The organism is Actinomadura monticuli (assembly GCF_041463655.1).
GTDB lineage: Bacteria > Actinomycetota > Actinomycetes > Streptosporangiales > Streptosporangiaceae > Spirillospora > Spirillospora monticuli.
In genome coordinates, this window is the sequence record NZ_JAXCEI010000018.1 from 56,088 (window position 1) to 112,058 (window position 55,971).

Annotated in this window: 54 protein-coding genes (2 of these 54 running past the window's edge); 26 read left to right on the plus strand and 28 right to left on the minus strand. The window is 72.7% G+C overall.

Annotation, left to right across the window (positions count from 1 at the left end; all coding sequences use genetic code 11):
* Window positions 1-127 carry the 5' end (the start) of an ArsR/SmtB family transcription factor gene (locus SM611_RS30990; RefSeq protein WP_371953861.1) on the minus strand. 857 nt of this gene lie to the left of the window's left edge, so 127 of the gene's 984 nt are visible here — the first part of the coding sequence; the start codon lies at window positions 125-127; its stop codon lies off the left edge, out of view.
* A gap of 59 nt (window positions 128-186) precedes the next feature.
* Between SM611_RS30990 and SM611_RS30995 the strand changes: the two genes are divergently transcribed.
* Entirely contained in the window at window positions 187-1,377 is a 1,191-nt protein-coding gene (locus SM611_RS30995) for an MFS transporter (protein ID WP_371953862.1), read from the plus strand.
* On the opposite strand, the gene SM611_RS31000 is transcribed toward SM611_RS30995, so the two are convergent.
* On the minus strand, window positions 1,334-1,690 hold the full coding sequence (locus SM611_RS31000; RefSeq protein WP_371953863.1) for an SCO4225 family membrane protein: 357 nt from the start codon (window positions 1,688-1,690) through the stop codon (window positions 1,334-1,336). The genes SM611_RS30995 and SM611_RS31000 overlap by 44 nt on opposite strands.
* Before the next feature lie 104 nt (window positions 1,691-1,794).
* A complete protein-coding gene (locus SM611_RS31005; RefSeq protein ID WP_371953864.1) occupies window positions 1,795-3,111 on the minus strand; it encodes a KamA family radical SAM protein in 1,317 nt (438 codons plus the stop codon).
* A gap of 421 nt (window positions 3,112-3,532) precedes the next feature.
* Between SM611_RS31005 and SM611_RS31010 the strand changes: the two genes are divergently transcribed.
* The 6 genes from SM611_RS31010 to argS all read left to right on the plus strand — a co-directional run bounded on the left by SM611_RS31010 (window position 3,533) and on the right by argS (window position 9,188).
* The gene (locus SM611_RS31010; RefSeq protein WP_371953865.1) at window positions 3,533-4,258 is read left to right on the plus strand and encodes a DUF998 domain-containing protein; all 726 of its coding nucleotides are present in this window, start codon (window positions 3,533-3,535) and stop codon (window positions 4,256-4,258) included.
* Window positions 4,255-5,178 (plus strand): alpha/beta fold hydrolase, encoded by a 924-nt coding sequence (locus SM611_RS31015; RefSeq protein WP_371953866.1) that lies wholly within the window; start codon window positions 4,255-4,257, stop codon window positions 5,176-5,178. Before SM611_RS31010 ends, SM611_RS31015 begins: the two co-directional genes overlap by 4 nt.
* Window positions 5,175-5,546: a hypothetical protein gene (locus SM611_RS31020; protein WP_371953867.1), complete on the plus strand. Its 372-nt coding sequence runs from the start codon at window positions 5,175-5,177 to the stop codon at window positions 5,544-5,546. Before SM611_RS31015 ends, SM611_RS31020 begins: the two co-directional genes overlap by 4 nt.
* 95 nt (window positions 5,547-5,641) lie before the next feature.
* Entirely contained in the window at window positions 5,642-6,070 is a 429-nt protein-coding gene (locus SM611_RS31025) for a flagellar basal body-associated FliL family protein (protein WP_371953868.1), read from the plus strand.
* Window positions 6,071-6,193: 123 nt separating this feature from the next.
* Window positions 6,194-7,390, plus strand: a complete 1,197-nt coding sequence (gene plsX, locus SM611_RS31030) for a phosphate acyltransferase PlsX (protein WP_371953869.1) — start codon at window positions 6,194-6,196, stop codon at window positions 7,388-7,390.
* 52 nt (window positions 7,391-7,442) lie between these two features.
* Window positions 7,443-9,188, plus strand: coding sequence for an arginine--tRNA ligase (gene argS, locus SM611_RS31035; protein WP_371953870.1), 1,746 nt, complete (start codon window positions 7,443-7,445; stop codon window positions 9,186-9,188).
* A 44-nt stretch (window positions 9,189-9,232) separates the two neighbouring features.
* Here argS and SM611_RS31040 read toward each other — a convergent pair whose 3' ends face one another.
* From SM611_RS31040 to deoC, 6 genes are all read right to left on the minus strand, one after another.
* A complete protein-coding gene (locus tag SM611_RS31040) occupies window positions 9,233-10,231 on the minus strand; it encodes an LLM class flavin-dependent oxidoreductase (RefSeq protein WP_371953871.1) in 999 nt (332 codons plus the stop codon).
* Window positions 10,228-10,473 carry a DUF2630 family protein gene (locus tag SM611_RS31045; protein WP_371953872.1) on the minus strand — a complete coding sequence of 82 codons (246 nt, stop codon included), beginning with the start codon at window positions 10,471-10,473 and terminating at the stop codon, window positions 10,228-10,230. Before SM611_RS31045 ends, SM611_RS31040 begins: the two co-directional genes overlap by 4 nt.
* Window positions 10,474-10,481: 8 nt before the next feature.
* Window positions 10,482-11,528 carry a hypothetical protein gene (locus SM611_RS31050; RefSeq protein ID WP_371953873.1) on the minus strand — a complete coding sequence of 349 codons (1,047 nt, stop codon included), beginning with the start codon at window positions 11,526-11,528 and terminating at the stop codon, window positions 10,482-10,484.
* Window positions 11,529-11,610: 82 nt separating this feature from the next.
* The gene (locus SM611_RS31055) at window positions 11,611-12,465 is read right to left on the minus strand and encodes an aldehyde dehydrogenase family protein (protein ID WP_371953874.1); all 855 of its coding nucleotides are present in this window, start codon (window positions 12,463-12,465) and stop codon (window positions 11,611-11,613) included.
* Window positions 12,458-13,888, minus strand: coding sequence for an aldehyde dehydrogenase family protein (locus tag SM611_RS31060; RefSeq protein ID WP_371953875.1), 1,431 nt, complete (start codon window positions 13,886-13,888; stop codon window positions 12,458-12,460). The genes SM611_RS31055 and SM611_RS31060 overlap by 8 nt, the downstream gene beginning before the upstream one ends.
* Before the next feature lie 2 nt (window positions 13,889-13,890).
* Window positions 13,891-14,805, minus strand: a complete 915-nt coding sequence (deoC, locus tag SM611_RS31065; protein WP_371953930.1) for a deoxyribose-phosphate aldolase — start codon at window positions 14,803-14,805, stop codon at window positions 13,891-13,893.
* A 257-nt stretch (window positions 14,806-15,062) separates the two neighbouring features.
* On the opposite strand from deoC, the gene SM611_RS31070 reads away from it, so the two are divergent.
* Entirely contained in the window at window positions 15,063-16,187 is a 1,125-nt protein-coding gene (locus SM611_RS31070) for an alpha/beta hydrolase (RefSeq protein WP_371953876.1), read from the plus strand.
* Between the two features lie 84 nt (window positions 16,188-16,271).
* Here SM611_RS31070 and SM611_RS31075 read toward each other — a convergent pair whose 3' ends face one another.
* Entirely contained in the window at window positions 16,272-16,685 is a 414-nt protein-coding gene (locus SM611_RS31075) for a DUF2255 family protein (RefSeq protein WP_371953877.1), read from the minus strand.
* Between the two features lie 91 nt (window positions 16,686-16,776).
* Here SM611_RS31075 and SM611_RS31080 point away from each other — a divergent pair, with 91 nt between their 5' ends.
* The 3 genes from SM611_RS31080 to SM611_RS31090 are packed head-to-tail and all read left to right on the plus strand — an operon-like array spanning window position 16,777 to window position 19,102.
* Window positions 16,777-17,181: a GntR family transcriptional regulator gene (locus tag SM611_RS31080; protein WP_371953878.1), complete on the plus strand. Its 405-nt coding sequence runs from the start codon at window positions 16,777-16,779 to the stop codon at window positions 17,179-17,181.
* Window positions 17,178-18,053, plus strand: coding sequence for an ABC transporter ATP-binding protein (locus tag SM611_RS31085; RefSeq protein WP_371953879.1), 876 nt, complete (start codon window positions 17,178-17,180; stop codon window positions 18,051-18,053). The genes SM611_RS31080 and SM611_RS31085 overlap by 4 nt, the downstream gene beginning before the upstream one ends.
* The gene (locus SM611_RS31090) at window positions 18,050-19,102 is read left to right on the plus strand and encodes an ABC transporter permease (RefSeq protein WP_371953880.1); all 1,053 of its coding nucleotides are present in this window, start codon (window positions 18,050-18,052) and stop codon (window positions 19,100-19,102) included. Before SM611_RS31085 ends, SM611_RS31090 begins: the two co-directional genes overlap by 4 nt.
* A gap of 16 nt (window positions 19,103-19,118) precedes the next feature.
* On the opposite strand, the gene SM611_RS31095 is transcribed toward SM611_RS31090, so the two are convergent.
* Both SM611_RS31095 and SM611_RS31100 read right to left on the minus strand, forming a co-directional pair.
* Window positions 19,119-20,171 carry a hypothetical protein gene (locus SM611_RS31095; protein ID WP_371953881.1) on the minus strand — a complete coding sequence of 351 codons (1,053 nt, stop codon included), beginning with the start codon at window positions 20,169-20,171 and terminating at the stop codon, window positions 19,119-19,121.
* A gap of 56 nt (window positions 20,172-20,227) precedes the next feature.
* Window positions 20,228-20,986: an IclR family transcriptional regulator gene (locus SM611_RS31100; protein WP_371953882.1), complete on the minus strand. Its 759-nt coding sequence runs from the start codon at window positions 20,984-20,986 to the stop codon at window positions 20,228-20,230.
* Window positions 20,987-21,112: 126 nt separating this feature from the next.
* Between SM611_RS31100 and SM611_RS31105 the strand changes: the two genes are divergently transcribed.
* Window positions 21,113-23,047 carry an acyl-CoA dehydrogenase family protein gene (locus tag SM611_RS31105; protein WP_371953883.1) on the plus strand — a complete coding sequence of 645 codons (1,935 nt, stop codon included), beginning with the start codon at window positions 21,113-21,115 and terminating at the stop codon, window positions 23,045-23,047.
* Between the two features lie 186 nt (window positions 23,048-23,233).
* Entirely contained in the window at window positions 23,234-24,055 is an 822-nt protein-coding gene (locus tag SM611_RS31110) for a class I SAM-dependent methyltransferase (protein WP_371953884.1), read from the plus strand.
* Between the two features lie 279 nt (window positions 24,056-24,334).
* On the opposite strand, the gene SM611_RS31115 is transcribed toward SM611_RS31110, so the two are convergent.
* A complete protein-coding gene (locus tag SM611_RS31115) occupies window positions 24,335-27,232 on the minus strand; it encodes a helix-turn-helix transcriptional regulator (RefSeq protein WP_371953885.1) in 2,898 nt (965 codons plus the stop codon).
* A gap of 187 nt (window positions 27,233-27,419) precedes the next feature.
* Here SM611_RS31115 and SM611_RS31120 point away from each other — a divergent pair, with 187 nt between their 5' ends.
* Window positions 27,420-29,111 (plus strand): LLM class flavin-dependent oxidoreductase, encoded by a 1,692-nt coding sequence (locus tag SM611_RS31120; protein ID WP_371953886.1) that lies wholly within the window; start codon window positions 27,420-27,422, stop codon window positions 29,109-29,111.
* A gap of 127 nt (window positions 29,112-29,238) precedes the next feature.
* A complete protein-coding gene (locus SM611_RS31125; RefSeq protein WP_371953887.1) occupies window positions 29,239-30,195 on the plus strand; it encodes a DUF1152 domain-containing protein in 957 nt (318 codons plus the stop codon).
* Window positions 30,196-30,222: 27 nt separating this feature from the next.
* Here the strand turns inward: SM611_RS31125 and SM611_RS31130 are convergent, their stop codons facing one another.
* Together SM611_RS31130 and SM611_RS31135 are read right to left on the minus strand one after the other, a co-directional pair.
* Window positions 30,223-30,963 (minus strand): hypothetical protein, encoded by a 741-nt coding sequence (locus tag SM611_RS31130; protein ID WP_371953888.1) that lies wholly within the window; start codon window positions 30,961-30,963, stop codon window positions 30,223-30,225.
* 35 nt (window positions 30,964-30,998) lie between these two features.
* Window positions 30,999-31,394, minus strand: a complete 396-nt coding sequence (locus tag SM611_RS31135) for an ATP-binding protein (protein WP_371953889.1) — start codon at window positions 31,392-31,394, stop codon at window positions 30,999-31,001.
* Between the two features lie 229 nt (window positions 31,395-31,623).
* Between SM611_RS31135 and SM611_RS31140 the strand changes: the two genes are divergently transcribed.
* From SM611_RS31140 to SM611_RS31150, 3 genes are all read left to right on the plus strand, one after another.
* Entirely contained in the window at window positions 31,624-32,433 is an 810-nt protein-coding gene (locus SM611_RS31140; protein WP_371953890.1) for a helix-turn-helix domain-containing protein, read from the plus strand.
* Window positions 32,430-32,630, plus strand: a complete 201-nt coding sequence (locus tag SM611_RS31145) for a DUF397 domain-containing protein (RefSeq protein WP_371953891.1) — start codon at window positions 32,430-32,432, stop codon at window positions 32,628-32,630. Before SM611_RS31140 ends, SM611_RS31145 begins: the two co-directional genes overlap by 4 nt.
* 143 nt (window positions 32,631-32,773) lie before the next feature.
* Window positions 32,774-32,974: a DUF397 domain-containing protein gene (locus SM611_RS31150; protein ID WP_371953892.1), complete on the plus strand. Its 201-nt coding sequence runs from the start codon at window positions 32,774-32,776 to the stop codon at window positions 32,972-32,974.
* Between the two features lie 9 nt (window positions 32,975-32,983).
* Here the strand turns inward: SM611_RS31150 and SM611_RS31155 are convergent, their stop codons facing one another.
* On the minus strand, window positions 32,984-35,146 hold the full coding sequence (locus SM611_RS31155; RefSeq protein WP_371953893.1) for a hypothetical protein: 2,163 nt from the start codon (window positions 35,144-35,146) through the stop codon (window positions 32,984-32,986).
* Between the two features lie 315 nt (window positions 35,147-35,461).
* Here SM611_RS31155 and SM611_RS31160 point away from each other — a divergent pair, with 315 nt between their 5' ends.
* Entirely contained in the window at window positions 35,462-36,004 is a 543-nt protein-coding gene (locus SM611_RS31160) for a YcxB family protein (RefSeq protein ID WP_371953894.1), read from the plus strand.
* Here SM611_RS31160 and SM611_RS31165 read toward each other — a convergent pair.
* The 4 genes from SM611_RS31165 to SM611_RS31180 all read right to left on the minus strand — a co-directional run bounded on the left by SM611_RS31165 (window position 35,958) and on the right by SM611_RS31180 (window position 40,602).
* On the minus strand, window positions 35,958-36,752 hold the full coding sequence (locus tag SM611_RS31165; RefSeq protein ID WP_371953895.1) for an enoyl-CoA hydratase-related protein: 795 nt from the start codon (window positions 36,750-36,752) through the stop codon (window positions 35,958-35,960). The two genes, SM611_RS31160 and SM611_RS31165, sit on opposite strands and share 47 nt — an antisense overlap.
* A 73-nt stretch (window positions 36,753-36,825) precedes the next feature.
* Window positions 36,826-37,959: an acetyl-CoA C-acetyltransferase gene (locus SM611_RS31170; RefSeq protein ID WP_371953896.1), complete on the minus strand. Its 1,134-nt coding sequence runs from the start codon at window positions 37,957-37,959 to the stop codon at window positions 36,826-36,828.
* 109 nt (window positions 37,960-38,068) lie between these two features.
* Complete coding sequence (locus tag SM611_RS31175) at window positions 38,069-40,108, minus strand: MFS transporter (RefSeq protein ID WP_371953897.1); 2,040 nt, start codon at window positions 40,106-40,108, stop codon at window positions 38,069-38,071.
* 95 nt (window positions 40,109-40,203) lie between these two features.
* Window positions 40,204-40,602, minus strand: a complete 399-nt coding sequence (locus SM611_RS31180; RefSeq protein ID WP_371953898.1) for a hypothetical protein — start codon at window positions 40,600-40,602, stop codon at window positions 40,204-40,206.
* A gap of 109 nt (window positions 40,603-40,711) precedes the next feature.
* Between SM611_RS31180 and SM611_RS31185 the strand changes: the two genes are divergently transcribed.
* Window positions 40,712-40,873, plus strand: coding sequence for a hypothetical protein (locus tag SM611_RS31185; RefSeq protein WP_165965296.1), 162 nt, complete (start codon window positions 40,712-40,714; stop codon window positions 40,871-40,873).
* A 135-nt stretch (window positions 40,874-41,008) separates the two neighbouring features.
* Window positions 41,009-41,845, plus strand: coding sequence for a class I SAM-dependent methyltransferase (locus SM611_RS31190; protein ID WP_371953899.1), 837 nt, complete (start codon window positions 41,009-41,011; stop codon window positions 41,843-41,845).
* 4 nt (window positions 41,846-41,849) lie between these two features.
* Here the strand turns inward: SM611_RS31190 and SM611_RS31195 are convergent, their stop codons facing one another.
* The 5 genes from SM611_RS31195 to pdxH form a co-directional block, all read right to left on the minus strand.
* Window positions 41,850-42,845: a zinc-dependent alcohol dehydrogenase family protein gene (locus tag SM611_RS31195; RefSeq protein ID WP_371953900.1), complete on the minus strand. Its 996-nt coding sequence runs from the start codon at window positions 42,843-42,845 to the stop codon at window positions 41,850-41,852.
* Window positions 42,846-42,847: 2 nt separating this feature from the next.
* On the minus strand, window positions 42,848-45,184 hold the full coding sequence (locus tag SM611_RS31200; protein ID WP_371953901.1) for an ATP-binding SpoIIE family protein phosphatase: 2,337 nt from the start codon (window positions 45,182-45,184) through the stop codon (window positions 42,848-42,850).
* Between the two features lie 189 nt (window positions 45,185-45,373).
* Window positions 45,374-46,075, minus strand: a complete 702-nt coding sequence (locus tag SM611_RS31205) for an iron-dependent transcriptional repressor DtxR (RefSeq protein WP_371953902.1) — start codon at window positions 46,073-46,075, stop codon at window positions 45,374-45,376.
* Between the two features lie 176 nt (window positions 46,076-46,251).
* Complete coding sequence (locus SM611_RS31210; RefSeq protein WP_371953903.1) at window positions 46,252-47,610, minus strand: MFS transporter; 1,359 nt, start codon at window positions 47,608-47,610, stop codon at window positions 46,252-46,254.
* The gene (gene pdxH, locus SM611_RS31215) at window positions 47,607-48,329 is read right to left on the minus strand and encodes a pyridoxamine 5'-phosphate oxidase (protein ID WP_371953904.1); all 723 of its coding nucleotides are present in this window, start codon (window positions 48,327-48,329) and stop codon (window positions 47,607-47,609) included. Before pdxH ends, SM611_RS31210 begins: the two co-directional genes overlap by 4 nt.
* 126 nt (window positions 48,330-48,455) lie before the next feature.
* Between pdxH and SM611_RS31220 the strand changes: the two genes are divergently transcribed.
* A complete protein-coding gene (locus SM611_RS31220) occupies window positions 48,456-49,559 on the plus strand; it encodes a citrate synthase 2 (RefSeq protein ID WP_371953905.1) in 1,104 nt (367 codons plus the stop codon).
* A gap of 101 nt (window positions 49,560-49,660) precedes the next feature.
* On the opposite strand, the gene SM611_RS31225 is transcribed toward SM611_RS31220, so the two are convergent.
* Entirely contained in the window at window positions 49,661-49,819 is a 159-nt protein-coding gene (locus SM611_RS31225; RefSeq protein ID WP_371953906.1) for a hypothetical protein, read from the minus strand.
* 38 nt (window positions 49,820-49,857) lie between these two features.
* Window positions 49,858-50,265: a hypothetical protein gene (locus SM611_RS31230; protein WP_371953907.1), complete on the minus strand. Its 408-nt coding sequence runs from the start codon at window positions 50,263-50,265 to the stop codon at window positions 49,858-49,860.
* Between the two features lie 118 nt (window positions 50,266-50,383).
* On the opposite strand from SM611_RS31230, the gene SM611_RS31235 reads away from it, so the two are divergent.
* Together SM611_RS31235 and serC are read left to right on the plus strand one after the other, a co-directional pair.
* Window positions 50,384-50,752, plus strand: a complete 369-nt coding sequence (locus SM611_RS31235) for a hypothetical protein (RefSeq protein ID WP_371953908.1) — start codon at window positions 50,384-50,386, stop codon at window positions 50,750-50,752.
* Between the two features lie 44 nt (window positions 50,753-50,796).
* The gene (serC, locus tag SM611_RS31240) at window positions 50,797-51,933 is read left to right on the plus strand and encodes a phosphoserine transaminase (RefSeq protein ID WP_371953909.1); all 1,137 of its coding nucleotides are present in this window, start codon (window positions 50,797-50,799) and stop codon (window positions 51,931-51,933) included.
* Window positions 51,934-52,041: 108 nt separating this feature from the next.
* Here serC and SM611_RS31245 read toward each other — a convergent pair whose 3' ends face one another.
* Window positions 52,042-52,956, minus strand: coding sequence for a class II glutamine amidotransferase (locus tag SM611_RS31245; RefSeq protein WP_371953910.1), 915 nt, complete (start codon window positions 52,954-52,956; stop codon window positions 52,042-52,044).
* Between the two features lie 200 nt (window positions 52,957-53,156).
* Between SM611_RS31245 and SM611_RS31250 the strand changes: the two genes are divergently transcribed.
* Both SM611_RS31250 and SM611_RS31255 read left to right on the plus strand, forming a co-directional pair.
* Entirely contained in the window at window positions 53,157-54,179 is a 1,023-nt protein-coding gene (locus SM611_RS31250; RefSeq protein ID WP_371953911.1) for a hypothetical protein, read from the plus strand.
* 137 nt (window positions 54,180-54,316) lie between these two features.
* Window positions 54,317-55,971, plus strand: partial view of a hypothetical protein gene (locus SM611_RS31255; protein ID WP_371953912.1) — the 5' portion only. Its footprint extends 526 nt past the window's final position; 1,655 of the gene's 2,181 nt are visible here — the first part of the coding sequence; its start codon is at window positions 54,317-54,319; its stop codon lies beyond the right edge, outside the window.

A 55,971-nucleotide genomic window follows, 5' to 3' on the forward strand; every position in this document is an offset into this window, starting at 1 on the left:
ACGGCCCGAGCGGCCCGACCGGCATCCGCCCGGCGAGCAGGCCGATCGCGCTGTGCACCTCGACCAGGGGCGCCACCCCGAACCGGCTGGCCGCGAGGTCGCCCGGCCCCACCACGATCCGATACATGTTTCGCTCCTCCCCGAAACATTGTCCAGGGCGGGAGCGGCGGCCGCAGAGTCGCCGTCATGACTGCTTCCACCGCGGCCCCCGCGCGGTACCGCGACGTCTTCGGCGTCCCCGAGTTCCGGACGCTGTTCTCCCTGCAGACGCTCCAGGTGGCCGGCGACTCCGTCCGGACGATCGCGCTGTCGGTCCAGACCTACGAGCGGACGGGGTCGTCCGCCTGGGCGGCGCTCGTCTTCGCCGCCGGGATGATCCCGTACGTGGTCGGCGGCGCGCTGCTGCTCTCCCTCGCCGACCGCGTCCCGGCCAGGCGGCTGCTCACCCGCTTCCACCTGCTGCGCTTCGCGGTCACGGCCGTCCTCGCGGTCGGCGGGCTGCCGTTGCCCGCGGTCCTCGCGCTGCTCGTCGCGGTGGGGCTGTTCGCACCGGTCGGGGGCGCGACCGTGCAGGCACGGCTGCCCTCGCTGCTGCCCGGGGACGGCTACGTCCTGGGCCGCTCGCTGTTCACCATGACGAGCGCGGGGGCGCAGATCGCCGGGCAGGCGGCGGGCGGGCTCCTGCTGGCGGCGCTCAGCCCGGCGGGGACGCTGTGGCTCGCCGCGGCGAGCGCGGCGCTGGCCACGGCCCTCGCCCGGCTCCGCCTCCCGGACGTCCCGCCCGCGGCACGCGCGTCGTCGGGCCTGGCGGGCGAGACGTGGCGGACGAACCGGCTGCTGCTGGGCCGCCGCACCACGCGCGGGCTGCTGCTCGCCGCATGGCTGCCGATCTCCCTGTCGGTCGCCGCCGAGGGCGCGGTGGTCCCCTACGCGGCCGGTTCGGGACGTCCCGGCGCGGCCGGGCTGCTGCTGTCGGCCGCGGCCGCCGGGATGCTCGCGGGGAACTTCGTCGTGGGCCGCCTGCTCCCGCCGGGCCCCCGCGAGCGCCTCACGCTCCCCCTGGCCATGCTGACCGGCGCACCGCTCCTGGCGTTCGCGGCGGAGCCGGGCCTGCCGGCGGCGTGCGCGCTGATCGCGGCGGGCACGTTCGGGCTGGCCTACGAGCTGACCGTCCAGCGGCGCCTGGTGGACGCGGTGCCCGAGGAGATCCGCGGGCGGACGCTCGGGCTGTCCGGGAGCGGCCTCATGACCGGGCAGGCGGCCGGTATCGGCGCGGCGGGCGCGCTGGGCGAGTTCCTGCCGGCCGGGCACGTCATGGCGCTGTGCGGCGCCGTCACTCTGGCCGCCTGCCTGTGCCTGGCCCGCCCGCTGCGGTGACCTTCCTGGCGGACGGCCACAGGATCCATGCCTGGACGAGGCCCGCGCCGGTCGTCACCGCGAAGAACACGATGGTGCCGAGGGGTTCGGGCAGGTCACCGAACGGCTGGGTGGCCAGCAGGCCGAGCATCGACAGCGGGCAGGACACGAAGACGACCCAGACGCCGATGAAGCCGGGGTCGTCCGCGACCAGCGTGACCACCAGGACCACCGCGGTCGTCACGAGGACGGTGGCCGCGTAGAGGGCGGCCAGCACGAGCCGGATCCGATCGGCGGTGCCGCGGCCCGCGAAGGAGAGGAAGTGAGGGGGCATAGGGGCATCGTGGCCGAGCGCGGCGGCCCCTGCCTGGGCGTTCGTACTCAGCCGAGGCCCGGCCACGTACTCACCTTCCGCATGGCCGGGCCTGGGCTGGCGGCCTACTTCTCCCAGGGGAAGCGGTCGGCGAAGGCGGGTTTCAGGTCGTCCAGCCAGACCGCGTTGGGGTCGTACTGGGCGAAGAAGGGCTTGCCGACCAGGTCGGCGTCGCGGCACTGGATGAAGTGCAGTGCGAACACCTGCTGGCCCATCAGGTCGACGACGCCGTCCACGCAGACCTTGCCCGGGGTCGCCGACATGGACGGGCCCCGGACGGTGCGGGACAGGCCGGACACGTTCTTGTACGCGTCCCGGAAGATCTCGTACGCCTGGGCGAGCGGGACGGCGAAGTAGTCCTGAGGTCCCGTGTCGCGCTCGACGAACATGTAGTACGGGACGAGCCCCATCCGCGTCTGGGCGCGCCACATGGTCTCCCATGTCCCGGCGTCGTCGTTGATCGTGCGGATCAGCGGGGCCTGGGTGCGGATGACCGCGCCGGTATCGCGGATGCGGCGGCACGCCTCGGCGACCATGAGGGGTTCGAGTTCGCGCGGGTGGGTGAAGTGGGCCATGAAGGCGAGGTTCTTGCCCGACTCCACGACCTGCTCGAACATGCGCAGCATGTCGTCGGCGTCCGGGTCGGTGACGAACTTCTGCGGCCAGTAGGCGAGCGACTTCGTCCCGATCCGGATGGATTCGAGCTGTTCGAGGTCGAGCAGCGGCTCGACGTAGCGGCGCAGCACCGGCTCGCCCATGATCATGGCGTCGCCGCCGGTGAACAGGACGCTGGTCACCTCGGGGTGGGCGAGGAGGTAGTCGCGCAGGGCGGCGGGCTCGTCGCCGGCCATCTTCAGGTCGGCCTCGCCGACGAACTGGGCCCAGCGGAAGCAGTAGGTGCAGTACGCGTGGCAGGTCTGCCCCTGCTTGGGGAAGTACAGCACGGTCTCGTCGTACTTGTGCTGCATGCCGGGGATCTTGCCGTCGCCGAAGGACGGGATGTTGAGTTCCATCTGGCCGGCGGGGTGCGGGTTCAGTTTCATCCGCACCCGGTGGGCGGCCGCCTCGACCTCGGCCTTGGGCGCTTCGCGGCGCAGCAGGTCCGACAGGTGGGCGACGTCCTCTGCGGGGAGCATGTCCGCCTGAGGGAAGACGAGCCGGTAGATCGGGTCGTCGGGGGCGGCCGACCAGTCGACGAGCTCCTCGATGACGTAGGCGTTCGTCCGGAACGGCAGGACCGTCGCCACCGCCCGGGTCGCGAGCCGCTGGTCGGGCGACAGCCCGGCGCGAGCGGTGAGCTCGTCCAGGTGCTTCGCCGTGAAGGCGCGGAACTTGCGACCGGTGGATCGCATCGCGGGAGCCGCGTCGTTCACCAGTGTCACGTGTTGGTACTCCTTGCTGTCAGCGGGGAAAGCGCACCCCGGCACGTCGTCACGGACGGTGATCAAAACTGCCAGGGACACCCCCATTCAACCCTTTGGGACGGGTTCATGCCGAATTCATACCCCCTACCGGCTTCGGGCAAAGGCTGGTCACGGGACGATCCAGGCAAATCGCCTGGACATCATCGTTGACGCCCCGTCCCTTGTACAACGACTACGGGACGTCAACTTCTCCGTCAGCCGGAGGTGAACTTCCGCCCGCCGACACGCCCCGTGGACGCTGCCAGCGGATTCACCGGAACGGGCGACCCCCTTCCCCGAAAACCCAGGTCTTCGTAAATACTGGGCGGGGCGGAACCGAGCGGCCCGATCGGCGCGCGCGAAGGGCGCGAGCGCGATCCGGGCGGCGTGAGGGGGGCCGGTGGACTCTGACGTACGGGACGAACCGGGCGTCGTCCCCATGCGCGTGGTCGTCCTCGCGACGGTGGCGGCGATCACCTACGCGACGTTCCTGCTGGAGAACGTCCTCAGCCCCAAGCTCGACTTCTTCAACGGCTACGTGAGCGAACTCTCCGCTGCCGACCAGCCGTTCCACCTCGTCTACAGCACGGGCGACTTCATCACCGGGGTGCTGTCGATCATGGTGGCGGCCGGGACGCTGCGCCGGCTCACCCGCAAGCCCCTCGCCACGGCGGGCTGGGCGTTCCTCGGGCTCTTCGGCGTGTGCGCGATCGGCGACGCGTCCTTCCCGCTCGACTGCGCGCCCAGCCTGGAGACGTGGTGCGCGCTGCGGGAGCGCTCCGAGCACGTGTCGTTCTCCCACGAGTTCCACTCGTTCACCAGCAGCGCCGTGATCGTCTGCGGGGTGGCCGCGCTGCTGCTGCTGTCGCTCGCCGCCCGCCGGTACGGCTGGTGGCCGGCGCTCGCCCGGTGGGGCTGGCTGCTGGCGCTCGCCGAGTCGGTGTCCGCGCTGAGCACGCTGGTCGCGATGTACCTGGGACAGTGGCTGGGGGTCGTCCAGCGCGTCCAGATCAGCATCCTGTGCCTCGGGCTGCTGGTCATCGCGTGGGCGCTGTACGCCGACCGGCGGGACGCCGCGCGCACCGCCCGGGACACCGCCGCGACGACGGAGGGGGCGTGCGTATGAGCACGAGCGAGACGAGCGGAGCTCGTCCTTTGGACGGCGGCGGGTGGGAGCCGGAGGACGGGGGCCTCGTGAATGTGGGGCGTGAGCAGGTGCACGTGGTCGCGTCCGGGCCGGCGGACGGCGTGCCGCTGCTTCTGACGTCCGGGCTCGGCGGCGCGTGGTTCGACTGGGCGCCGACCGTCGGACTGCTGCGGCGCGAGCACCGCGTCACCGTCTTCGAGCGTCCCGGCCTCGGGCTCAGCCCGGCCGGGATCGCGCCGCCGTCGCTGCGCCGCGACACCGCGATCCTGGAGGCGCTCGCGGAGCGGGCGCGCGGGCCGGTGGTCGTCCTCGCGCACTCGATGGCCGCCTTCCACGCCGAGGCGCTGGCCCGGCTGCGCCCCCGCCTCGTCCGCGGTCTCGTGCTCGTCGACCCGAGCTGCGAGCGCGACCCGCGCGTGCGGGTGCGCACCGCCGCCGTGCTGACCCCGCTCGCCACGGCGGCCGGCGTGGTCCTCGGCGCCACCCGGCTGGCGAAGATCGCCGGGCCGGCCGGCCGGCGGCTGGTCCGCACGCGCACGAGCCGCCGCGACGAGGCCGTCCCGGACGGCGTCGTCCGGTCGGTGTACGGGCGCGGCACGGTGATCGGCACGGTCATCGCGGAGGAACTGGCCTACCGGGAGATGGCCGCCGACCTGGCGCGGCTGCGCGAGCGGCGCCCCTTCCCGGACGTTCCGCTGGTCGTGGTGACCGCGCTCGGCGACGTGCGCGACCCCGGCGCGAAGCGCGCGTGGGCCGAGGGGCACGAGCGCCTCGCCCGGATGAGCCCGCGCGGGAGCCGCGTCGAGCTGCCGGACGCCCTGCACATGGTCCCGCTCGACCGTCCCGACGTGGTGGCGGACGCGGTCGCCGAGGTCCTGCGGGCGAAGGAGGCCGCGTGAGGAGGGCGCCGGCGGTCGCGCTGGCCGTGCTGCTCGCGCTGACCATGTCGGGCTGCAAGGTGATGCAGCGGATCTCGGAGGGCGCGTACAAGAACGCCGTCACCGACGGGACCGTCGACGAGCTGAAGAGCCGCGGCATCGAGCTGCGGGAACGCCCCTCGTGCACGTCGCCGGGGGCCAACACCGACTCGGTGGTGCGGCTGAGCTGCACGGCCCGCACGACGACCGGCGAACCGGTCACCGTGGAGGGCGTCGCGCACGACGCCGACACCGGCCGTCCGCGCGAGACCTACGTGATCACGGTCGGCGGGCGGGAGATCCTGCGCAAGAGCTGCCTCGGCCTCGGCTGCGACGGTCCGGGCGCCTGACGGTCGTGGCGCCTGAGGGCAACGAATCCGCCTGCCGAACGGAAAAACCCGCCACCGACTGCATACACACCCGTACTGTCGGTGACGTAGCGGGTGTGAAGACCGCTGTGAAGATGAGCCGCAAGAAGGCCGTGATCCTGGGCTCCGCCGTGCTCGCCGTGCTCGTGCTGGCCGGGGGCGCCGCGTTCCTGATGCTGTCCGGCGGCGAGGAGCTGAAGTACAAGTCCCAGGCCGCGCTGCGCAAGGCGCTGCCGGTGACCGCCGCCGCCGAGCTGCACCAGCGCGGCGTCACGCTGGCGGGGCCGCTGAAGTGCGCGGACCTGCCCGGCTGGTCGAAGGAGCGGCTGCGCGTCTCCTGCACCGGCACGACCTCGGACAAGAAGCCGGTCCAGGTCATCGGCAGCGGCGAGAAGGAGACGCACAAGGCCGCCTACACGATCCTCGTGGACGGCCGGCCGGTGGTGGAGAACGCGTCCTGCCTGGGCGCCGACTGCCGCTCCGGAGAGGCGAACGGCCGGGGGTGACACGCGGGTGATGATCACCACTCCCGGCGGGCACCGTCAAGGCCGGTGAGAGGACGCCATACGATGCGATGAGCTGCGTTCTTGCGACGCACCGCATTGTCCTTTCATCTTCCTGGAGCGGCCATGACCGGCACCGGCGAGCCGTCGCGCGCCGCCGAGCCCCGCCGCGTGCCGCCGCGTCCGCTGCCGGTCGCGGTCGACACGATGGGCGGCGACCACGCTCCGGAGGAGATCGTCGCGGGCGCGGTGGACGCGGTCCGCAAGCACGACGTCCGGCTCGTCCTGGTCGGGAAGGCCGCCCGGATCCGGCGCGAGCTGGACAAGTACGGCTATGTCGGCAAGATCCCGATCGTGCATGCCGACGAGGCGCTCGACATGGGCGAGGGCGCCCTCGCCAGCTGGCGCAAGCCCCGCTCGTCCATCGCGATCGCCTGCCACCTGATCCGGCAGGGGCGCGCGTCGGCCCTGGTGTCGGCGGGCAGCACCGCCGGGGTGGTCGCGACGTCCCGGCTGCGGCTGAAGGGCCAGCAGGGCGTGATGCGGCCCGCGATCGCGGTGACGCTGCCGACGCGGCCGCGCCCGACGATCCTGCTGGACGCGGGCGCCACCGCCGACGTCAAGCCGGAGACGCTCGTCCAGTTCGCCGCGCTCGGCACCGCGTACGCGCAGATCCTGCTCGGCCCCGACCGTCCCACGGTGGGGCTGCTGAACATCGGCGCCGAGCCGGGCAAGGGGAACAAGCTCGCCAAGCGGGCCCACGAGCTGCTCGCGAGCGGCAGCCACGGCATCGAGTTCGCCGGCAACGTGGAGGGCCACGACCTGCTGCGCGGACGCGTCGACGTGATCGTCGCGGACGGCTTCACCGGCAACGTCGCGCTCAAGACGATGGAGGGCACGATCGGCGCCGCGTTCACCGAGATCCGCGACGCGATGACGTCCAGCCCGGCCGCCCGGATGGGGGCGCTCCTGCAGCGGCGCCGCCTCCAGGAGCTCCGCGACCGGCTCGACCCCGACACCTACGGCGGCGGCGTCCTGCTCGGCCTGAACGGGACGGTCGTCATCGCGCACGGGGCGTCCCGCGCCCGCGCGATCACCTCGGCGTGCGAGCTGGCGCACCGGCTGGCCGCCGGACGGATCGTCGAGCGGATCCGGGAGCAGGTCGCCGCGACCCGCACGTCCCGGTTCGGACGCCGCACGCACGCCGAGCGCGAGAGCGCGGACCGGCCCGAGGAGAAGAGGCCCTCCGAGGGCCCTCCGCCGCCCCGCGAGCCGGCCGCCGACACCGTGCCCGACCGCAAAGAGCCCCCCGCCACGCCGTAGGCGGCGCGAAAACCGGGTCCGGGTGCGGGCGCGACGCCGATAACCTGGGGACATGTCCGATCCGCAACTCGTACTCGCCGCCAGGGTCCAGGCCGCGCTGAGCGCCGCCTTCGGGCCGTCGTACGCGGACGCCGACCCGGTCATCCGGCCGTCGCAGTTCGCCGACCTTCAGGCCAATGTGGCGCTGCCGCTGGCCAAGAAGCTGGGCCGCAAGCCGCGAGACGTGGCCGACGAGATCGTCAAGAACCTCGACACCGCCGGCGTCGTGGCGGACGTGCAGGTCAGCGGGCCGGGCTTCATCAACCTGACGCTCAGCGACACCTGGATCGCGACCGAGGCGCAGCGGGCCCTGGAGGACGAGCGGCTCGCCGTCCCCGCGGTCGAGAAGCCGCAGAAGGTCGTCATCGAGTACTCCTCGCCGAACGTGGCGAAGGAGATGCACGTCGGGCACCTGCGGACCACGATCGTCGGCGACGCGATCGCCCGGATCCTCGCGTTCCTCGGGCACGACGTCGTGCGGGACAACCATGTCGGCGACTGGGGCACCCCGTTCGGCATGCTGATCGAACACCTGCTCGACCTCGGCGAGGACGCCGCCGCGCGGGACGACGCGTCCGTCAGCGACCTGACCGCGTTCTACCAGGCCGCCCGGGAGAAGTTCGACGGCGACGAGGACTTCGCCGACCGGTCCCGGAGCCGGGTCGTCGCGCTCCAGGCGGGCGACGCGGAGACGCTGCGGCTGTGGAACGTCCTCGTGGACGTGTCCAAGCGCTACTTCAACGCCGTCTACGGGCGGCTCGGCGTCACGCTCACCGATGACGACATCAAGGGCGAGAGCTTCTACAACGACCTGCTGGCCCCGACCGCCCAGGAGCTGGAGGACAAGGGCATCGCGGTGATCAGCGACGGGGCGCTGTGCGCGTTCCCGCCCGGCTTCAAGGGCCGCGAGGGCGAACCGCTGCCGGTCATCATCCGCAAGAGCGACGGCGGCTACAACTACTCCACCACCGACCTCGCCACGATCCGGTACCGGGTCGACACCGAGCACGTCGACCGGATGGTCTACGTGGTCGGCGCCCCGCAGTCGCTGCACTTCGAGATGGTGTTCGCGGTCGCGCGGATGGCGGGCTGGCTGAACGACGAGGTGCGGGCCGAGCACGCGAAGATCGGCAACGTCCTCGGCACCGACGGCAAGATCCTGCGGACCCGGGCGGGCGGCACCGTCAAGCTCGCCGAACTCCTGGACGAGGCCGTCGAACGGGCCGGCACGGTCTTCGACGGCATCCAGCACGAGGAGCCGTTCGACGACGCCACCCGGGCGTCGATCGTCCGGGACGTGGGCATGGGCGCGGTGAAGTACGCCGACCTGTCGGTGGCGCGCGACAGCGAGTACGTCTTCGACTTCGACCGGATGATCTCGTTCAACGGCAAGACCGGCCCCTACCTGCAGTACGCGGCGGCCCGGATCCGGTCGATCTTCCGTAAGGGCGGCCTCTCGGTCGCGGACGCGACCGGCCCGATCACGCTGGGCCACCCGGCCGAGCGGGCGCTCGCGCTGGAACTGCTCGGCTTCGGCGCCGTCCTGCAGCAGGCCGGCGACACCGCCGAGCCGCACCGGCTGGCGTCCTACGTCTACGCGGTCGCGGACGCCTACACCACGTTCTACGAGAACTGCCCCGTGCTGAAGGCCCCGGACGAGGAGACGAAGGCGTCACGGCTCGCACTGTGCGCCGCGACCCTGCGCACCCTCGAAACCGGCCTGCACCTGCTGGGCGTCCCCACCCCGGAACGCATGTAAGGCGGGGCAACGCAGGTAAGCCGGCACAGCGAGCCGGGGCGAGGCTAGTGATCGCCGGGTGGCCCGTCGAAGGAAGGCGCTCCGGCGCCTGACGCCGAGGGCGACGCGTTCATGACCGGCGGGGGTTCCAGGGGGGTGCCCCCCTGGGCCAGCACGCCCCGCTCACGGGTCACCTGTTCGCGGACGGCCGGGACGACCTCCAGGGCGAAGACCGGGAGGTTCTCCGGGTCGCCGGCGTAGAGGAACGAGTCGACGCCGTGGCCGACGGCCAGCTCGGTCAGCTCGTAGATCCACTGGCGGGGCGGGCCGTGCAGGAAGCCGCGCGGGTCCGTCCCGTCCAGGGAGCCTTCGAGGATGTAGACGCGGCGGACGCCGGCCGGGTCGCGGCCGGCGCGCGCCGCGGCGTCGTCGAGGCGGCGCTGGCCGTCCGCGAGCCGTTTCGGCGGGACGAGCGACGACGGCGCGATCCAGCCGTCGGCGACGCGCCCGGCGAGGTCGAGGCCGCGCGGCCCGGTGACGCCGAGCCAGATGCCGATCTGGTGCGCGGGCGGCGGCCCGGCCTGCGCGGCGGCGAACCGGTAGTGCTCGCCCTGGAAGCGGAGGCCCGTCTGGTCGCTCCAGTGCAGCCGGATGATCTGCACGGCCTCCTCCAGGGCGCGCCGCGCCGCCGCGCCGCCGAGGCGGGCGCCGCCGTACGCCTCGATGCCGTCCGGTGCGGCGCCCGCGCCGAGGCCGAGTTCGACGCGGCCGCCGCTGAGCAGGTCCATCGTCGCGATCGCCTTGGCGAGCGCGGCGGGCGGGCGCAGCGGCAGGCACGCCACCGCGGGCAGCACCCGGATCCTGGGCGTGCCCGCCAGCACGGCCGCCAGCAGCGCGAGCGCGTCGGCGGTGCCGCGCCGGTACGGCTGGTCGCGGACGCCGAGGAGGTCGAGCCCGTACCGGTCCGCGTCCTGCGCGGTGCGCATCAGCGGGGCGGCCGCGTCCGGGGCGAGGCAGGCGCCGAAGCGCAGCGGCCCGCGCGACCGGGAGGGCGGCGGCGTCACTGCAGGTAGCCTTCGACCTCGTCCGGCGGCCGGACGCCCGGGTCGCCGGGGTCATCGCCGGCCTCCTGCCGGGCCCTGCGGCGGCGCAGCAGGTCCCAGCACTGGTCGAGGGCGACCTCCAGCTCCGCCAGCCGCCGGTGCTCCTCCTCGCGTCCCAGTTCGTCGCGCCGGTACCGGTCGCGGAGCCGCTGCTCCTCGCCGACGTACTCGTCGATGCGCTCCAGGATGTCCTTCTCGTCCATCGGCGCTCTCAGCGGTCGCGGCCGGCGTTGGTGAGCCCGCTGAGGAACCCGCCCTCGCTGCGCGTCGAGTGCTGGAACGGGCTCGTCTTCGGTTCGACCGACGGCGCCGCGGGCGGTGCGGTCGCGGCGGGCCTCGCGGCCCCCTCGGCGGCGCCGCGCGCGGGCGTCTTCCGGGCCGCGGAGGACTTGACGGACGTCCCGGACCCGGTGCTCGCACTCGTCCGGGACGCGGTGGTCTTGCGGGCGGCGCTCGTCCGCGACTTCGGCGTCGCGGTCGTCTTCCTCGCCGTGCCCGACTTGGAGGCGCCCGTCTTCGGCGCGCTCGACTTGGCGGCGCTCGACCTCGTCGCGGCCGAGGACCTGGACGCGCTGGACGGCTTCGACTTCGACGCCGTCGACGCCCTGCTCGTCCGGGCCGACGTCGTCGACCTGGAACGGCTCGACGCCGCCGAGGTCGTCTTGCGGGACGTCCCCGACTTGGCGGTGCTCGCCTTCGTGCCCGACCTGGACGTGCTCGCCTTCGCGGTGCCCGACCTCGACGACGAGCTCTTGGCCGCGGGCGTGCTCTTCCTCGCGGTGCTGCTCCTGGCGCTCGACCTGGCGGTGGTGGTGATGGCCTTGGCCGCCGAGTCCATCGCCTTCGCGGCGTCGGCCATGGCCTTGGTCGCGCTGGTCATCGCTTTGGTCATCGCGGTCATGGCCTTGGCCGACGAGGACGCCTTGGTCGCCATCGACTTCATCTGCGTCGCGGCGGTCTTGGCCTGGCTCGCGGCCTTGGTGACGCGGGTCGCGGCGGCCGACGACGTCCGGCTGGACGCCGTCGACCTCGTCGCCGTGGTGCCCTTCGTCCCGGTCGACCTGCTCGCGGTCGACCTGCTCGCGGTCGACCTCGTGGACGAGCTCGCGGCCGAGGTGCGCTTGGCCGCCGGCTTCCGGGCCGTGGTGGACTTGCCCGTGGTGGACTTGCCCGTGGTGGACTTCTTCGCTGATGTGGTCTTCGCGCGACCGGCCGTCCCTCGGCTCGACGTCGTACGCGATGCGGTCTTGGTAGGCACTGATCTCCCCCCAGTGATGATCAGTTACGGGGAGATCTATTCCACACTTTGTGACCCTCTACACACGGTGCGTCAAATCGACTTAGACCCCCACGGGGTGCCAGACGGTCTTCGTCTCCAGGAAAGCGGTCATCCGGGCGGTTCCGGGCTCGTCGCTCCAGTCGGCGTCCGGGGGGCGGAGGACGCGCTTGAGGTTCACGGCGGCCCTCTCCTCCAGGTCGCGCACGAGGTCGTCCGGGACGCCGGCGAGGTCGATGGCGTTGACGTCCATGTGGGCGGCCAGCCAGGGCGCGACCTCGGCGCGGAGTCCGGTGAGGACGTTGACGACGCCGCCCGGCAGGTCGGACGTGGCGAGCACCTCGGCGAGCGTGATGGACGGCAGCGGTGCCGGTTCCGAGGCGACGACGACGGTGGTGTTGCCGGACACGATCGCGGGCGCCACGACCGACACCAGCCCGAGCAGCGGCGAGTCGGGCGCGACGACCGCGACGACGCCGGCCGGCTCGGGCGTGGAGAAGTTGAAGAACGGCCCGGACACCGGGTTCGCGGCGCCGGCGACGGCGCTCAGCTTGTCGGCCCAGCCCGCGTACCAGACCCAGCGGTCGACGGCCGCGTCCACCTCGGCGGCGGCGGCGCTCTTGGACGCCCCGGTCCGGCGCAGCTCGTCCGCGAACTGGTCGCGGCGGCCCTCCAGCATCTCCGCGACGCGGTACAGGATCTGGCCGCGGTTGTAGGCGGTGCGCCCCGACCAGCCGGGGAACGCCTTGCGCGCGGCGACGACCGCGTCCCGGGCGTCCTTGCGGGACGCCTGCGAGGCGTTGGCCAGGAACCGGCCCTTGGCGTCGGTCACCACGTACGACCTGCCGGACTCCGAGCGCGGGAACGCGCCGCCGATGAACAGCTTGTAGGTCTTGCGGACGGCGAGACGGTCAGGCATTGAGGTAGGCCTCCAGTCCGTGGCGTCCGCCCTCGCGGCCGAACCCCGATTCCTTGTAGCCGCCGAACGGGGAGGCCGGGTCGAACTTGTTGAACGTGTTGGCCCACACGACCCCGGCGCGCAGCTTCTGCGCCGTCCACAGGATCTGCGAGCCCTTCTCCGTCCAGATTCCGGCCGACAGCCCGTACGGGGTGTTGTTGGCCTTGGTGACCGCCTCGTCGGGGGTGCGGAACGTCAGCACCGACAGGACGGGCCCGAAGATCTCCTCGCGCGCGATCCGGTGCGACTGCGCCACCCCGGTGAAGATCGTCGGCGCGAACCAGAAGCCCTGGGACGGCAGCTCGCACGGCGGCGACCAGCGGTCGGCGCCTTCCTGCTCGCCGGACTCCGACAGCTCCTCGATCTTCGCGAGCTGCGCGGCGGAGTTGATCGCGCCGACGTCGGTGTTCTTGTCGAGCGGGTCGCCGACCCGGAGCGTCGCCATGCGGGCCTTTAGCCGCTCCAGCACCTCGTCCGCGACGGACTCCTGGACGAGGAGCCGCGAGCCCGCGCAGCAGACGTGGCCCTGGTTGAAGAAGATCCCGTTGACGATGCCCTCGACGGCCTGGTCGAGCGCCGCGTCCTCGTAGACGATGTTGGCGGCCTTCCCGCCGAGTTCGAGGGTGAGCCGCTTGCCCGTCCCGGCGAGCGCGCGGGCGATCTGGCGTCCCACCTCGGTGGAGCCGGTGAAGGCGACCTTGTCGATCCCGGCGTGCTCGACGAGCGCGCGGCCGGTCTCGCCGGCGCCGGTGACGATGTTGACGACGCCGGGCGGCAGCTCGGCCTGCCGGCAGATGTCGGCGAACAGCAGCGCGGTCAGCGGCGTCGTCTCGGCGGGCTTGAGGACGACGGTGTTCCCGCAGGCCAGCGCCGGGGCGATCTTCCAGGCCAGCATCAGCAGCGGGAAGTTCCACGGGATCACCTGGCCGGCCACGCCCACCGGCTTCGGGTCGGGCCCGAACCCGGCGTGCGGCAGCTTGTCGGCCCAGCCCGCGTAGTAGAAGAACCAGGCGGCGACCAGCGGGACGTCGACGTCCCGCGACTCGCGGATCGGCTTGCCGTTGTCGATCGACTCCAGCACCGCCAGCTCCCGCGACCGCTCCTGGACGATCCGGGCGATCCGGTACAGGTACTTGGCGCGCTCGCGGCCCGGCATCGGGCCCCACACCTTGTCGAACGCGGTGCGGGCGGCCTTGACGGCCCGGTCGACGTCGGCCGCGTCGGCGCACGCGACGTCGGCCAGGACGCTCTCGTCCGCCGGGTTGATCGTCTTGAACGGCTCGCCGTGCCCGCCCGTGAACTCGCCGCCGACGAACAGCCCGTAGGAGGCGCGGATGTCGACGACCGCCCGCGACTCGGGCGCCGGCGCGTACTCGAAAACCATGATCAGTCCAGCGTGAAGTAGTCGGGACCGGAGTAGACGCCGGTGGCGAGCTTGCGGCGCTGCATCAGCAGATCGTTCAGCACGCTGGACGCGCCGAGCCGGAACCGCTCCGGCGTCAGCCAGTCCGGGCCGGCGGTCTCGTTCACCAGCACCAGGTACTTGATCGCGTCCTTGGTCGTGCGGATGCCGCCGGCCGGCTTGACGCCCACCTGCCGCCCGGTGGCCGCGCGGTAGTCGCGGACGGCCTCCAGCATCACCAGCGTGACCGCCAGGGTCGCCGCGGGCGACACCTTCCCGGTCGAGGTCTTGATGAAGTCGGCGCCGGCCCGCATCGCCAGCCAGGACGCCCGCCGGACATTGTCGTACGTCGCCAGCTCGCCCGTCTCCAGGATCACCTTCAGGTGCGCGTCCCCGCAGGCGTCCTTGACCGCGACGATCTCGTCGAACACCTTGGCGTAGTCGCCGGACAGGAACGCGCCCCGGTCGATCACCATGTCGATCTCGGCCGCGCCCGCCGCCACCGCCGCGCGCGTGTCGGCGAGCTTGGCCTCCATGGGCGCCCGCCCGGACGGGAACGCCGTCGCCACGCTGGCGACGCCGATGCCGGTCCCCTTGAGGGCCCGGACGGCGACGTCCACCATGTCGGGGTACACGCACACGGCCGCGACCTTCGGGACGGACGGGTCCGACGGGTCGGGGTGGGCGGCCTTGGCGCACAGCGCCCGCACCTTGCCCGGCGTGTCCGCGCCCTCCAGCGTGGTCAGGTCCACCATCGAGATCGCGAGGTCGATCGCCTCGGCCTTCGCCGTCGTCTTGATCGACCGCGTGGCCAGCCGCGCGGCCCGCTCCTCGGCGCCCACCCGGTCCACGCCGGGCAGGCCGTGCAGGAAGGCGCGCAGCTCGGCGGCGCCGTGCATAGTCTCCGTTGACACTCCCACAGCATCGCCGAACTACACCCCAGGCACAAAACAGACACCTAACGAAGCGGTGTCGTATCGAACAGGCGACCCGGCGTGACCGCTCCGTCCGGGCCGGGCGTCGCGAGCGGGGGCGCGGACTCCGACCAAAGTCGGGGGCGGGGTCGCCTGGGTCGTAGTCGCGGCAGCCTCGCGGCCGATGCCGCATCCATGTCGGCGGATCCAGTGTTGAGGTCGGTCGAGCGAGGAGGACCCCCGTGCCTTACGGCTATCTGATCAGTACGGTGCTCGCGGCGGGCGCCACGGTGATCGCGCTGGCGCCGCCGCGCCGGCCGCGCGGGCTCGTCGACTTCGGCTTCCGGATCAGCACGGTGCCGAACGAGGTGCCGTTCCTGGTGTTCTTCCTGGTGCTCGCCTCGACGCTGCTCGCCGCCGCGCAGCGCGACCTGGGGTCGCCGGGCGCCCTGGCCGTGCTCGGGCTCGCCGTCCTGACCGCCGTGGGGCTGGCGGTCGTCGTCCGGCGGCAGCTTGCGGCCGGTCCCGCGTTGGAGCGCGCCATGACCGGAGGCTTTGGACCGGAATGGCGTACCCCAGGGCTGCGCCACCGCCTCCCTTACGGCCGCATCCTCTTCGGTGTGCACGTCCGGCGTCGGGACGTCGAGCGGATCGCCGACCTTCCCTACGGGGACGACCGGCGCCACCGTCTGGACGTTTACCGGCACCGCTCCGCCCCGGAAGGCGGGCCCACGCTCGTCTACTTCCACGGCGGCGGCTACTTCAGCGGTAACAAGAACCGTGAGGCGCGGGCACTGCTCTACCGGCTGGCGAGCCAGGGGTGGGTGTGCGTGAGCGCCGACTACCGCCTCCGTCCGGAGGCGGGTTTCCTCGACCATCTGGCCGACGCCAAGAAGGTCATCGCGTGGACGCGCGAGCACGGCGGCGCATATGGCGCCGCCAGCACGCCGGTCATGGCGGGCAGTTCCGCGGGAGCGCATCTGGCCGCACTGTGCGCGCTCACCCAGAACGACCCCGCCTACCAGCCAGGCTTTGAGTCCGCGGACACGTCCGTCGCCGCCGCCGTCTGCCTGTACGGGTACTTCGGCGCCTACTACGGGCACGCCGAAGGGACCGGCTCGTCGCCCCTCGACCACGTCCGGCCCGACGCGCCGCCGTTCCTCGTCGTGCACGGCGACGCCGACACGCTCGTCCCCGTGCAGGAGGCGCGTCACTTCGCCGATGTCTTGCGCAAGGCGTCCGAGGCCCCGGTCGTTTACGCCGAGTTGCCCGGCGCGCAGCACGCGTTCGACCTGTTCCACTCACTGCGCTTCGATCGGGTAGTGGACGCCGTCGAGGCGTTCGCCACCCGGTCGACGCTTCGTTGACTTGCGGCGTGTTGTTGCTATGGACGCTTCCAAAACAACAACATGCCGCAGATCAACGAGCCGGCGCGAAGGTCGCGGCCGCGGTCAGCGCGGGACGAGTCTGAGGGTCGTGTCCCTCGGGCCGGGGCGGGTCATCGGCTCGGCGTACGGCGTGCTGCCGTACTTGGCCATGTACGCGTCGTCGACCCGCTGGTTGACGGCCGGATCGGCCTCGTCGACGAACGCTACGTCCTTGGTGGCGCCGTCGGTCCGGATCTGGCCGCGGTGGGTGTCCTCGGCGGTCCGGTACCAGTGGCCGTCGGGGCCGTTGACCGAGCGCACGTACATCTCCTCGCCGCTGCGGACGATCCAGATCGTGGTCGGTCTCCGTAGCGTGCCGTCGTCCTTCTCCGGCGCGATCTGGATCTCGTCGGCACCGCCGAGGCGGGCCAGGTCGTCACTGCTCCATGTGGACATGCCGGCCGTCATGCCCGGCGAGCGGCCCGATGCGTCCCACATTGCTCGAATTTGGCCGGATGCGGGCCGTCTTCGGCCCCGCACATTGACAGCGGGGAGGACTACACCTCTAAAGTACTAGCATCCTAGTTAAATGGAGGTGACGGTGATCGAGTTCCATCTGGACTCCGGGTCGGGGGTGTCGCCGTACATGCAGCTCGTGCGGCAGGTGCGGCATGCGCTCCGGCTCGACCTGCTGCGGGTCGGGGACCAGCTGCCCACGGTCAAGGACGTGGTGGCGCAGCTCGCGATCAACCCGAACACCGTCCTCAAGGCGTACCGGGAGCTGGAGCACGAGGGGCTCGTCGCGCCGCGTCCGGGGGTCGGGACGTTCGTGACGCGGTCGCTGGCCGGCGAGTCGCTTGCCGCCCACGGGCCGCTGCGCAAGGACCTCGAACGCTGGCTCACGAAGGCCCGGATGGCCGGGCTGGACGACGAGAGCATCGAGGCGCTGTTCATGACGACCTTTCGGTCCGCCGGTCAGGAGCACATAGCGTGAACGCCGTTCTGCAGGCCGAGGGCCTGGGCAAGCGGTACGGGAAGCGCTGGGCGCTGACCGGCTGCACATTGGACATCCCCGAAGGGCGCATCGTCGGCCTCGTCGGGCCGAACGGCGCCGGCAAGACGACGCTGCTGAACCTGGCCGTCGGGCAGATCCGGCCGACGGCCGGGAGCATCCGGGTGCTGGACGGGGCCCCGGCGAGCGGCCCGGAGCAGCTCGCCAAGGTCGGGTACGTCGCGCAGGACACGCCGACGTACTCCTCGCTCAGCATCGGCGATCACCTCAAGCTCGGCGCCCGGCTCAACCCGCGGTGGGACGACGCCCTCGCGCACGAGCGGATCAGGCGCCTCGGGCTCGACCTCGGGCACAAGGCCGGGAAGCTGTCCGGCGGGCAGCGCGCCCAGCTGGCGCTGACGCTGGGCATCGCCAAGCGGCCCGAGCTGCTGATCCTGGACGAACCCGTCGCGGCGCTCGACCCGCTGGCCCGGCGCGAGTTCCTGCAGGGCCTGATGGAGGCCGTCGCCGAGCACTCGATGAGCGTCGTCCTGTCGTCCCACCTGGTGTCGGACCTGGAGCGGACGTGCGACTACCTGGTCGTGCTCGTGGACTCGCGCGTGCGGGTCGCCGGGGACGTCGACGAACTGCTCGCGACCCATCACCGGCTGAGCGGGCCCCGCCGGGACACGCTGCCGGAGGACCAGCACGTCGTGTCCGAGAGCCACACCGACCGGCAGAGCACGTTCGTCGTCCGGTCGGACGGCCCCATCCACGACCCGGCCTGGACGGTCGGGCAGATCGGCCTGGAGGACCTCGTCCTCGCCTACATGTCCACGACCCCGCGCCGTCCCACGCTGGAGGCGATCCGATGATCTGGTTGACGCTGCGGCAGTTCCGCCTCCAGGCCGCGATGGTGTTCGGGGGGCTCGCCCTCCTCGGCGCGGCCCTCGCGGTGAGCGGGCCCGGCCTGTCCGACAGGTACGACCGCGGGCTCGCGGCCTGCGGCTCGCGGGACGCCTGCTCGAACTTCTCCACGATGTTCTTCAACGACCACCAAGTGCAGTACGGCGCTCTGATCGCCCTCGTGATGGCGCTCCCGGCCCTCATCGGGCTGTTCTGGGGCGCGCCGCTCATCGCGCGCGAACTGGAGGGCGGCACGCACCGGCTCGCGTGGAACCAGAGCATCACGCGGACCCGCTGGCTCGCCGCCAAGCTCGGCGTCGTCGGCCTGGCGGCCATGGTCGCCGCCGGGCTCGCGGTCCGCGCGGCGAACTGGTGGTCCGGCCCTCTGGACGAGGCCGTCGGCGACCGGTTCCCGCGGATGGCGCCGGTCGCGTTCAGCTCGCACGGCATCGTCCCGATCGGCTACGCGGCCTTCGCCTTCGCGCTCGGCGTGACGATGGGCGTCATCACCCGCCGCACCCTCACCGCCATGGCGATCACCCTGGTGGTGTTCGTGGGCGTCCAGATCGCGATGCTGGTGTGGGTCCGCGCCCACCTCCTCCCCACCGAGACGGCCACCGTGCCGATCACGTTGGAGAACATGTCGCAGATGACGCTCGACCACGGCGCCAAGGTCATGACGGTGCACACGAACGCGGAACCGGGGGCGTGGACGCTCAAGAACCACACCGTCGACGCGTCCGGCGACGCGGCCGGCCTGCCCGCCTCCCTGATGTCGGGGCCGTGCGCCCCGCCGCCGCTGGAGCCGGGCCCGCCGGACCCGGGGGCGGCGCCTCCCGACGGCCCCCCCGAGGCGTGCTTCGCCGCGATCGCCCGGCTCGGCTACAAGCAGCAGGTCACCTTCCATCCGGCCGGCCACTTCTGGCCGCTCCAGTGGGCGGAGACCGGGCTGTTCGCCGTCCTCACGCTGGGCCTGACCGGCGTCTGCTTCCACTGGACGCGCCGCCGCGTCTCCTGACCGCTCGCCCGCTCGGCTAGAAGTTGCTCACCGCCACCGGCGCGTCGTTCGCCCGTCCGACACCCCAGACGGTGGACGTGCCGGTGGTGGCGACGTCGGTCAGCCGCACGCCGTCGGGGACGGCGACGGCCTGCCAGACGCCGCCGCTCAGCCGGTGGAGCCCGCTCTCACTGCCGTTCAGGGTGACCGCCCAGAGCGCACCCGAGCCGTCGGCGGCGAGGTCGAAGACGGCGCCGGGCGGCGTGCTCACCGTCCACGCGTCGCCGTCCCAGTGCGCGAGCCGGGCGCCCGCGACCGCCCAGACGTCGTCCGGCGCCAGCGGCAGCACCTTGCCGATATTGGTCACCTCGGACGGGAGGGCGGGGATGGCCGCCGGCGTCCAGGACGTCCCGTCGAAGTGCGCCACCACCGGCCGCCACGGGCCGGTGCCCGACTCGGGCGGCCGGCTGCCGACCGCCCACACGTCGGTGGCGCTGGTGCCCTGCACGTCGGCGACGATCGTCCGGATGTCGGGAAGGTCCCGGCCGGTCCAGGACGACCCCTCGCGCCGGAGGAGGCGCGGCTGCGTCCCGTCGGGGGAGGTCGCCTGGGAGACCCACGTCCCGCCCGGTCCCGTGCTGAGCATGCTGACCGACGACGTGGACGGCTTGTCGACCTTCTGGAACGCCGAGCCGTCGAAGACGAACAGCTGGTTGAGGTACCCGGAGTCGTACGCGCCGGCGCCGAGCCACGTCTGCCCGCCGCCGGACGCGACCCGCGCGATCAGGCCGTTGCCCGTCCAGCCGTTGATCGGATACTCCCTCCAGGACGAGCCCGTCCAGCGCCGCACGACCGGGTTGCCCGCGCTGTACAGGGCGCAGTAGTCGATCCACGCGACGCAGTAGGCTCCCTGCCCGCCGCCGATCCACACGCCGCCGGCGCCGTCGGAGGCGACGTCGTCCAGTTCGGCGCGCGGCCAGAAGAACGGCAGGGACACGGTGTGCACGCCGCCCTCGGCGGCGTGCACTGGCACGGGGACGGTCAGCAGGGCGGCGCTCGCGACCGCCGCGGCAACGAATGAACGCCTCATGCCGAGCACTATGAAGCACCGCCGCACTTTGCGCCAGTGTTCACTGGCGCAGTTTTTCAGCCGGAGAGCGTCAGCGTGCGCTGGATCCGCTCGGCGGTCGCCCGCATCCGGTGCGCGGACCGCTCGATCCTGGGCAGCTTGCCGAGCCGGCACGAGATCGCGAGCGCGCCGAGCACCGAACCCGTCGCGTCCGTCACCGGGACGGCCGCGCAGCCGGTGCCGAGCGCGTACTCCTCCCGGTCGAACAGCAGGCCGTTGGACGAGGTGAGCGAGCGCATCAGCCGTCCCGGCTCGGTGATGGTGTGCGGGGTCAGGTCGTGCAGCGGGTGCCGGGACAGGTAGTCGCGCCTGCTCTCCTCGTCGAGCTGGCTGAGCACGCACTTGCCCATCGCGGTGGCGTGCGCGGCGTCCTCGAAGCCGACCCACGGGTCGACGCGCGGGGCGCGCGGGCCGTCGGCGATGTCGATGAGGCGGATCTCGTCGTCCATGTGCATGCTGAAGTAGGCGGCGACGCCCAGCGCGTCCCGGAGTTCGATGAGGACGGGACGCAGCCGCGCGAGCAGCTGCTGCGCCCGGCTCCGCCCGTGCAGCGACTCGACCCGCTCGCCGAGCACCCAGGCGCCGTCCGGCAGCCGGGTCGCGTAGCCCTCGTGGGCGAGCGTGCGCAGCAGGTGGTAGGTGGTGGCGAGCGGCAGCCGCGCCTCGCGGGCGAGCTGCTTGGCGGGCGCGCCGCTCTGGTGCGACGCCACCGCCTCCATCAGGCGCAGAGCGCGCTGCACCGAGGCGATGAGAGTGGGCTTGCGTGTCTCACCCATTTACCCGCAGCGAACCCCTCTGGCCCCAATCCGGTCGGACCTTCGGCGACGATCCGTCCATTGCACCACTTCCGGCAGGCCGGCCGGGACGGGTTTCCCCATCCGGTCACGGGAAATGCGATCAGCATGAGCCAGCACACCCAGACGCACGTCGACGAGCGGACGGCCCGGAAGGTCGCCGAAGAGGCACGGGAGACCGAGTGGCGGCTGCCGAGCTTCGGCAGGCAGCTCTTCCTCGGCGACTTCCGGCTCGACCTGATCCACCCGCATCCGCGCCCGGACGGGGAGCCGCGCCGCAAGGGCGAGGAGTTCCTCGCCCGGCTCACCGAGTTCTGCGCCACCCGGGTCGACGCGGCGCTGATCGAGCGGGAGGCGCGCATCCCGGACGACGTCGTCGCGGGCCTGCGCGACCTCGGCGCCCTCGGCATGAAGATCCCGGAGAAGTACGGCGGGCTCGGGCTGAGCCAGCTCTACTACGGCCGCGCGCTGATGGTCGTCGGGTCGGTGTGCCCGGCGCTCGGCGCGCTGCTGTCGGCGCACCAGTCCATCGGCGTCCCGCAGCCGGTCAAGGAGTTCGGCACGCCGGAGCAGAAGGACGAGTGGCTGCCGCGCTGCGCCCGCCAGGTCAGCGCGTTCCTGCTCACCGAGCCCGACGTCGGCTCGGACCCGGCGCGGCTGCGCGCCACCGCCGTCCCGGACGGCGACGACTACGTCCTCAACGGCGTCAAGCTGTGGACGACGAACGGCGTCGTCGCCGACCTCGTCGTCGTGATGGCGCGCGTCCCGAAGTCGGACGGGCACCGCGGCGGCATCTCCGCGTTCGTCGTGGACATGGGCACGCCCGGCATCACCGTCGAGAACCGCAACGCGTTCATGGGCCTGCGCGGCATCGAGAACGGCGTGACGCGGTTCCACGACGTCCGCGTCCCGAAGGCGAACCTGATCGGCGCGGAGGGCGCCGGGCTGAAGATCGCGCTCACCACGCTGAACACCGGGCGGCTGTCGCTGCCCGCGTTCTGCGCGGCGAGCGGCAAGTGGGCCGCCAGGATCGCGCGCGAGTGGTCGAAGGAGCGGGTGCAGTGGGGGCGGCCCGTCGGCGAGCACGAGGCCGTGTCCCGCAAGATCGCGTTCATCGCGGCGACCGCGTACGCGATGGAGGCGATGCTGGACCTGTCCGGCCAGCTCGCCGACGACGAGCGGGGCGACATCCGGATCGAGGCGGCGCTCGCCAAGCTGTGGTCGTCGGAGATGGCGTGCCGGGCCGCCGACGAGCTGATGCAGGTGCGCGGCGGCCGCGGCTACGAGACCGCCGAGTCCCTCGCGGCGCGCGGCGAGCGCGGCGTGCCCGTCGAGCAGGTGGTGCGCGACCTGCGCATCAACCGGATCTTCGAGGGCTCCAGCGAGATCATGCACCTGCTGATCGCCCGCGAGGCCGTCGACGCGCACCTGTCGGTCGCCGGCGACATCATCGACCCGGACGCCTCCGCCGGGCAGAAGGCGCGGGCCGCGGCGAAGGCGGGCGGGTTCTACGCGCGCTGGCTGCCGACGCTCGTCACCGGCGCCGGGCAGCGGCCGAACGCCTACCCCGAGTTCGGGCCGCTCGCCAAGCACCTGCGGTACGTCGAGCGGGCGTCCCGGAAGCTGGCCCGGTCGATCTTCTACGCGGCCGGACGCTGGCAGGGCGGCCTGGAGCACCGGCAGGGCTTCCTCGGCCGGATGGTCGACATCGGCGCCGAGCTGTTCGCGATGAGCGCGGTGTGCGTCCGCGCCCACGCCGACGCGTCCGCGGACGGGGGCATCGGGAGCGGCACGCCCGGCGCGTCGGCGCTGCTGCTCGCCGACGCGTTCTGCAAGCAGGCGCGCGTCCGCGTCGAGGAGCTGTTCGACGGGCTCTGGCGCAACACCGACGCGATGGACGTGAAGCTGGCGCGGGCCGTCCTCGCCGGCGACTTCGCCTGGGTGGAGGAGGGCGTCCTCGACCCGTCCATACCGGGGCCGTGGATCGTGCCGTCCGAACCGGGCCCGAGCGAGCGGGAGTCCGTGCACCGGACCATCGCCTGACCCGCCGCCGACCAGGCGACACACCGTCGCGGCGCCCGCGGCGCGGTCACTGCGGGGCGTCCGGCGTTGACGCATGGGTAGACTGACCCGACCTTCGCGCCAGAGATCGGACAGCCCCGCGCGGGCCAGTTCTTCGGTCCGGCGAACGAGAAGCCGAACGCCAACGCACCCAGCGAGCGGGAAGTAATGCAGTCACCTGGTCAGAAGAAGTCCATCGCAGGCACCCTCCTCGGCCTCCTCGGCAGCGGCCCCCGGAAGGCCGGCCCGGCCGCCGGCCCGGCCCCCGACGGGGACGTGGTCCAGCCGGCCGCCGGAGAGGGCGCGCTGGAGAACCATCTGGGCGGGGACGAGGCCCGCAACTACCGCAAGTACGAGTACGAGACCGTCGCGCCCCACGTGGGCCGGTCGATGCTGGAGGTCGGCTCCGGCCTCGGGCACTTCTCCGAGCAGTTCGCCGGACGGCTCGACTACCTCGTCGTCAGCGACAACGACCCGTACTGCGTCGGCGAGCTGCGCGCCCGCTACGACGGCAGCGACGACGTCGAGGTCATCGACCTGGCCCTGCCGGCCGAGATCAAGATCCGGCGGAAGGTCGACACGGTCGTGATGATGAACGTCCTGGAGCACATCAAGGACGACGTCCAGGCGCTGCGCGACCTCGCGTCCGTCACCGAGCCCGGCGGCCGGATCGTCATCTGGGTGCCCGGCTACATGCAGCTCTACGGCGACTTCGACCGCAAGGTCGGGCACGTCACCCGGTACACGCCGGCGACGCTGGAGGCGTCCGTCCGGGAGGCCGGGCTCGTCCCCGAGGTGCTCAAGCCGATCAACTTCCTCGGCGGCATCGCCTGGTGGTTCGCGGTCCGCCGCGGCGGCACCGGCTACCCCGACCCGAAGCTCGTCAAGATCTACGACCGGACGGTCGTGCCGTTCACCCGGACCATCGAGCGGTTCGTGAAGCCGCCGTTCGGGCAGACGGTCTTCTGCGTGGCGCGCGTCCCGCGCTGAGCCGCGCGGAGCCGCGCTGAGGCGACGGTGCCGGGTCACGGTGAACGACCCGTCACCGTCGCTTTTTTCTGTACCGCCGGACGGTATGTCTCGCGCGCCATCGGAACGCCGCGAGCACGAGACTTGGCAGTGGCCGGACGGGTCGCCGACCGCCTCTCCGATCGGAGAAGCACCGCCTGCTTCCGCGGGACGCGCTCCGGCCGGCCGGCCACGAAGTTCCCGTGTGGTCCGACGGTTCGGAGGCGGGGGATCCGGGAGGGGAGGTCCCCCGCCACCGAATCAGGCCCGGACGCGCGGGTCCTTCGGCGCGGCGAACAGCGCCAGCCGGTGCGCGGCGGCGGCGGCCTCGCCGCGGCTCGCCACCTCCAGCTTGCCGAGGATGTTCGACACGTGGACGCTCGCCGTCTTCACCGAGATGAACAGCTCCTCGGCGATGTCGCGGTTGCTGCGTCCCTCGGCGACCAGGCGCAGCACCTCGAACTCGCGGGGCGTCAGCCCGAACGGCGCCGGCGCGTCGCCGCGCCGCGGCCCCCGGGTGCGGCGCAGCAGGTCGCCGATGTGCTCGGCGAGCAGCCGGGCGCCCAGCTCGCCCGCGAGGTCGGCGGCCGTGCCGAGGGTGGCCGCGGCGCCGTCGTGGTCGCCGCCCGCCAGCGACGCCTCCGCGAACCGGAGCAGCGCCCGCGCCCGCTGGTAGGGGTTGCCGAGCTTCTCCCACGCGGTGGCGGCCTCCTCCCACGCGGCCGCGTCGAGGACGCCGCGGGCGCGGGCGAGTTCGGCCGCGAACGTGAGGCAGTGCGCGTGCTGGAGAGGGCCGGTCGAGCGGAGCCCGGCGGCGCGCTCCTCGATGCGGCGCAGCTCTTCGGCGGAGTCGCCCAGCTCGGCGCAGGCCGCCGCGCCCGCGACCAGCGTCGGCCAGGCGTAGCGGGCGTCGTCCGGCAGTCCGCCGTCGTGGTCGAGGACGGGCCGCACCGCGTCCAGCGCGGCGCCGGGACGCCCCTCGGCCAGTGCCAGGTTCGCCTCCAGCCACAGGGTGCTGAAGTAGTCCTGCGTCTTCAGCCACTCCGCCTTGAAGTTCTTGATCTCGCGGGACGTGGCGAGCCGCGCCCGCGCGGTCGCCAGGTCGCCGCGCGCCAGCGCCACCCAGCCGGTCAGGACGAGCAGCGACGTGCGGGTGGTGATGGCGGGGTCCTGCTCCAGGGCGTGGTTCATCACGGCCATGGCCTCGTCCCACCGGCCGAGGGAGACCAGCGGTTCGGCCTGGTTGATGCTCAGGAACGTGCCCTGGGTGCGGACCACCCCGTACTCGCGGGCCATCTCCTTGCCGTGCGCGGCGACGGCGGCGGCCTCGGCGTGCCGTCCGGCGCCCTCCAGGAAATGCGACTTGATCACGTAGTGGCGGAGCAGCACCGGGTGGTTGCCGGCGCGGTCGGCGGCCGCCTCGACCTTGGCGAGGTCGTCGCCGCGCCCGTAGTCGAAGTCGGCGCAGAACAGCGTGATGAGCGCCTCGGCCTCCGCGACGGGGTCGCCGAGCCTGCGCGCGATCGCGAGGGACTCCTGCGCCGCGTCGCGGGCCGCGCCGATCTCGCTGGTGACGCGCACGTAGTTGCCGAGCCTGGACAGCGCCTGCGCGCGCAGCGCGGTCGGCGGGTCGGCCGGAAGCGCGTCGACGGCGGCGCGCAGATCCTCGACGAAGCCGGGCCGCGCCATCTGGTACCGCATCTTGGCGCGCAGCACGAGCAGCATCGCCCAGCGCTCGGTGTCGCGCTCGCCGGCGGCGGCCTCGACCTCCTTGAGCGCGGCGGTGACGAGCTTGATGCCGCGGTCGTACTCGCCGGCGAGTTCGGCGGCGATCCCGGCGTCCACCAGGATTTTGGTGTAGGTCGCACCGGTTCGCTCTGGCGCGTCCGGGACGAGGTCCCACAGCTGGAGGACGCGTTCGAGCATCGCGAGGCACTCGGCGTAGGCGAGCGCCTTGCGCGCCTCACCGGCGGCGCGCCAGGACGCGACCAGCGCCCACGTGCTGTTGTGGGCCTGCTTCCAGTGGTAGCTCAGCTCGGCCCACAGCCGCCCGGCGGGGACGAGCGAGGGGTCGTTCTCCATGGTCTCGGCATAGCGCGTGTGGAGCCGCGTGTGCTCGCCCGGCAGCAGGTCGTCGTGGACGGCCTCCCGGATCAGGGCGTGCCGGAACGCGTACCCGTCGCCGTCCACGACCAGGACGTTCGCGGCGACGGCGGGACGCAGCACGCGGGTCAGCGCCGCGTCGTCGAGCCCCGACACGGCGGCGAGCAGCGCGTGCTCGATGCGGGTGCTGCCGCCGCTGGCGTCGCGCAGGACGTCCTGCGTCTCCTCGGGGAGCCGCTGGACGCCGGCGAGCAGCAGGTCGCGCAGCGACTCGGGCAGCTCGCACACGAGCCCGCCGTCGTCGCACAGCAGCGCCTCGATGAACAGCGGGTTGCCTTCGCTGCGGGCCTCGATCCGCTCGACGAGGCCGGGCGGCGGGGTCTGCCCCAGCAGCTCGGTGACGAGCGCGGACACGTCGGCGCGGGTGAGCCCGCCGAGCTGCGTGCGGCGCACCCGGCCGAGCCGTTCCAGCCCGGCGAGCAGCGGGCGCAGCGGATGGGCGCGGTGCAGCTCGTCCGTCCGGTACGTGAGGACGATCAGCACCGGCCCGGTGCCGAGGTTGCGCACGAGGAAGGCCAGCAGGTCGCGGGTGGAGCGGTCGGCCCAGTGGGCGTCCTCGATCACCAGCACGAGCGGGCCCTGGTCGGCGAGCCGCTCCAGCAGCGTCAGGACGACCTCGAACAGCCGGGCGCGCTCCTCCCCCGTGGCCGCGTCGGACTCCGGCTCCCCGAACTCCGGCAGCAGCCGGGCGAGGCCGCCGGTGTCGCCGCGCGGGACGAGCGCCGCGACGCCGTCGATGCCGATGTCCCGCACGAGGCGCCGCAGGACGGTCGTGAAGGGCGCGAACGGCAGGCCGTCGGAACCGAGCTCCAGGCAGCCGCCGACGAGCACCCTGGCGTCCGCGGTCCGGGTGAACTCCTCGATCAGCCGTGTCTTGCCGAGCCCCGCGTCACCGCCGACGAGCACGGCGCCGGGTGCGGCGGCGAGGGCGTCCCGCAGCTCCCCCAGCTCCGCGCCCCTGCCGATCAGGACGGGACTCATCGCACGCGCGTTCACACACCAAGCATGCCAAACGGGTAGGACAACCCCACCAGAATTTCACTCCGTGAGACGCGCGCCCGCCGCGCGGCCCGGCCGTCCCGGACGGCCGGGCGGTGCCGTTGACGGGGCGTCCAATTCGGGTGATGCTGGCCGTGCGGGGCCGGGCCACCGCCCGTTATGGCTGGTCACGAGGGTGGAGGTGGTGGAGATCAGGTTCTCTCTCTTCTACGAGCACCAGTTGCCGCGGCCGTGGAGCGAGGGGCAGGAGCTGAGGCTCTACCAGGACGCCCTGGACCAGGTCGAGATCGCCGACAGGGTGGGCTTCGACTACGTCTGGGAGGTCGAGCACCACTTCCTGGAGGAGTACTCCCATTCGTCGGCGCCGGAGGTCTTCCTCGCCGCCGCGTCGCAGCGGACGAAGCGGATACGGCTCGGGCACGGGATCGTCCAGCTGCCCCCCGCGGTGAACCATCCGGCGCGCATCGCCGAGCGCATCGCGACGCTCGACCTCGTCTCCAACGGGCGGGTCGACCTCGGGACGGGCGAGTCCAGCTCCAGCGCCGAACTCGGCGGGTTCGGGGTGCGGCGCACCGAGAAGCGCGACCAGTGGCAGGACGCGATCGACGCCATCACCCGCATGTTCGTCGAGGAGCCGTTCGCGGGATGGTCGTCCAAGTACGTCCAGATGCCGCCGCGGAACGTGCTGCCGAAGACCGTGCAGAAACCGCATCCGCCGCTGTGGGTGGCGTGCTCGCGGCGCGAGACGATCCAGTTCGCGGCCCGCAACGGCATCGGCGCCCTGTCGTTCTCGTTCGTCGAGCCCGAGGACGCCGGGAAATGGGTCGACGAGTACTACCGCATCATCGAGTCCGACGAATGCGTCCCTGCGGGGTTCGCCGTGAACCCGAACGTGACCGTCGTCCTGCCGATGATGCTGCACGAGGACGAGGCCACCGCCATCGACCGGGGCATCGACGGGGCGCATTTCTTCGCGTTCGCCCTCGCCCACTACTACGGCCCCACCCCGCACGATCCGGGGCGCACGAACGTGTGGGAGGAATTCCAGGAGCGCCGGAACGCCAAGGGGTTCTCCCGCGAGCAGATCATCGCCAACGCCGAGACGCTGCGGGTCAACGTCGGCTCCCTGCGCGGCGCCGTCGGGACGCCCCAGCAGGTCATCGACCTGATCCGGCGCTACGAGTCGGTCGGCGTCGACCAGATCGCGTTCGTCCTGCAATCGGGACCGAACAAGCACGAGCACATCTGCGAGTCGCTCGAACTGTTCGGAAGGGCCGTCCTGCCGCACTTCACGGAAGGGCGCGACGAGCGCGAGGCCGCCAAGGCGGAACGGCTCGCCCCCGCCGTCGAGGCCGCCCTCGCCCGCCGCGCCCCCGCCCGGACGGCGCCGCCCGGCTACCGCATCGACGAGGACGCGGAAGTGGCCCGCGTGGACCGGGCGCGCCGTCCGCTGCGCGAGGACATCCGCGCCGCCGGCCGGCGCCGGTTCCGGCAGGGCTTCTACCGGCTCGTCCACGGCCGGACGGACGAGCAGATCGAACGCCGTTTCGGCCCGAGCGCCCAGCGCCTCTTCTTCGCCGGGATGGCGCGCGCCTACGACCCGTCCGCGGCGGGCGGCTTCACGGGCGAACTGGAGTTCCGCCTGACCCGCACCACCTGGACGCTCGTCATCGGCGAGAGCCGGGCCCGCGCCCGCCCCGGCCCCGCGGGGGACCCGTCCCTCACCCTCATCGTGAAGACGGCGGACTTCCTGCGGATACTCGCCGGCGACGCCAACCCGGCGACCCTGCTCATGGACGGCCGGCTGGAGCTGCGCGGCGACTACGAGATGGCCCCGCGCCTGAGCGAGATGTTCGGCGGCCCGTCCCCGTACTGACCGTGGTGGCCGTAGTCCCCCGATGACCACGGCCACCACACAGGTCAGACGTACGCACCCCCCGCGAGAGTTCTCGCTCCGGCGAAAACCCCGACCGCCCTCGCCGCCGACGCCTTACCGTCGTGGGGTGTTCTCCCTCCAGGAACCTCCACTGTTCACCCGCCTCAAGAAGGCACGGAACATCCTCATCGCGGGCGCGGGCGGCGGGTTCGACGTGTACGCGGGCCTGCCCCTCGCCCTGTCCCTCATGAACGACGGCAAGGACGTCCACCTGGCCAACCTGTCCTTCAGCGAGTTGTACGGCCTCCCGTCCGATGCCTGGCTGGAGATGGACGTCGCCGCCGTGACACCGGAGACCCCGAGCCGCGACGACTACTTCCCCGAAGGCGCGCTCGCCCGCTGGCTCGCCCTCCACGGCCTCCCGTCGACCGTCCACGCCTTCCCCAAAGTCGGCGTCCAGCCCCTCCGCGAGGCGTACCGGTATCTGGCCGACCGCCTGGACCTGGACGCGATCGTCCTCGTGGACGGCGGCACGGACATCCTCATGCGCGGCGACGAGTCCGGCCTCGGCACCCCCGAGGAGGACATGGCGAGCCTCGCCGCCGTCCACGGGCTGGACGTCCCCGAGAAGATCGTCGTCTGCCTGGGCTTCGGCGTGGACGCCTACCACGGCGTCAACCACGCCCTCGTCCTGGAGAACCTCGCCGCCCTGACCGCCGACGGCGCGTACCTGGGCGCCCTCTCCATCCCCCGCGACAGCCGTGAGGCGGCCCTCTACCTGGACGCGGTCGAGTACGCGCAAGCGGCCACGCCCGCCTACCCGAGCATCGTGAACGGCTCGATCTCCGCCGCCCTGCGGGGCCGGTTCGGCGACGTCCGCTTCACCGCCCGGACGCGCGGCAGCGAACTGTTCATCAACCCGCTCATGGCGGTGTACTTCGCCGTCGACCTGGACGGCCTGGCCCGCCGCTCCCTCTATCTGGACCGCCTGGAGGACACGCGGCTCATGCGCCAGATCGGCTCGATCATCGAGGCGTTCCGCGACGAGGTCCGCCTGCGCCCGCCACGCCAGTACCCGCACTGAAGACGGCCTGGGACGGCCTAAAACGGCCTAGGACCTGATGGACGGACGCCCGGCGATCAGGTCGCTCAGCCAGTCGCCGAAGCGCTGCACGGGCCGCCGGTACCGGCGTTCGCGCTTCAGGGCCCGCCGCTCCTTCCGCGACCCCGGCCGGTACCTGCGCCGCGCCCACGGCGAGTCCGGCCGGGCCAGCCTGACGGCCCCCACCAACGCGACGATGCCGATGAACAGCCCGATGAGGCCCGTCCAGACCTTGCCCTTGAGCAGGGCCACCAGCGCCACGAGCATGTCGAACACGATGACGGCCGCGATCACCCAGAAGCCGTCCCCCGCCACGTCGTCCACGCCCAGGGGCCGCAGGCCCAGCAGCATCAGGCCGCAGAGCGCGATCGTGATGAACACGACCTCGACGGACAGGCGGCCCTGCTCGCTCCAGTAGACGTCCTCCAGGTGCAGGACGAGCGCGAACTCGTCCAGCACCAGCGCCATCCCGACCCCGAACACCGCCGCGGTGGCCGCCGCCCACCCGGACGACCCGTCCGTGACGGCGAGGCCCGCCACTCCGCCCACGCACATGAACACCAGGCCGAACACGACGTGATGGATGTGGTGCCCGCCGGGGGTGACGTTGCCCGGCCACCACCGCACCTGCCGCCGGATCATCCGCACGCTGAACCGGATGAACAGGAACCCGGCGATGAACGCCACAAAGAAGCAGGCCAGCCGGAGCCGACCCGTATCCGCGATCTCCCGCGTGAACCACTCCCCCACACCGCCCCTCTTCCCAGACCAAGGCGAAACCCACCTCAGACCGGCGGACGAAACTCTGCTTTCAGTACCGCCCAGACGCTCTTGCCCTCGAACTCAGTCCGGACCCCATGTTCCTCGGACAGGAATTCCACAATTCCCAGTCCCCATCCACCGGTGTCGGGAACGTCCTCCGGCAACGGCTCGTCCGGTATGGAAATGTCCGGCGTGACCCCCTTTGGCCTTTCTGGCGACGAGTCCCAGACCTCGACCCGGAGCCCGTCCCCGCCCAGCGCGATCCGCAGCGACACCGGCCGGTGCGGCGTGGCCCGCACGGCGTTGGTCAGCAGCTCGGAGGCGACCAGCACGGCGTTCTCCACCGTCTCCTCGGCCAGCCCCCATTGCAGCGCCTGCGACTCGACGATCAGCCGCCCCTCCCGGACGGCCTCGGGCACGGCGAGAAACCCCCGCCGCAAAGCCCGGGTCCCGACCATCGTCCTTTCCACTCGAACCGAACACCCCGTTCTATCGAACCCGCCCCTCCGCCGCTCCCACCCGAAGATCATTTATCTTCACCACTTTCGTCGCTCGATGTGCGTGATTCGGCACACATCGTGTGACGTCTCGACTACGGTCGGAAGTGGGACGAGCTTTACCCGACTCGATACTTCCGGAGGGCGACTCATGGTGAATCGGAAGCGACTCGACCCGACCGAGTCGACGGCCGCACTTTTCGGGGCAAAGCTCCGCAAGCTTCGGGACAAAGCCGGACTTTCCCAAGCTCAACTCGCGGACGCGATCGGCTACTCGCACGACACGATCTCCAAGGTCGAGACCGCCGCCCAGGCCCCGTCCCCCCAACTCGCCGAACGCCTCGACGCCCAGTTCGGCACGGAGGAGACCTTCCAGGAGCTCCAGCCCCTCGCCGCCAAGGAGGGCATCCCCGTCTTCTTCCGCCCCTACGCCGACCTGGAGAGCACCGCCAACGCAATCCGCGTCTACGAGCCCATCGCCGTGACCGGCCTGTTCGAGACCGAGGACTATGCCCGCGCGCTGCTACGGCCCGGTCAACGTCCGAACCGACTCGATCAATCGGTTGCCTCCCGCTTGGCACGCCAGGAGGTGCTGCAGCGGGAGGAACCCCCGTGGGTGGTCGTGCTGACCCTGGAGACGGCGATCCGAAAGATCGTAGGAAGTAAGGAGGCCACAAAAGCCCAGCTCATCCGGCTCTTGGAGCTCATCGGTGAACCACACATCACTGTTCTGGTCGTGCCGGATGATGCGCAGGTCTTTCCTGCGGGAGGATTCACGCTGTTCAGCCTGGAGGGGGAGCCAGAGATCGGCTTTGTGGAAAGTGCCGGGGGAACTGGGCGAGTGATCGAACTAAGCTCCCAAGTTGAGCAACTCCGACAACTGTGGGACTTGATCAACAGTGTGGCCATGCCTGACGTGGCATCGGAGGCTCTGATCCGCGAGGTGATGGAGGGCCTGTGAAGGGCAGCAAGCGAACCGCATGGCGTAAGAGCAGTTACACCAGCCAGGAAGGCGGCACCTGCGTTGAATTGGCCAGCCTGAACACCAGTCTGGCCGTCCGCGACAGCACCGACCCCGACGGGCCCGTCCTCCGGTTCGGACGGGATGCCGTGGCCGGTCTCCTCAACCGCATCAAGACCGGCGAACTCGACCGATAGACGTCCCCCAGCACGCAGGGCCCCCTCTCCGGAGGGGGTTTCCGCGTTTTTCGGCCACCCAGAGCACAACCTGATCTAGCCTTCCTTCCCCGAAGGGCACAACATCTAAGTGCAGACCACCGCCCCCCAAGGCCGGAGGCCCCATGAAAGTCGAACCACACACCACCTGGCGCAAGAGCAGCTACAGCAGCCAGGAAGGCGGCACCTGCGTCGAACTCGCCAACCTCGACTCGGCCACGGGCGTCCGCGACAGCACCGACCCCCACGGGCCCGTCCTCCACGTCGGACGGGACACCATGGCCGACCTCCTCGGCCGCATCAAGACCGGCGAACTCGACCGATAGCCGTCTTCGTCAGTTGCGTCGGAGGATGCCGGTCAGGCCGGCTACCACGGCGGTGCTCAGGATCCAGCCGGCCGCTACGAACGTCCACGTCCAGTACAGGGCCGCACCGGCGGGCTGCCAGGCTTTGCGCTGGCCCAGATCGCCGATGGGCAGCAGCACGTCCAAGGTGTAGCCGAAGGCGTTGAAGGGCGGCGCGGTCGCATCCCCGGTCATCTGTTCGGCGTCGAACAGTTGGGTGCCCAGGGCGAGCAGCGCGGCCAGCCAGAGGGCGGCGAGCCAGGTCCGGTAGCCGTAGCCGACGGTGAGGTACAGCAGCCAGTTGGCGAGCTTTCCCGGCGGGCTGAGCACCTTGCGGCGGTGCCACTGCTTGGCGATGGCCACCCGCCGGGCCGCCTCCTCGTGTCCGGTGCGCCGGTACGCGACGGCCAGCTGGTCGTAGATCTGCGGGGTGTAGCCGCCGCCGTGGCGGGACGCCCAGCGGAGGCGCGCCCGCACATCCGCCTGGTCGCCGGACAGGGTGTCGTAGGTGAAGCCCTGGAGCAGCAGGTCGTCGGGCCAGGTCCGCTGGTCGTCGTCGAAGACCCCGACCTGGGCGTTGGTCAGGTTCACCAGTCCTTCGGGCGCTCGGCGGGGGCGCAGCACCAGTTCCTGCGCGGTCGCCGTGGTCAGATCGAGGGCCTGGCGGCGGGGCCTGGCGAGGACGGCATCGGCGATCTCGATCTGGCCGCCGACGCGGACGCCCGACATCTGGAGTCCGCCTTCGGCGGTGAATCCCCTTCGAAGCATCAGGTCACCCTCGACGGTCAGGCGCACCGCGTACAGCGCACGCCGTCCCGGATTGGTGAGGCGGGCCCCGGTGAAGTCGGCCACTCCGCCGATTCGGGCTCCCACCAGGCGGATCTCCCCTTCGGTGGTAAGGCCCCGGCAGAAGGCGGACTGCTCGACGCTGAGCGCGTCAGCGGACAGGGCCGTCCGGTCGGGGTCGGTCAGTGCGGCTCCGTCGAGGTTCAGTGCGCCGCCGATGCGGGCGCGGACCAGCCGGGTCTCGCCCGCGACGGTGAGCCCCTCGGCCTGGACGTCCTGGTCGATGACGAGGCCGTCGCCGTCCAGGGCCCGCCCGCCCGGGTTGGACAGCCGGGCGCCCGCCAGGACCAGCGTCCCGCCGATACGGGCGCCGGGCAGCCGGATCTCGCCGTCGCACGCCAGCCCCTCGGCCACTACGCCGTCCTCGACGGCGAGCCGGTCGGCGATGAGCACGGGGACGCCGGAGTTGGCCAGGCGCGCCCCCGTCAGGTCGAGCCGGCCGCCGATACGGGCACCGGGGAACCGCAGCTGCCCGTCGACGCACAGGTCGCGGCAGAAGGCGTCGTGTCCGATCATGAGGCGTGCGGCGGCCAGCGCGTCGGCGCCGGGGGCGTCCAGGCGCGCCCCGGCCAGATCCAGGCTGCCGTTGATCGCGGCGCCGCGCAGGTGCACCTCGCCGTGGACGGCGAATCCGTCCCGGCCGAACACCGATCGCCCGACGGTGAGCCCGTCGGCGGCGAGCGCTCGCCCGTCCGGATTGGCGAGCGTCGCGCCGGTGAAGATCAGGACACCGCCGACGCGGGCGCCCGGCAGGCGGATCTCGCCCTCGACGGACAGGTCCCGGCAGATCATGTCCTGGCCGATGCCGACGCCGTCGGCGAACAGCGCGTGCGCGCCCGGATTGGCCAGTGCGGCGCCACTGAGATCGAGGGTTCCGCCGATATCGGCGGCCACGAGACGGATCTGCCCGGCGGTGAAGCCCCGGTTCAGCTCCAGGTTTCCGGTGGTCCGCACCTGGTCGGCGGTGAGCGCGGGGACGTGGCAGCCGGGCAGGCGTACGGCCGCACCGGTCGCCTCGGTGAGGGTGATCGGCTCGTCGAAACGGCAGTCGGCCAGCAGCAGGGGGCACAGCAGTTCGGCCGCCTCCAGGTCGAGCGGGCCGCGGACGAGCGCGCCGCGCAGCTTCACCGCTCGCGGCCGGCGGGCCTCCGGGGCTCGCTCGCCCGTCAGCAGCTCGATCAGCACGGCGGCACGCACCTCGCGGTCCGGGGCGGTCCGCAGGTCGGCGCAGGCGCCGGTGGCGGCGGCCTGGACGAGACCGCGCTCGGCGGCGTTCAGCTCCCCGGTCCGAGGGTCAGCGGCGGTCATCGGGGTCAGGCGCAGCCTTCGAATCGGGGAATGGGGATGGCGATGGGTTCGAGGGCACGGTCGCCGTCCGCCACGCCGCGGGCACCCATGGCGGTGCGGGGACCGAAGAGCTCGGGGGCACTCTCGGTTCTTCTCCTTCGGGGGGCTCCGGGGGCCGCCGTCCAGTCTCGGGGGAACCCACCGGCCGAAGCAAGATCGTCCGCCCGGGGCCGGTTGCGGCCACGCCGGACGCGGACGATCACCGGCGCCCTCCGGCAGGTTGCGCCGGTGAGCCGGGCTGTGAAGGATGATCCGCATTCGAACGAAGGCGACGGCATGGACATCACGGTCAGGTACCAGCTCACCCCGGACGAGATCGGGCGGGCCGCCCAGCGCGGGCTCAGAAGCCAGCTCACGGCCGTCTACGCGGTGCTGGTGACGGTTCTGGTCGCGGGAGCGGCGATCCTCTTCGTCCTCGGCGAGACCGTCCTGGCCGTCGCGCTGCTGGCGGGGTCGGTGCTCGGGCCGCTCGCGGGGACCTGGTGGATGCACCGGCACGTACGGAGGCAGCTCGCGCACCTCTGCGTCCCCACCACGGTGCAGGTCACGGACGACGGCTACGAGTGCCGCACCGACGAGTCCACCATGGCGATGCGCTGGTCGATGTTCGACAGCGTCGTGACCACCGAGGAGTTCTGGCTCCTGTTCGTGAACGGGCAGCCCGCGGCGTTCCTGCCCAAGAAGGCCTTCGACGCGGCGCAGCGGGCCGAGATCGCCGGCTTCCTCGCGACCCGCGAGGGACCCGCACGCCGTCCCGCGGGTCCGGGCGCGGTCAGCGGCCCTGGAAGTCCGGGGGGCGGTTCTCCAGGAAGGCGGTGATGCCCTCCTTGGCGTCCTCGGTGCCGGTCAGGGCGACCAGCTCGGACAGCAGGTGCGCAACCTGGTCCTCCAGGGGGCGGCCCTCGATCGCGAAGAAGGCGTCGCGGCCCCGGCGCAGGCCGACGGGGCTCTTGGACGCGATGGCGCGGGCCAGCTCGTCGACGCGCGCGTCCAGCTCGGCGCGCGGGACGACCTCGGTGACCAGGCCGATGTCGCGGCCCTCGGCGGCGGTGACGCGGGCGCCGGTGTAGTAGAGCTTGAAGGCGTGCTTGGGGGCGACGTTCCGGTTGATGATCGCCATGATCATCATGGGCCAGAGGCCGACGTTGACCTCCGGGGTGGCGAGCGTGACGTCGTCGGCGGCGATCACCAGGTCGCAGGCGGCGGCGAGGCCGAGGCCGCCGGCGACGGCGTGCCCGGCCAGCCGGGCGATGATCGGCTTGCCCAGCCGGGGGAAGGCCGTGAACAGGCGGAACGGGGCGCTCTCGCGGACGGCGGAGGCGTCCGCGACCGACCGGCCGTCGGCCTGGGCCGCGCCGAGGCCGCCGAGGTCGGCGCCGGCGCAGAAGGCCCGGTCCCCGGCGCCCGTGAGGACGATCACCCGGACGTCGGCGTCGGCCTTCGCCCGCTCGAACGCGTCCAGCAGCTCGTCGATCATCCGGTCGCTGAGCGCGTTGCGGGCGTCGGGGCGGTTCAGCGTGATGCGCGCGATCCGCTCGCCCGCCGCGTAGATGATCGTCTCGTACATGCCCTCTTCCCGGGTCAGAACGGCGTCTGCCCCTGGTGGCGGGGCACCAGGGGCAGGCTACGCGGCGAGGTCGTCAGAGACGCTCGATGATCGTGGCGTTGGCCTGGCCGCCGCCCTCGCACATCGTCTGGAGGCCGTAGCGGCCGCCGGTGCGCTCCAGCTCGTGCAGCAGCTTGGTCATGAGGATGCCGCCGGTGGCGCCGAGCGGGTGGCCCGTCGCGATGGCGCCGCCGTTCGGGTTGGTCTTCTCCAGCGAGGCGCCGGTGTCGCGCGACCACGCGATCGGGACCGGGGCGAACGCCTCGTTGACCTCGAAGACGTCGATGTCGTCGACCTTCAGGCCGGACTTGGCCAGCGCCTTCTCGGTCGCCGGGATCGGGCCGGTCAGCATGTAGACCGGGTCCGAGCCGCAGACCGCGAGGGTGTGGATGCGGGCGCGCGGCGTGAGGTTGTGCCGCTTGACGGCCTCTTCGGACGCGATGAGCAGCGCGGACGCGCCGATGGAGATCTGCGAGGCGACGGCCGCGGTGATGACGCCGCCCTCGCGCAGGACCTTCAGGCCCGCCATCTTCTCCAGCGTGGTGTCGGGGCGGGCGCCCTCGTCCTGGGACAGCCCGGCGAGGGGCGCGATCTCCCGCTCGAAGTAGCCGGCCTCGATGGCCTTGGCGGCGCGCTGGTGGCTCTCCAGCGCGAACTTCTCCAGGTCCTCGCGGGTGAGCCCCCACTTCTCGCACATCAGCTCCGCGCCGCGGAACTGGGAGATCTCCTGCATGCCGTACCGCTCGGTCCAGCCCTCGCCGTACGGGAAGTCCAGTCCCTTGACGATGCTGGAGCCCATCGGCACCTTGGCCATCTGCTCGACGCCGGACGCGACGACCAGGTCCTGGGTGCCGGACAGGACGCCCTGGGCGGCGAAGTGGATCGCCTGCTGGGACGACCCGCACTGCCGGTCGATGGTCACGCCGGGCACGGTGTCCGGCAGCCCGGCCGACAGCCACGCGGTGCGCGCGACGTCGAGGGCCTGCGGGCCGACCTGCATGACGCAGCCCATGATGTTGTCCTCGACCGCGGACGGGTCGACGCCGGTGCGGTTCACGAGCTCCTTGAGCACGTGCGCTCCGAGATCGGCGGGGTGAACGTCCTTCAGCGCGCCCTTCTTGGTACCGACGGGGGTACGGACCGCGCCGACGATGTACGCCTCGGCCACTACGCCTCCAAAGTGTGGGGTGGTTCCGTCCCGAAACCGAGTGAGATTCGGTTAGTCAGTATGAGATTACATCCATCATGGCGCAACGCCATGTGAGCTGAGTCTCCGACTACCCCTTAGGGGCGGACCCCTCGGGCACGGCGCGCAGGAGAGCGCCGTCCTCCTCGTCGCCGAGGGACGCCTCGGCCAGCCGGGTCAGCAGCTCCGCCAGCTCAGGGTGCTCGTCGGGCTCCCAGCCGTCCACGTGCCGGCACAGGCCCTCGCGGCGTGCGGCGAAGAGGCGGTCGGCAACGAGACGGCCGGACGCGGTCACGGCGAGCGTCCCCTCCTGCCGCCTGACGTACCCGGCCGCGACCAGCCGGTCGACGTACGGTCGGCCCTCCTCGATCGTGACGCCGGCGCGGTCGGCGAGCTCCTGCCCGCCGACCGCGCCGTCCTTGGCGATGCGGCACAGCGCCCAGATGCTGCCGGCCGGCAGTTCCACGCCGCAGAGCACGGCCAGCCGGTTGTAGAGCTCGGCCGCCTTCGGGTCCTTGCGCATGAGCTCGCTCAGGGCGCGCTCTATCTCGTGCCTGGACGAACGGACGGTGGGCGCCGCGCCGAAGCCCTCGCCGTAGTCGTGCGTCTCCGACGTCGCCCGCAGCGGGACCTCGCGCAAGAACCACGTGAGCACGAACGCGACCGCCGCTACCGGCACGGCCCAGAGGAACACCGAGTCGATCGACTCCGCGTAGGCGTGCAGCACCTTGTCCTTGACCTCGGCGGGGAACCTGTCGAGCAGCTTGGGGTCCCCCTGGACGGCCGCCGGGTCGAACCCGCGCGGCAACGCCCCGGCCAGGCCCTCGATGTTCGAGGCGAGCTGGTTGCTGAAGATCGAGCCGAACACCGCGACACCGAACGACCCGCCGATCTGCCGGAAGAACGTGACCCCGGACGTGGCCGACCCGAGGTCCTCGTACGACACCGCGTTCTGGACGGCGATGACGAGCACCTGCATGACCAGGCCCAGCCCGAACCCGAGCAGCGCGAACCGCAGGCTCATGCTCAGCGTGGAGGAGTTCTCGTCCAGCCGCGAGCACAGCCACAGGGCCACCGCGATGATCGGCGTCCCCAGCACCGGGTAGATCTTGTAGCGGCCGAAGCGGGTGATCAGCTGCCCGGACCCGACCGAGCTGGCCAGCATGCCGAGCATCATCGGCAGCAGGTGGACCCCGGACAGCGTCGGCGACACCCCGTGCACGATCTGCAGGAAGATCGGCAGGAACGTCAGCGCGCCGAACATCGCGAACCCGACCGCGAAGCTGACCGCCGCACCCAGCGCGAACACCCGGTTCACCAGCAGCTTCGGCGGCATGATCGGCTCGGCGGCGCGCCGCTCGACCAGCACCCAGACGGCGATCAGGGCGAGCGAGCCGGCCAGCAGGCCGAGGATGGGCGCGGAGATCCAGTCGTAGCGCGTCCCGCCCCAGGTCGTCATCAGCACGAGCCCGACGGCCCAGCCGACGATCAGCAGCGTGCCGAGGTAGTCGATGCGGTGCCGCTCGCGCTCCCCCGTCGCGGGCAGGACGGCGGCGATCACGATCAGCGCGAGCACGCCGATCGGCAGGTTGACGTAGAAGACCCAGCGCCACGACAGGTTGTCGACGAACCAGCCGCCGAGCAGCGGCCCGCACACGCTGGCCACGCCGAAGACCGCGCCGAACAGGCCCTGGTAGCGGCCGCGCTCGCGGGGCGGCACGACGTCCCCGACGATCGCGACGACGAGCACCATCAGCCCGCCGCCGCCGAGCCCCTGCAGGGCGCGGAACACGATCAGCTCGAACATGTCCTGGGACAGCCCGCACAGCGCCGACCCGACCAGGAACAGGACGATCGACGCCTGGAACAGCCGCTTGCGCCCGTACTGGTCGCCGAGCTTGCCCCACAGCGGCGTGGACGCCGTCGAGGCGAGCAGGTAGGCCGTCACGACCCACGACAGGTGGTTGAGCCCGCCGAGGTCGCTGACGATCGTCGGCAGCGCCGTGGACACGATCGTCTGGTCGAGGGCGGCCAGCAGCATGGCCAGCATGAGCGCGCCGAGGATGACGAAGAGGTCGCGGCCCTTCGGCATGGTCCGCTGGTCCCCCGCCGCGCCCCTCACCGTCGTCATGCCAACCCCCAGAAGGTGCCGCGCCCGTGCGGGGGATGCCTACCCAGAGGCCGGACGAGATCACCCGGCCCCGGGTGGCGGGACGTGCGGGGACGTCAGCGCACGATGTCGGAGGCGACCTTCGCCGCGCCGATCCCGACGGCGCTTGCGGCGATCGCCACGGCCCCGGCGGTCACCCACAGCGGCAGCGCCTTGGTGGTCTTCAGCCCGCTGGTGACGTCGAGCGCGTCGATGGCGAGGCCGAGCCGCGCCCAGAGCCGCCGCCCGTTCTCGTCGCTCAGCAGGTATCCGGCGCCGACGGCCACCTCCCGGGCGCCGAACATCCGGACCACGTAGTCGCGGCCCGGGTCGGCTCCGCCGCCCATGCCCATCAGCTTCACGGTCAGCCCCGGCGCGGCGAGCGCCGCGACGCCGAGGGCGACCCGCCCGCGCGCCAGGTTCGTCATGAGGCCGTCGACATTGTCCTGGCCGTCTACTTCCTTCGCATCTGCCACAGGGGTGAGGTTATCGGGCGCACGCCGAAACGGAACCGGCGGGTAACCCGTTCCTTACACGTCTATGGTGCAGGGAGGCGGCACTCCCCCGGCCCGGAAGGTTGACCCCATGGAAGGCATCCTCGCCCTCGTCGTCGTGTCGCTCCTCGCCGCGTTCTGCGTGCGCTGGGCCGCGGTCCGGCTCCGGGTGCCCATGCCCACCCGCGTCGCCGTGATCACCGTGTTCGTGCTCGTCGTGCTCGCCATGTACGGGCAGCACCTGCGGGGGTGAAGCGGCATTGAAATTGCCTTGGCGCGGACCCGAACTTACTCCCCCGGCAGTGAGTCATAACTGACGAAACCCGGCTTCACGCCCCGCCCGGCGCGCCCGACCAGGGAAGCCGGCCCGAGCCGAGGGAGTGCACCCGTGCCGCAACCGGCGCCCGCCGTCCAGCGCAGCGGCGGCCCGATCGCCCCGCACCTGAGGCGGCTGCTGGAGTTCGTCGAACCCGGCCGCGAGGACGTCTGCCTGGACGTCGCGCGGGGCCGGGGCCCGATGCCCGCCGCGCTCGCCCCCCAGGTGCGGCACGTGACCGCCGTGGACGCGATGCCCGAGCCGCCGGCGCGCGCCGACACGTCCGGGCGCATGTCCACGATCGAGTTCGGGACGGGCCCGGTCCGCATCACCGGCGACGGCGGACCGGACGGCGACCGGCCCGCGGCCGCCACCACGCGCGAGGACCGGGTGCGGCACCCGATCGGCCCCGACCGTCCGACGATCAAAGCGGACGCCACCGCGCTGCCCTACCGCGACAACGCGTTCTCCCTCGTCACCGCCCGGTTCTCGCTCTACACCCTGGGCGACCCGGACGACGTGCTGCGCGAGCTCCTGCGGGTCTGCCGCCCGGACGGACGGGTGATCATCGCCGATCTCGTCCGCGGCAACCTCGCCGGCCCCGAGCGCGACCGGATCGAGCGGCTCCGCGACCCCGACCATCCCGGCACCCCGTCCATCGCCCGGCTCACCGAGATGATCACCTCGGCGGGCGGCAGCATCCGCCGCCTGGACGTGTTCACCGTGGAGCGCCCCATCGAGCCGTGGCTCGCCGGGGCCTGCGACGACGCCGCGGCCGACCGCATCCGCGAGGCCCTCCTCGACGAGGTCGACGGCGGCCCCAAGACCGGCGCCAAGCCGCGCGTCATCGGCGGCGAACTGTGGTTCACCCAGACCTGGGCGCACGTCGCCGCCGAACCGATCCCCTAGGACCTCACGGGACGAGCACGGCCGCTCCCGTGAAGCGGTCTGCGGCGAGGTCGGCCAGCGCACGGCCGGCCTCGTCCAGCCCGTAGACGTGCGTCGTGACGGCGACGTCCAGCCGCGCGGCCAGCCGCAGGAACTCCTCGCCGTCCGCGCGCGTGTTCGCCGTCACCGACCGGACCTCCCGCTCCTGGAAGAGGTGCCGCTCGTAGTTCAGGGGCGGGACGTCGCTCAGATGGATCCCGGCGATCGCGCACGTCCCGCCGCGGTCGAGCCGCTCCAGCGCGGCGGCCGCCAGCTCCCCCGCCGGCGCGAACACGATCGCCGAGTCCAGCGGCGCGGGCGCCGCGTCGAACGAGTCGCCCGCGAAGGACGCGCCCAGCTCGCGGGCCAGCTCCCGGGCGGCCGGGCTGCGCGTGTAGACGTGCACGTCGGCGCCCTCGGCGAGCGCGATCTGCGCGGCCAGGTGGGCGGAACCGCCGAACCCCCAGATGCCGAGGCGGCCGCCCGGCGGGAGCGCGGCGCGCCGCAGCGCCCGGTAGCCGATGATGCCCGCGCACAGCAGCGGCGCGGCGCGGACGTCGTCCAGCTCGGGCGGCAGCGCGTAGGTGTAGGCGTCGACGGCGAGCGTGTACTCGGCGTAGCCGCCGTGCGCGTCCCAGCCGGTGTAGACGGACGAGGGGCACAGGTTCTCGGCGCCGCGGCGGCAGAACCGGCAGGCGCCGCACGTCCCGCGCAGCCACGCCACGCCGACCCGGTCGCCGGGCCCGTGCAGGCACCCGGGACCGGCCGACACGACCTCGCCGACGATCTCGTGCCCGGGTGTCACGCCCGGCAGGTGGACGGGCAGATCGCCCTCGGCGACGTGCAGGTCCGTCCGGCAGACGCCGCACGCCAGCACCCGCACCAGCAGCTCACCGGGCCCGGGCGACGGGACCTCGCGGTCGGCGCGGCGCAGCGGCCCCGACTCGATCGGGGACGGCCTCTCCACAGCCCACGCGCGCATCGCTACGGCGTCAGCGGCAGCTCGAACCAGACCGCCTTGCCATCGGCGGTGGGCCGGGCGCCCCAGCGCGTCGCGAGCTGGTCGACCAGGTAGAGGCCGCGGCCGCCCTCGTCGGTCTCGCCGGCGCTGCGGATGCGCGGCAGCCGCATGTCGGCGTCGAACACCTCGACCCACACCATGTCGTGGCCGCGCCGCAGCCGGAGCCGGAACTCCTTGGTCGGCGGCTCGCGGCGGCCGAGGTCGGCGCCGAGGTCCCAGTCGTCCTCGTCGAACTCGTCGGCGCCGAAGTCGTCGCCCTCGAAGCCGTCCAGGGCGGTGGCGAAATCGGTGTTGAACTGCACGGGCGGGGGCGCGCCGAGCGGCTCGCCGCCGCGTCCCGGCGGCCCGGCGGGCACCGGCACGACCATCTCGCGGCGCGGGGCCGGGGTGGCGGTGGCGTGCAGGACGACGTTCGTGACGACCTCGGAGACCAGCAGGCAGGCCAGCTCGGCCTGCTCGTCGAGCATCCCCCAGCCGGCGAACGCGTCGGCGGCCATCCGGCGCGCCTCCGACACCATGATCGGCTCGGCGGTGAAGGTGCGCTCCTCGACGGCCAGCTCGTCGCCCGCGGTGCGGATCACCACGATCGCCACGTCGTCGTCGATGTCGCCGGGCACCGCGTCGTAGGCGGCGTTCGCGACGGCCTCGACGCCGCCGCCCGCCGCCTTCGCGACCGCGGCGCGGACCATCTCCCGCGACTCCTCGCGGGTGTAGTACTCGCCGTCGTCCTTGGGCCGCCGGTCGATGAGGCCGTCGGTGTAGAGGACGAGCGTGGAACCCGGCTTCAGCTCGGCCGTCTCCTCGTTGAAGAGGATCTCGCCGCCCATGCCGGGGGCGCGCAGGCCGAGCATGCCGCCCTCGCTCTCGAACTCCAGCTCGCGGACCTGGCCGTCCACGACGATGAGCGGCGGGTCGTGCCCGGCGTTGGCGAACTCCAGGACCCGCGACCACGCGTCGTACACGAAGTAGGTGCAGGACACGAGCGGCGGCCGGACGAGGTCGTCGCTGTTCCACCCCGAACGCATCCGCTCGGGGCGCGTCATCGTCCGGACCCACTCGTCCAGCTTGCGGAGGATGTCGGCGGGCGGCTTGTCGTCCTGCGCGAAGGCGCGCAGCGCGGCCCGCAGCTGGCCCATGACGGCGGCGGCGCGCGCCCCGCGCCCCTCGACGTCGCCGATGACGAGGCCGACCCGCCCCGCCGACAGCGGGATCACGTCGTACCAGTCTCCGCCGACCTGCGTCTGGATGCCGTGCCCGTGCGACTCCAGCGGGCGGGCCGGCTCGTACCGCCAGGCGATCTGGAGGCCGTCCAGCGGGGGCGGCCGGTCGCCGGGCAGCAGGTGCTTCTGGAAGGCGAGCGCGGTCTCGCGCTCCTCCTCGAACAGCAGCGCGTTGTCGACGGCGAGCGCGACCCGGCTGGCGATCGCGCCGAGCAGGTCGCGGTCGAAGCCGTCGTAGTGCGGGTCGGGCCGCTTGGTCAGGTTCGACAGCGCCAGGCTCATCACGCCGAGCATCTCGCCGCGCACCAGCAGCGGCGCCGAGATCACCGAGGTGATCCCCATCTCGACGCCGAGCCGCTTGGACGACTCGGTGGGCGCCGCGAACCGGTGCTGGATCATGTCCTCGACGAGGACGGCGTCGCGGCGGTCCATCGCCTTGGCGCTGAAGTGGCCGGGCGGGTAGGAGACGGGCTCGCCGACCTCCGCCCACGTCCCGGGCGGCGGCTCCCAGTCCCCGGCGTGCCGCGACACCCGGCGGTAGAGCCGGTCGCCGCTGTACAGGTCGATGAAGCAGTGGTCGGCGAACTGCGGGACGAGCGTGTCGGCGACCCGGCGGAGGGTGTCCTCCAGCTCCAGCGACCCGGCGAGCCGCTCACCGATCCGCTCCATCAGCCCGTAGCGCTCCTGCTCGCGCTGGTTGGAGCGGAGCGCCTCCCGGGCGAAGATCACGACGCCGTCGACGGCGCCCGACGGGTGCCGCAGCGGCACCGCGTGCGCGCGCGTGTAGACGGTGGTGCCGTCGGCGCGCAGGTTGCAGAACGTGCCCTCCCAGACGCCGCCCTTGAGGACGTGCTTGGCGAGCTCCGTCGCCTGCTCGTGGTCCTCCTCGGCGATGCCCAGGGACAGGATGGAGTGGCCGATGATGTCGTCGCCGCCGAACCCGAACAGCTGCCGCGCGAACGTGTTGCCGTAGATGACGTTGCTGAAGCGGTCGCAGACGATGACCGCCATCTCCATCTGGTTGAGGACGGTCTCGGGCGGCAGATGCACCTCGTCAGGCGCTTCCCCCCAGTGGTTCATCTCCCCATCCCGATCCTGAAGCCGACCGCCGCCCCCGGCCCGTCGGACCCCGGGCGTCGCACGGCCGGCGCATGAGTTCGCCTCGTCGTATTGAACGACGAACCCGCCGCCGGGATACGCCCGAAAGACGCGATGGTATGGAGATCTTCGGTATAGACCGCCGGGACCGGTGTTCGCACGCCGACCGTGTCAGCGCCTGCTGACGAAGACGTGTTCGGCGATGTCGCGCGGTAGCTCCGTCGCGGGCCCCTCGTCCTCGTCGTCACTGACCACCCGTACCCCGTCATCGGTCGCCCGGAGAATCACCTCTCGTCCCGGTTGTATCCCTATCTGCTTGAGTCTAAGCATCAGGTCGCTGTCGCTCTGCACCTGCTCGCTGATCCGCCGGATCACCGCGCCGGCGCCGCCGCGGCTGGCCACCGCCGTCATCACCGACAGCGGTGCGGCGTCGCCGTCCGCGCCGTGCCCGCCGAGCTCGTCCAGGCCGGGGATCGGGTTGCCGTGCGGGCAGGTGGTCGGGTTGTCCAGCAGCGCGACGAGGCGGCGCTCGACGTCCTCCGACATCACGTGCTCCCACCGGCACGCCTCGATGTGGACGTCCTCCCAGGGCAGTCCGATGACGTTGACCAGCAGGCATTCGGCGAGCCGGTGCTTGCGCATGACGCGCGTGGCGAGACCGCGACCGCTTTCGGTCAGCGCTAGGTGCCGATCGCCCTCGACCCGGAGCAGGCCGTCGCGTTCCATCCGCGCGACCGTCTGGCTCACCGTCGGGCCGCTCTGGGAGAGCCGCTCCGCGATGCGCGCGCGGAGGGGAATGATCCCCTCCTCTTCGAGCTCGAAAACCGTCCGGAGGTACATCTCCGTGGTATCGATAAGGCCGTGTGAGGTCACAGCTCCCTCCAGTCTTATGACCAACGAGTCTACTTGCTCGGACCCCACCCCGCCGGGCCCTGCGAATATCCCCGTGAAGCGGGGTAACGCCAACGCAAGATGAACGCGAAACCTTCCCATGACGCGGAACCGTTCCTGCCCGCCGCGCCGGAGGAGCGGGCCGACCTGGACGCGCGTCAGCCGTCCACCGGGACGGTCTCGGTCGTGCGGGCGTCGTAGCGCAGCAGTGACGGGACCGCGAACGCGGCGACGATCACCAGAACCGCGCAGGCCAGGCCACCGCCCACCCACGACGCGGTGGCGCCGGCGACGCTGGCGGTCGCGCCCGCCCGCACGTCCCCGAGCCGGGGGCCGCCCGCGACGACGACGGTGAAGACGCCCTGGAGCCGGCCGCGCATCTCGTCCGGCGCGTACGTCTGGAGCATCGACTGGCGGAACACCGCCGAGACGAGGTCGGCGGCGCCGCCCACGGCGAGCAGCACCACCACGAGCCACAGCCGTCCGGCGAGCCCGGCCGCCGCCACCGCCAGGCCCCAGACGACGATCGACACCACGAGGGCGATGCCCTGCTTGCGCACCCGCCCGATCCAGCCGGACGACAACCCGCCGAGGAACGCCCCGATCGCGATGGCGGCGAACAGCCAGCCGACCGCGCCCTCCCCGCCGAACCGGGTCTCGGCCACCTCGGGGAACAGGGCGCGCGGCATCGCGATCGCCATCGCGATGATGTCCACCACGAACGACATCAGCAGCACCGGCTGGGTGACGAGGTACCGCAGCCCGTCGATCACCGATCGCAGGCCCGGCGATCCGGTGACGTCGCCGAGCGGCGGGATCGCCGGCAGCCGCAGCGCCGCGTACAGCACGACGGTGAACAGCACGGCGTCGAGCGCGTAGGCCGCCGCGTAGTGCCAGTGGGCCAGCAGCACGCCGGCGAACAGCGGCCCGGCCAGCATGCCGAACTGGCTGGCGGTGAAGTTGAGGGTGTTGGCCGCCGGGACGAGCGTCCGGTCGACCAGCCGGGGGACGATCGCGCTGCGGGTCGGCGAGGCCACCGCGAACCCGATCGCCTGGACCGCCACCACGCCCATGATCAGCGCGAGGCTGCCGATGCCGAGCAGCGCCTGGACGAGCAGCAGCAGCGTCGCCGCCCACATCACGCACGACGAGGCGAACAGGAGCTTGCGCCGGTCCATGTGGTCGGCGACCGCGCCGCCCCACAGCCCGAACACGATCAGCGGGACGAGGTTGACGAAGCCGAGCACGCCGACCCACAGCGACGACCGCGTCATGTCGTACACCTGGACGGGGACGGCGACGGCGGTGACCTGGAACCCGACGAACGACACGCCCTGCCCGAGCCACAGCCGCCGGTACGCGGGCAGGGCCAGCGGCCGGGTGTCGATGGCCAGCCCGCGCAGCCCGCCGCGCGCGGAGCCGCGGGGTGTCGCGGGCTCGTCCGGCTCGGCGCCGGGGTCGGCCTTCCCGACGCTGTCAGGAGTGTCGGCGGGGGTTGGCTGCTGTTCCGGGGTCACGGGGACAGTCTCTCCGCCGTCCACTCGCCGAAGTCGTCCGCACCCCCCGCGAGTACGTCGCGGCGGTAACGCATGCGGTCGTGCAGGCGGTCGCGGCGGCCCTGCCAGAACTCGATCGACTCGGGGACGACGCGGTACCCGCCCCAGAAGTCCGGCAGCGGGACCGCGTCTGCGTCGTCCTCGCCCGGCACCCCCGGCGGGTGCCCGGCGGCCGGATCCGGCCAGCGCCCGGCCGCCTCCGCGTAGCGGCGCTCCAGGCCGTCCCGTCCGTCGATGACGCCCGACTGGTGCTCGCTGGCCCAGGCGCCGAGCCGCGACCCGTACGGGCGCGTCCGGAAGTAGGCGGCGGCCTCGTCGCGAGTGAGTTCCGCCACGGGCCCGGCGACGCGCACCTGCCGGTAGAGCGGATGCCACGGGAACACGAGCGCCGCGCGCGGGTTCTCGGCGAGATCGCGCGCCTTGTCCGACGCGAGGTTCGTGAAGAAGCGGAACCCCTGCGGCCCGTACCCCTTCAGCAGGACGAGCCGGGCGCTCGGGACGCCGTCCCCCGAGGCGGTGGCGAGCACCATCGCATTGGGCTCGACGAGCCCGGACGCGTGCACATCGGCGAACCACGCGGCGAACAGCGCGAGCGGATCGGAGGGGAGCGCCGACTCGGACAATTCGCCCGACTCGTAGGATCTCCGGAGCCGCGCGGGATCGGGCGTTGGGGAACTCACAGCGTCAGAGCCTCTCACCTGGGAGTTGTGCAACTGGCATGACCCCTGGGTACTGGTCAGTAAGGCGGACAGGGTTCAATGGCACGGCACCGCCTTATCACTCCTGGGGACGAAAGGCAGGACGACATGTCCGACTTCAAACCTGGTCTTGAGGGGGTCGTCGCCTTCGAGACCGAGATCGCCGAACCGGACAAGGAGGGCGGCGCCCTCCGGTACCGGGGCGTCGACATCGAGGAACTCGTCGGCCGCGTCTCCTTCGGCGACGCCTGGGGCCTGCTGGTGGACGACAGCTTCACCCCCGGACTGGCCCCCGCGGACCCGCACCTGCTCCCGGTCACCTCCGGCGACGTGCGGGTGGACGTCCAGAGCGCCCTCCCCACCCTCGCCCCCGCGTACGGGATGAAGCCGCTGCTCGACATCTCCGACGAGGAGGCCCGCGCCGACCTCGCCCGGGTGTCGGTGACCGCGCTGTCGTTCGTCGCGCAGTCCGCCCGCGGCGTCGGCGTGCCGATGGTCCCGCAGAACCGGATCGACGAGTCCGGAACCATCACCGAGCGGTTCATGGTCCGCTGGCGCGGTGAGCCCGACCCCAAGCACATCCGGGCCATCGACGCGTACTGGGTCTCCGCCGCCGAGCACGGCATGAACGCCTCCACCTTCACCGCGCGGGTGATCGCCTCCACCGGGGCGGACGTCGCGGCCAGCATGTCCGGCGCGATCGGCGCCATGTCGGGCCCCCTGCACGGCGGCGCCCCCGCCCGCGTGCTCCCGATGATCGAGAAGGTCGAGCAGCTCGGCGACGCCCGCAAGGTCGTCACCGGCATCCTCGACTCCGGCGACCGGCTGATGGGCTTCGGCCACCGCGTCTACCGCGCCGAGGACCCGCGCGCCCGCGTCCTGCGCCGCACCGCCAAGGAGCTGGACGCCCCCCGCTTCGAGGCCGCCAAGGCCCTGGAGGACGCCGCCCTCGCCGAGCTGCGCGAGCGCCGCCCGGACCGCCCGATCGAGACGAACGTCGAGTTCTGGGCCGCGGTCATCCTGGACTTCGCCGAGGTCCCGACCGCGATGATGCCCGCCATGTTCACCTGCGGCCGCACCGCCGGCTGGGCGGCGCACATCCTGGAGCAGAAGCGCACCGGGCGCCTCGTCCGGCCGAGCGCGAAGTACACCGGCCCCGGCAGCCGCTCCATCGAGGACGTCGCCGGAGCGACGGACATCCTCAAGGGCTGAACGACTTCCCCCCACCCCTCGCAAACCCCTCGCAAACGACTTGCCGAAAGGCCCCCGAACCGATCCGGGGGCCTTTCGCGTGCGCACGGCGACTCGCGGGCCTACCGCGGCGGGCTTCCCGGCTCCGCACCGCCCGGCGGGCAGTCGGCCTCGCCCTGCACGCCCGCGAGCAGGTCGATCCGCTTGTTCTTGATCGACGGGTCGGCGGTGACCGGGCCGAGGTAGACGACCGTCGCGTGCGGCTTGCCGGACTCCTTCACGTGGTCGTCCTGCGCCTCGATCGCGTCCAGGACCCCGTTCAGCCGGTAGGACGGCCGAGGCGAGGTCGAGGGCCGCCGCCGTCGGCGCGCCGGATCTCGCGCAGGTCGCGCAGCCACAGCTCCAGCAGCGGGAACCGCAGCGCCGGCTCGCCCCGGGCGCGGCTGCTCGGCTGCGACAGCTCCCGCTTCGCCTCCCGCAGCACGCCCGCGACGTCGGTGGCGGGCGTGTCGGCGGCGATGTGGGACACCGGGGCGCGCTCGTCCTCGCAGCGGGACTTGAGCATCTCGGCGGCGTGCGCGGTGGCGCGGCCCGGGCCGAGGAGCAGCAGCAGCGGCCGGAGCCGCTCCCGCCAGCGCCACGGCGGCCGCTCCCGCAGCCGCTCGAACAGGTCGAGCACTCCGCGCAGCCGGTCCTCGCCCAGGACCCCGTCGCCCTCGCCCGCCATGCCTCAACGCCTCGCTTCCCGGCTCGCGTTCCCCTCCGCCCGCTCCCCCGGACCGCCCGCTGCTTGGACGCGGCGGGCCCGGCCCGGGTTCTGTCCGGCCTTTGCCATTATTGGACGCATGAGCCAAGATCCCGACGAGCCGCTCGAAGGCGACATCGGTCCCGCGGCCGCACGGGAGCCGGGGACGGCGCGGGGCCGCGCCGCCGAAGCCGCCGAAGCCGCCGAAGCCGCCGCGGAACTGCGGCGGTACGAGGCCGAGCGCGAGGCGCGCCGCCGCCGCACCAACGCCGCCTCGGGCCGCATCGCCGTGGTGGTCGCGGCGCTGTTCCTGGTGTTCCTCATCTACGACTCCGTCAACACGGCCGTCGAGGCGCACGCCAGGGGCGACGACTGGGTCTACCCGCCGGCCGTCGTCGCCGGCGTCTGCGCGTTGGCGCTGGCAGCCCTGCTGACCTGGGCCCTGCGGCGCCGGCGTCTCGGGATGTGAACCCTGCCCGCGATCTTCGCCGCAGGTCAGATAGCCTTCTACGAGTGACCGACAGCGCGAATCCAACCATTGACATTCCAGCCGATCTCAAGCCCGCGGACGGCCGTTTCGGATGCGGTCCGTCCAAGGTCCGCCCCGAGCAGCTCGCCGCCCTGGCCGGGTCCGGTTCCACCTACATGGGGACCTCGCACCGCCAGAAGCCGGTGAAGTCCCTGGTCGGGCGCGTCCGGGAGGGCCTCGCCCAGCTGTTCTCCCTGCCCGAGGGCTACGAGGTCCTGCTCAGCAACGGCGGCACCACCGCGTTCTGGGACGCGGCGGCGTTCGGGCTCGTCCGGCAGCGCTCCCAGCACCTGACGTTCGGTGAGTTCTCCAGCAAGTTCGCCAAGGTCACCACGGGCGCGCCCTGGCTGGGGAACCCGACCGTCATCACCGGCCCGCCCGGAACGCACCCGGAGGCGTCCGCCGAGGAGGACGTCGACGTCTACGCGCTCACCCACAACGAGACCTCGACCGGCGTCGCCATGCCGATCAGGCGCCCGGCGGGCACGACCGCGCGCGAGGGGCTCGTCCTGGTGGACGCCACGTCCGGCGCGGGCGGCCTGCCCGTCGACGTGACCGAGACCGACGTCTACTACTTCGCGCCGCAGAAGTGCTTCGCCGCCGACGGCGGCCTCTGGGTGGCGCTCGCGTCCCCGGCCGCGCTGGAACGGATCGACGAGATCGCCATGTCCGACCGGTACGTCCCTGAGTTCTTCAACCTGAAGACGGTCGTGGACAACTCCGCCAAGGACCAGACCTACAACACCCCCGCCGTGGCCACGCTGCTGCTCCTCGCCGAGCAGATCGAGTGGATGAACGGCCAGGGCGGGCTCGCGTGGACGACGTCCCGCACGGCCGACTCGTCCCAGCGGCTCTACACCTGGGCCGAGAAGACGTCCTACACGACGCCGTTCGTGGTCGACCCGGCGCAGCGCTCGCAGGTCGTCGGCACGATCGACTTCAACGACGACGTGGACGCGGCCGCCGTCGCCAAGGCGCTGCGCGCCAACGGGATCGTCGACACCGAGCCGTACCGCAAGCTGGGCCGCAACCAGCTGCGCATCGGCATGTTCCCGGCCATCGACCCCGACGACGTCGAGGCCCTCACGGCCTGCGTCGACTACGTCGTCGAGCGGTTGTAGGCGTCACCCTCGGGGACGCCACGCCGCGTCCCCGAGGGCTGTCTCAGGTGACCGTCAAGCCCTGCTTTCCCGAGGGGGGACGCCCCCCACGCCCCCGGTTCGCTCCGCTCAAGCCACGGTCGCCAGGCCGCCGGTGCCGCCGGCGCGCTGGACGGCGCGGTGGAGCAGACCGGCCTGGTCGACCTCCTGGTCGTCGGCGGTGAAGCCCGTCCAGACGCGGGGGTCCATGTCGGTGTCGCGGGCCGTGGGCAGGAAGTTCGCCGTCACGAGGACTTCGGGCCGGTCGCGGCGGCCGGGGCGGCTCTCCATGCCGATCTTCGCGTAGGTCCCCTCGCGGAGCATGACGACGGAGGCGAACTCCACCCGGGTGTGCCGTTCGGCGTCCCGGAACCAGCGCGGGTTGGACGCCCAGTAGATGTTCTGGTCGGTGTCCACGGCGACGGTCAGCGGGCTGAGCGCGCCCCGCGCCAGGTGCACCTCGGTGGGGCGGTCGCGGTGGACCCAGGCGAGCGCGACCCGTCCGACCACGGCTTCGAGGACGCGGGTCACATCCGGCGGCCCCGCGCAGCCGGCCAGGAGCTGGAAGATCGGCTCGCTGTCGGTCGTGCCGGACGACGGCGGCAGCGCGAACCGGGCCCGCAGGCCGGCGGCGTCGATGTCCCCGTTGTGCGTGGCGACGACGTCCTGGACGGCCATGGGGCTCGCGTTGCGCGGCTCCAGCGGCGAGCCCTGCGTCGCCCACCGGGTGTGGCCGAGCGCGACGGGCGAGCGGTCCAGCTCGGGCACGTACGCCGGGCGCCAGATCCGCGAGAAGGGGCCGCGGCCCTTCACCACCCGGCAGCCGCCGGGCGGGCCCCCGAGGCCCGGCCAGCCGCCGAGGCCCGGCCACGCGCCGAGGAGCGCGAGGCCCGCCGAGTCCGTTCCGCGTTCCTCCGCGAGCATGCCCAGCGTCACGAACACGTCCGACGCCCGTCCCGGGTCATCGGCGAACGGCGAGCGCACCATCCCGAACAATCCGCACATGCCTGATGAGATGCAGATCATGGGCGGACGGTTCGACTCGTCCGCGGGTCCGAATAGGCTCGGTGCGTGAACCGCGCGCCCCAATGGCTGCTTCCCACCGTGCTGACCGCGCTCGTCCTCGCCGTGGTCGTCGGTGCGCTGCTGAGCTGACCGGCGCGGGTCATATGATCGACGGGGCGCGGAACGGGGATGATCAGGCCATGTCAGCAAGCCGCGTCGCCGCCCGTGCCGGGGCCGCGATCGCCGTCTTCGGAGCGTCCGTCGCCGTCTTCGCGCCCGCCTCGCCGGCCGCCGCAGGGAAGGACGACGACCGGGTCGCGTTCACGATCCGCGACCCGCGGATCACCGAGTCCAGCGGCCTCGCCGCGAGCGCGCGGCATCCGGGCGTCGTCTACACCCACAACGACTCCGGCGGCGTCCCCAAGATCTTCGCGCTCGGCGGGGACGGGCGGGTCAGGGCCGTCCTCACCGTCGGCGGCGCGAACGCCCGCGACTGGGAGGGCATGGCGCTCGGCAGGGACGCCCGCGGCCGTCCGGCGATCTTCGTCGCGGACATCGGCGACAACCTCGGCGGCGCCTGGCCGTACGTGACCGTGTACCGCATCCCGGAGCCGGCGGACCTGCGCAGCCGGACGCTGCGCGCCACCGCGTTCAAGATCAAGTACGAGGACGGGCCGCGCAACGCCGAGACCCTCATGATCAACCCGCGGACGAACCGGCTCTACATCGCCAGCAAGCTGTTCGGCGGGAAGATCTACGAGGCGCCGAAGCGGCTGCGCACGAGCGGGTTCAACGTCATGCGCAAGATCGGCGGCGCCCCGGCCATCGCGACCGACGGCGCGTTCTCCCCCGACGGCCGCACCTGCGTGATCCGGACGTACTTCGGCGCCCGGCTGTACTCGGTGGGCGCCGACGGCCGGCCCGGCAAGACGCTGACGTCGATCGACGTGCCGGCCCAGGCGCAGGGCGAGTCCGTGACCTACACGCCGGACGGCAGGTCGCTGCTCGTCGGGTCGGAGGGCACGAACCAGCCGGTCTACCGGGTGCCGCTGCCGGAGGAGGCGCTGCCGTCGCCGACGCCGTCCGGCCCGCACGGGAACGCGGGCGCGGCGGGCGGGCCCGAGAGCGGCCGCAGGGACGCCACCGGCACCCGGGTCGGCCTGTTCCTCGCGCTGGCGATCGCGGGAGCGGTCGGCTACGGGCTGATGAAGGGGCGCCGGTGACGCGCGGGAGCGGGGCGGCGGATGGGAACCGGGTGGCGGGAGACGGCCGTACGACCTGACCGGCACGATGGAAAAGGCTCTCGGAGGACGATCGGATCGCTGAAGGAGGCGACGGTCCCGCGCGGACCCGTGTGAGGATGCGGACTGTGGAGCATGAGCTGGTGGGCCTCGCGGGTTCCGGCGGCCGGTGGCGGCCCGTCGCCGCGGGCCCGTTCACCGTCCTCGCGGTGGCGCTGGCGCTGCTGCCGATCCGGCCCGTGTGGCTGTGGGCCGCGCTGATCGGGGTGGTCGCCGCGATCCCGTGGCTGCTGGGCGCCGTCCCGGACGCGCGCCGCCGCCGTCCCCGCCCGTACTGGCGGCTGTCGGAGGCGGGCCTGGAGCGGATCGGCCGGGGCGGGCTGGTCATGGTGTCCTACGAGCGGTCCCGGATCGACGGGCTGGCCATCACCACCGGCGACGGCGTGCTGACCGTCTTCCACCGGTTCGGCCGGACCGCCGTGGGCGGCATGACCGCGATGGGCCTGGAGCCGCTGGCCGTGTTCGTGACGGCCCGGCGGCTCGGCATCCCCATGCACGTCCTGGACGGCGAGGCGACCGACCTGCTCGACCCGGCGCTGGACGAGGCGCTGCGCGCCTCCGGGCTGGAGGACGACATCCCGGGCGGCGGCCCGCTGCCGCGCGACCACGCGGCCGAGAAGCGCCTGCTCGACCAGGAGGCGGCGCTGCTGGCGGCCGCCCACGAGCCGCCCGCCGAGCCCACCACCGGCGACCGCCCGTCCCGCGGCCGCGGCCGGCGGCCCGGCGAGCAGCGCCTCGACACGCCCGAGCCGCTGCCGAGCCGCCGCCGGATCATGGCGCTCGGCGCGCTGACCGCGCTGCTCGGCGCCGTGATGATCGTCCGGATCGCGCTGGACGGCACGAGCGAGTTCGGCGCCCGGCTCGCCGCGGGCTGCTGGGCGCTCGCCGCGATCGCGGGCGTCCTCGCGGCGCGCCGCCGGCTGCTGCGCGCCGCCCAGGTCCGCTGGACGATCACCGCCGAGCGGGTGCGGGTGCGGGCCCGCCCCGGCCGCCGCCGCGAGGTCCAGGATCTGCGCGCCGGGGACGTCGCGGCCGTGGTCGTCGGCCCCGGCCTGCGCCTCGACCCGGTCAGCGGGGAGCCGCGCCGCGCCGACCTCGCCGCGCTGGCGTTCGGGCACCGGATGGAGCTCGTCGCCCGGCTGCCCGCGCACGGCCTGGACGGCTTCCAGCTCGCGCACGCCCTCGACGACCACGGCTACCGGGTGATCACGCCGGGCGCGCGGGCGCCGCGCGGCCCCGACTACGGGCTCGAAGGGCTGCCGGAGATCTTCGCGCAGGTGCCCGGCGGGCGGCTCGTCGTCGCCGACGGCGGGCTCGGCTGGGCGGACGCCGCCGGCGACGTCGTGCTGAAGATGCCCGAGGACCGCATCGGCGGCATCGAGCTGCTGACCATCGGCGGGCACGCCTGGGTGCGGCTGTACGACTCCGACGGCGACGAGTTCTTCGCCGCGCCGCTGTCGGCGCTGCGGATCTCCCGCACCGACCTGCGCGACTCGGCGCGGCGGGCGGGCCTGCCCGTCAACGACGCCGAGTACGACGCCTACCTGAGCGCCGCGTTCCACTCGGCCGTGTCCACGCTGGCCGCGCCGGAACCGGAACGCGCCACGGCCGCGCTGCCCGCGCCCGCCGCCGGGCAGGACGGCATGGCCCAGGACGCTCCCGCGCCCCGGCCCGAGGCCCCGGGCGACCAAGACGGGCACGACGGGCACGACGG

What these genes read in the sequence shown, in the direction of transcription:
- SM611_RS31100 (WP_371953882.1), bottom strand. Translation starts at nt 20,986, where the DNA reads ATGGGTGAGACACGCAAGCCCACTCTCATCGCCTCGGTGCAGCGCGCT.
- argS (WP_371953870.1), top strand. Translation starts at nt 7,443, where the DNA reads ATGTCCGATCCGCAACTCGTACTCGCCGCCAGGGTCCAGGCCGCGCTG.
- SM611_RS31230 (WP_371953907.1), bottom strand. Translation starts at nt 50,265, where the DNA reads ATGGCGGGCGAGGGCGACGGGGTCCTGGGCGAGGACCGGCTGCGCGGA.
- SM611_RS31245 (WP_371953910.1), bottom strand. Translation starts at nt 52,956, where the DNA reads ATGTGCGGATTGTTCGGGATGGTGCGCTCGCCGTTCGCCGATGACCCG.
- SM611_RS31055 (WP_371953874.1), bottom strand. Translation starts at nt 12,465, where the DNA reads ATGCCTGACCGTCTCGCCGTCCGCAAGACCTACAAGCTGTTCATCGGC.
- SM611_RS31160 (WP_371953894.1), top strand. Translation starts at nt 35,462, where the DNA reads ATGGACATCACGGTCAGGTACCAGCTCACCCCGGACGAGATCGGGCGG.
- SM611_RS31080 (WP_371953878.1), top strand. Translation starts at nt 16,777, where the DNA reads ATGGAGGTGACGGTGATCGAGTTCCATCTGGACTCCGGGTCGGGGGTG.
- SM611_RS31045 (WP_371953872.1), bottom strand. Translation starts at nt 10,473, where the DNA reads ATGGACGAGAAGGACATCCTGGAGCGCATCGACGAGTACGTCGGCGAG.
- SM611_RS31105 (WP_371953883.1), top strand. Translation starts at nt 21,113, where the DNA reads ATGAGCCAGCACACCCAGACGCACGTCGACGAGCGGACGGCCCGGAAG.
- SM611_RS31200 (WP_371953901.1), bottom strand. Translation starts at nt 45,184, where the DNA reads ATGAACCACTGGGGGGAAGCGCCTGACGAGGTGCATCTGCCGCCCGAG.
- SM611_RS31090 (WP_371953880.1), top strand. Translation starts at nt 18,050, where the DNA reads ATGATCTGGTTGACGCTGCGGCAGTTCCGCCTCCAGGCCGCGATGGTG.
- SM611_RS31000 (WP_371953863.1), bottom strand. Translation starts at nt 1,690, where the DNA reads ATGCCCCCTCACTTCCTCTCCTTCGCGGGCCGCGGCACCGCCGATCGG.
- SM611_RS31015 (WP_371953866.1), top strand. Translation starts at nt 4,255, where the DNA reads ATGAGCACGAGCGAGACGAGCGGAGCTCGTCCTTTGGACGGCGGCGGG.
- SM611_RS31165 (WP_371953895.1), bottom strand. Translation starts at nt 36,752, where the DNA reads ATGTACGAGACGATCATCTACGCGGCGGGCGAGCGGATCGCGCGCATC.
- SM611_RS31220 (WP_371953905.1), top strand. Translation starts at nt 48,456, where the DNA reads ATGTCCGACTTCAAACCTGGTCTTGAGGGGGTCGTCGCCTTCGAGACC.
- SM611_RS31155 (WP_371953893.1), bottom strand. Translation starts at nt 35,146, where the DNA reads ATGACCGCCGCTGACCCTCGGACCGGGGAGCTGAACGCCGCCGAGCGC.
- SM611_RS31060 (WP_371953875.1), bottom strand. Translation starts at nt 13,888, where the DNA reads ATGGTTTTCGAGTACGCGCCGGCGCCCGAGTCGCGGGCGGTCGTCGAC.
- SM611_RS31075 (WP_371953877.1), bottom strand. Translation starts at nt 16,685, where the DNA reads ATGTGGGACGCATCGGGCCGCTCGCCGGGCATGACGGCCGGCATGTCC.
- SM611_RS31150 (WP_371953892.1), top strand. Translation starts at nt 32,774, where the DNA reads ATGAAAGTCGAACCACACACCACCTGGCGCAAGAGCAGCTACAGCAGC.
- SM611_RS31110 (WP_371953884.1), top strand. Translation starts at nt 23,234, where the DNA reads ATGCAGTCACCTGGTCAGAAGAAGTCCATCGCAGGCACCCTCCTCGGC.
- SM611_RS31095 (WP_371953881.1), bottom strand. Translation starts at nt 20,171, where the DNA reads ATGAGGCGTTCATTCGTTGCCGCGGCGGTCGCGAGCGCCGCCCTGCTG.
- SM611_RS31195 (WP_371953900.1), bottom strand. Translation starts at nt 42,845, where the DNA reads ATGCGCGCGTGGGCTGTGGAGAGGCCGTCCCCGATCGAGTCGGGGCCG.
- SM611_RS31185 (WP_165965296.1), top strand. Translation starts at nt 40,712, where the DNA reads ATGGAAGGCATCCTCGCCCTCGTCGTCGTGTCGCTCCTCGCCGCGTTC.
- SM611_RS31140 (WP_371953890.1), top strand. Translation starts at nt 31,624, where the DNA reads ATGGTGAATCGGAAGCGACTCGACCCGACCGAGTCGACGGCCGCACTT.
- deoC (WP_371953930.1), bottom strand. Translation starts at nt 14,805, where the DNA reads ATGCACGGCGCCGCCGAGCTGCGCGCCTTCCTGCACGGCCTGCCCGGC.
- SM611_RS31175 (WP_371953897.1), bottom strand. Translation starts at nt 40,108, where the DNA reads ATGACGACGGTGAGGGGCGCGGCGGGGGACCAGCGGACCATGCCGAAG.
- SM611_RS31250 (WP_371953911.1), top strand. Translation starts at nt 53,157, where the DNA reads ATGTCAGCAAGCCGCGTCGCCGCCCGTGCCGGGGCCGCGATCGCCGTC.
- SM611_RS31235 (WP_371953908.1), top strand. Translation starts at nt 50,384, where the DNA reads ATGAGCCAAGATCCCGACGAGCCGCTCGAAGGCGACATCGGTCCCGCG.
- SM611_RS30995 (WP_371953862.1), top strand. Translation starts at nt 187, where the DNA reads ATGACTGCTTCCACCGCGGCCCCCGCGCGGTACCGCGACGTCTTCGGC.
- plsX (WP_371953869.1), top strand. Translation starts at nt 6,194, where the DNA reads ATGACCGGCACCGGCGAGCCGTCGCGCGCCGCCGAGCCCCGCCGCGTG.